Origin of the sequence: Phocaeicola massiliensis B84634 = Timone 84634 = DSM 17679 = JCM 13223, assembly GCF_000382445.1 — a bacterium.
Taxonomy (GTDB): Bacteria; Bacteroidota; Bacteroidia; order Bacteroidales; family Bacteroidaceae; genus Phocaeicola; species Phocaeicola massiliensis.
On record NZ_KB905472.1, the window covers coordinates 257,387 to 315,057 of the forward strand.

Annotated in this window: 37 protein-coding genes (1 of these 37 cut by a window edge); 19 read left to right on the forward strand and 18 right to left on the reverse strand. The window is 40.6% G+C overall.

Annotated features, from left to right (window positions below; all coding sequences use genetic code 11):
* Positions 1-369, forward strand: a 369-nt coding sequence (locus HMPREF1534_RS17775) for a transposase (protein ID WP_005935894.1), incomplete at its 5' end; no start/stop codon positions are given.
* 859 nt (positions 370-1,228) lie between these two features.
* Positions 1,229-1,984: a NigD1/NigD2 family lipoprotein gene (locus tag HMPREF1534_RS17770; RefSeq protein ID WP_005935897.1), complete on the forward strand. Its 756-nt coding sequence runs from the start codon at positions 1,229-1,231 to the stop codon at positions 1,982-1,984.
* Positions 1,985-2,156: 172 nt separating this feature from the next.
* Here HMPREF1534_RS17770 and HMPREF1534_RS17765 read toward each other — a convergent pair whose 3' ends face one another.
* The 7 genes from HMPREF1534_RS17765 to HMPREF1534_RS17735 all read right to left on the reverse strand — a co-directional run bounded on the left by HMPREF1534_RS17765 (position 2,157) and on the right by HMPREF1534_RS17735 (position 17,280).
* Positions 2,157-4,505 carry a glycoside hydrolase family 3 N-terminal domain-containing protein gene (locus HMPREF1534_RS17765; RefSeq protein ID WP_005935901.1) on the reverse strand — a complete coding sequence of 783 codons (2,349 nt, stop codon included), beginning with the start codon at positions 4,503-4,505 and terminating at the stop codon, positions 2,157-2,159.
* Entirely contained in the window at positions 4,502-7,243 is a 2,742-nt protein-coding gene (locus HMPREF1534_RS17760; RefSeq protein WP_005935905.1) for a sugar-binding domain-containing protein, read from the reverse strand. The genes HMPREF1534_RS17765 and HMPREF1534_RS17760 overlap by 4 nt, the downstream gene beginning before the upstream one ends.
* Positions 7,244-7,368: 125 nt before the next feature.
* Complete coding sequence (locus HMPREF1534_RS17755; RefSeq protein ID WP_005935908.1) at positions 7,369-8,862, reverse strand: sulfatase-like hydrolase/transferase; 1,494 nt, start codon at positions 8,860-8,862, stop codon at positions 7,369-7,371.
* A gap of 41 nt (positions 8,863-8,903) precedes the next feature.
* Entirely contained in the window at positions 8,904-9,773 is an 870-nt protein-coding gene (locus HMPREF1534_RS17750; RefSeq protein WP_005935911.1) for a helix-turn-helix transcriptional regulator, read from the reverse strand.
* A gap of 118 nt (positions 9,774-9,891) precedes the next feature.
* The gene (locus HMPREF1534_RS17745) at positions 9,892-12,693 is read right to left on the reverse strand and encodes a glycoside hydrolase family 2 protein (protein ID WP_005935913.1); all 2,802 of its coding nucleotides are present in this window, start codon (positions 12,691-12,693) and stop codon (positions 9,892-9,894) included.
* 20 nt (positions 12,694-12,713) lie between these two features.
* Complete coding sequence (locus tag HMPREF1534_RS17740) at positions 12,714-15,986, reverse strand: DUF5107 domain-containing protein (protein WP_005935915.1); 3,273 nt, start codon at positions 15,984-15,986, stop codon at positions 12,714-12,716.
* Between the two features lie 7 nt (positions 15,987-15,993).
* A complete protein-coding gene (locus tag HMPREF1534_RS17735) occupies positions 15,994-17,280 on the reverse strand; it encodes a sugar porter family MFS transporter (protein ID WP_005935917.1) in 1,287 nt (428 codons plus the stop codon).
* Between the two features lie 158 nt (positions 17,281-17,438).
* Here HMPREF1534_RS17735 and HMPREF1534_RS17730 point away from each other — a divergent pair, with 158 nt between their 5' ends.
* Positions 17,439-18,323: an AraC family transcriptional regulator gene (locus HMPREF1534_RS17730; RefSeq protein WP_005935920.1), complete on the forward strand. Its 885-nt coding sequence runs from the start codon at positions 17,439-17,441 to the stop codon at positions 18,321-18,323.
* Positions 18,324-18,347: 24 nt separating this feature from the next.
* Here the strand turns inward: HMPREF1534_RS17730 and HMPREF1534_RS17725 are convergent, their stop codons facing one another.
* Positions 18,348-20,027, reverse strand: a complete 1,680-nt coding sequence (locus HMPREF1534_RS17725; protein ID WP_005935923.1) for a glycoside hydrolase family 10 protein — start codon at positions 20,025-20,027, stop codon at positions 18,348-18,350.
* Positions 20,028-20,108: 81 nt separating this feature from the next.
* On the opposite strand from HMPREF1534_RS17725, the gene HMPREF1534_RS17720 reads away from it, so the two are divergent.
* Genes HMPREF1534_RS17720 through HMPREF1534_RS17710 form a run of 3 tightly spaced genes read left to right on the forward strand, consistent with a single transcriptional unit; the run spans position 20,109 to position 22,263 of the window.
* Complete coding sequence (locus HMPREF1534_RS17720) at positions 20,109-21,539, forward strand: carbon starvation CstA family protein (protein WP_005935928.1); 1,431 nt, start codon at positions 20,109-20,111, stop codon at positions 21,537-21,539.
* Positions 21,526-21,747 (forward strand): hypothetical protein, encoded by a 222-nt coding sequence (locus HMPREF1534_RS17715; RefSeq protein ID WP_005935931.1) that lies wholly within the window; start codon positions 21,526-21,528, stop codon positions 21,745-21,747. Before HMPREF1534_RS17720 ends, HMPREF1534_RS17715 begins: the two co-directional genes overlap by 14 nt.
* Positions 21,748-21,771: 24 nt before the next feature.
* Positions 21,772-22,263: a hypothetical protein gene (locus tag HMPREF1534_RS17710; protein ID WP_005935934.1), complete on the forward strand. Its 492-nt coding sequence runs from the start codon at positions 21,772-21,774 to the stop codon at positions 22,261-22,263.
* A 103-nt stretch (positions 22,264-22,366) separates the two neighbouring features.
* Here HMPREF1534_RS17710 and HMPREF1534_RS17705 read toward each other — a convergent pair whose 3' ends face one another.
* From HMPREF1534_RS17705 to uvrA, 3 genes are read right to left on the reverse strand one after another with little or no spacing between them, the layout of a single operon-like run.
* Entirely contained in the window at positions 22,367-24,676 is a 2,310-nt protein-coding gene (locus HMPREF1534_RS17705; protein WP_005935936.1) for a family 20 glycosylhydrolase, read from the reverse strand.
* 27 nt (positions 24,677-24,703) lie between these two features.
* Positions 24,704-25,705: an endonuclease/exonuclease/phosphatase family protein gene (locus tag HMPREF1534_RS17700; RefSeq protein ID WP_018452603.1), complete on the reverse strand. Its 1,002-nt coding sequence runs from the start codon at positions 25,703-25,705 to the stop codon at positions 24,704-24,706.
* Positions 25,706-25,746: 41 nt separating this feature from the next.
* Positions 25,747-28,533: an excinuclease ABC subunit UvrA gene (gene uvrA / locus HMPREF1534_RS17695; protein ID WP_005935941.1), complete on the reverse strand. Its 2,787-nt coding sequence runs from the start codon at positions 28,531-28,533 to the stop codon at positions 25,747-25,749.
* Between the two features lie 459 nt (positions 28,534-28,992).
* On the opposite strand from uvrA, the gene HMPREF1534_RS17690 reads away from it, so the two are divergent.
* The 4 genes from HMPREF1534_RS17690 to HMPREF1534_RS17675 all read left to right on the forward strand — a co-directional run bounded on the left by HMPREF1534_RS17690 (position 28,993) and on the right by HMPREF1534_RS17675 (position 34,206).
* A complete protein-coding gene (locus tag HMPREF1534_RS17690) occupies positions 28,993-30,492 on the forward strand; it encodes a glycoside hydrolase family 10 protein (protein ID WP_005935943.1) in 1,500 nt (499 codons plus the stop codon).
* 642 nt (positions 30,493-31,134) lie between these two features.
* Positions 31,135-32,019: a cytochrome c biogenesis protein ResB gene (locus HMPREF1534_RS17685; protein ID WP_005935945.1), complete on the forward strand. Its 885-nt coding sequence runs from the start codon at positions 31,135-31,137 to the stop codon at positions 32,017-32,019.
* Complete coding sequence (locus HMPREF1534_RS17680; RefSeq protein ID WP_005935947.1) at positions 32,016-32,801, forward strand: cytochrome c biogenesis protein; 786 nt, start codon at positions 32,016-32,018, stop codon at positions 32,799-32,801. Before HMPREF1534_RS17685 ends, HMPREF1534_RS17680 begins: the two co-directional genes overlap by 4 nt.
* 19 nt (positions 32,802-32,820) lie before the next feature.
* The gene (locus HMPREF1534_RS17675) at positions 32,821-34,206 is read left to right on the forward strand and encodes a cytochrome c peroxidase (protein WP_005935949.1); all 1,386 of its coding nucleotides are present in this window, start codon (positions 32,821-32,823) and stop codon (positions 34,204-34,206) included.
* A 208-nt stretch (positions 34,207-34,414) separates the two neighbouring features.
* On the opposite strand, the gene HMPREF1534_RS17670 is transcribed toward HMPREF1534_RS17675, so the two are convergent.
* The 4 genes from HMPREF1534_RS17670 to purL all read right to left on the reverse strand — a co-directional run bounded on the left by HMPREF1534_RS17670 (position 34,415) and on the right by purL (position 43,357).
* Positions 34,415-34,987: a chromate transporter gene (locus tag HMPREF1534_RS17670; protein WP_005935951.1), complete on the reverse strand. Its 573-nt coding sequence runs from the start codon at positions 34,985-34,987 to the stop codon at positions 34,415-34,417.
* Positions 34,984-35,532 (reverse strand): chromate transporter, encoded by a 549-nt coding sequence (locus HMPREF1534_RS17665; RefSeq protein WP_005935953.1) that lies wholly within the window; start codon positions 35,530-35,532, stop codon positions 34,984-34,986. Before HMPREF1534_RS17665 ends, HMPREF1534_RS17670 begins: the two co-directional genes overlap by 4 nt.
* A 3-nt stretch (positions 35,533-35,535) precedes the next feature.
* Complete coding sequence (locus HMPREF1534_RS17660) at positions 35,536-39,576, reverse strand: hybrid sensor histidine kinase/response regulator transcription factor (RefSeq protein WP_005935955.1); 4,041 nt, start codon at positions 39,574-39,576, stop codon at positions 35,536-35,538.
* A gap of 79 nt (positions 39,577-39,655) precedes the next feature.
* Positions 39,656-43,357, reverse strand: coding sequence for a phosphoribosylformylglycinamidine synthase (purL, locus tag HMPREF1534_RS17655; protein WP_005935957.1), 3,702 nt, complete (start codon positions 43,355-43,357; stop codon positions 39,656-39,658).
* 151 nt (positions 43,358-43,508) lie between these two features.
* Here purL and HMPREF1534_RS17650 point away from each other — a divergent pair, with 151 nt between their 5' ends.
* The 9 genes from HMPREF1534_RS17650 (at position 43,509) to HMPREF1534_RS17610 (ending at position 54,218) form a co-directional block, all read left to right on the forward strand.
* Entirely contained in the window at positions 43,509-44,168 is a 660-nt protein-coding gene (locus HMPREF1534_RS17650) for a LysE family translocator (RefSeq protein WP_005935959.1), read from the forward strand.
* Positions 44,169-44,239: 71 nt separating this feature from the next.
* On the forward strand, positions 44,240-44,782 hold the full coding sequence (locus HMPREF1534_RS17645) for a DUF4924 family protein (RefSeq protein ID WP_005935961.1): 543 nt from the start codon (positions 44,240-44,242) through the stop codon (positions 44,780-44,782).
* A 155-nt stretch (positions 44,783-44,937) separates the two neighbouring features.
* The gene (rfbD, locus tag HMPREF1534_RS17640; RefSeq protein ID WP_258462276.1) at positions 44,938-45,840 is read left to right on the forward strand and encodes a dTDP-4-dehydrorhamnose reductase; all 903 of its coding nucleotides are present in this window, start codon (positions 44,938-44,940) and stop codon (positions 45,838-45,840) included.
* A 6-nt stretch (positions 45,841-45,846) separates the two neighbouring features.
* Positions 45,847-47,415 carry a peptide chain release factor 3 gene (locus tag HMPREF1534_RS17635; protein WP_005935965.1) on the forward strand — a complete coding sequence of 523 codons (1,569 nt, stop codon included), beginning with the start codon at positions 45,847-45,849 and terminating at the stop codon, positions 47,413-47,415.
* 405 nt (positions 47,416-47,820) lie between these two features.
* Complete coding sequence (locus HMPREF1534_RS17630) at positions 47,821-49,905, forward strand: glycosyl hydrolase (RefSeq protein WP_005935967.1); 2,085 nt, start codon at positions 47,821-47,823, stop codon at positions 49,903-49,905.
* An 86-nt stretch (positions 49,906-49,991) separates the two neighbouring features.
* Complete coding sequence (locus HMPREF1534_RS17625) at positions 49,992-50,354, forward strand: BlaI/MecI/CopY family transcriptional regulator (protein ID WP_005935970.1); 363 nt, start codon at positions 49,992-49,994, stop codon at positions 50,352-50,354.
* Positions 50,355-50,371: 17 nt separating this feature from the next.
* Positions 50,372-51,970, forward strand: a complete 1,599-nt coding sequence (locus HMPREF1534_RS17620) for a M56 family metallopeptidase (protein ID WP_005935973.1) — start codon at positions 50,372-50,374, stop codon at positions 51,968-51,970.
* 43 nt (positions 51,971-52,013) lie between these two features.
* Positions 52,014-53,366, forward strand: a complete 1,353-nt coding sequence (locus tag HMPREF1534_RS17615; RefSeq protein ID WP_005935976.1) for a tetratricopeptide repeat protein — start codon at positions 52,014-52,016, stop codon at positions 53,364-53,366.
* 78 nt (positions 53,367-53,444) lie between these two features.
* Complete coding sequence (locus tag HMPREF1534_RS17610; protein WP_005935978.1) at positions 53,445-54,218, forward strand: hypothetical protein; 774 nt, start codon at positions 53,445-53,447, stop codon at positions 54,216-54,218.
* A 349-nt stretch (positions 54,219-54,567) separates the two neighbouring features.
* Here the strand turns inward: HMPREF1534_RS17610 and HMPREF1534_RS17605 are convergent, their stop codons facing one another.
* The 3 genes in view from HMPREF1534_RS17605 to HMPREF1534_RS17595 are tightly spaced (at most 48 nt apart) and all read right to left on the reverse strand, a layout consistent with a single transcriptional unit that may run on beyond the window.
* A complete protein-coding gene (locus tag HMPREF1534_RS17605; RefSeq protein WP_005935980.1) occupies positions 54,568-56,616 on the reverse strand; it encodes an alpha-L-fucosidase in 2,049 nt (682 codons plus the stop codon).
* Positions 56,613-57,518, reverse strand: coding sequence for a tRNA (adenosine(37)-N6)-dimethylallyltransferase MiaA (gene miaA, locus HMPREF1534_RS17600; protein ID WP_085929513.1), 906 nt, complete (start codon positions 57,516-57,518; stop codon positions 56,613-56,615). The genes HMPREF1534_RS17605 and miaA overlap by 4 nt, the downstream gene beginning before the upstream one ends.
* A gap of 48 nt (positions 57,519-57,566) precedes the next feature.
* Positions 57,567-57,671, reverse strand: the final stretch of a protein-coding gene (locus HMPREF1534_RS17595) for an IS1096 element passenger TnpR family protein (protein WP_005935985.1). Its footprint extends 456 nt past the window's final position; the window shows 105 of its 561 coding nt (coding positions 457-561); its start codon lies off the right edge, out of view — the gene reads right to left on this strand; the stop codon is at positions 57,567-57,569.

The window sequence follows — 57,671 nt, forward strand, 5'->3', positions numbered from 1 at the left end:
GACAAGTGGCTGCAAAGCCAGAAGGTAAGAGCCAAACTACTCTTTGAACAATTCCCGGATATAAAATCCGTGTACTATTACGCACTACGATTAGGGAAGATATTTTCAGACTATACAGATAAAGATGTGGCTCGTGCCAAACTGGCACTTTGGTATAATGAAATTGAGGAGTTTGGTTATGATACGTTCACTACTGTTGCCAATTCCATTGAGAATCATTACGAACGGATATTAAACTACTTTGTGAACAGAAGCACAAATGCTGCTGCGGAAGCTTTTAATGCAAAAATTAAAGCATTTAGGGCTTCATTTCGTGGAGTAGTAGATAAGAGGTTCTTTCTGTATAGATTAGCAAAGGTGTATGCATAAAGGGAAATTAACAAATGTTAATCCCCCCCAAGAATTACAACTGAGCCGTCAAAACGGGCTCGGTTTGAAAACTTGGGCTCACTTATTATTCGCGGGGATTTGAATATCATATCACAAACAAAGGGAAGAATAAGCCGTTTCCCGGGGGCAGCCAAGTTCTTTTAAACGGAAGATTATTACAGTCTACGGCAATGGACTGTACAGTCCACTGTAGCAGACTGTACGGTCCACTGCAACGAACCATACAGTCCGCTGCCGAAGACTGTAGTAATTCGACGGACAGACAGGCATAATTGAAAGAATGAAAACGTTTAGTCCGGCTAATGAAACGATTTAGGAAACTCAAAAAACTCGTTATCTTTTCCAAAAACGTCCTTGTCTTTTGGAAGGTGCATGATTTCACGTTAGTACGCATAAGTCTGCACGTATGTTCGTATAGCCCTCTACGTACGTTTCGAGGCGGATAAGCCAGGTCTCACTCCTCCCTGTTTTTGGTGACTGAGTCTGAAAAACTTTCACACGGAATCCCCATGGATAGGAGGTTGCAATACCTGTTATGTGTGAAAGCAGATTGTATCAACTTTGCTGATAGGCAGCTTTCCTTCACCGGTATAATTTCATCTTTTCTTCAAAAGAATTGGAATTTCTCGGAATGCATTGCGATTTTTGATAGAAAAACTCAAGACCTTTTTTCGAGAAGTTTCATGGTTTTGGGGAATTTTTATTGGCCCCTTCTTCGTTCTTACCGGAGATTATAATAAATTAATACTTTAGAGTGCAGTGTTCCCTTATTGCATGCATTTTAAAATTACAGAAGAAAACATTGTTTATTGATTTCGTTAACTTTAAAAAAATAATTATGGATGTATTTTCGAAAGTAAATAAGTGGCTGGTTTGGGGAATGGGCATTGTGTTTGCCATGGGGTTTCAGTCTTGTTTGGATGATGACAATGACAATTGGTATGGGAAAGTAATACCCAATGCATTGGTAACGGTAAAAAACGTGGATGATGGTTCGTTTTTCCTGCAATTGGACGACAGCACGACATTGTTGCCTATAAATGTTGCGTCATCTCCTTTTGGTGAAAAGGAAGTGAGAGCGTTAGTCAATTATGATGAAGTGGACGAGGTTAGCGGCAGATACAGTAAGGCTGTACATATTAACTGGATTGACAGTATCCTGACTAAACCGATTGCTCCTGATTTGGGAGAAGAAAATGATGTCGTGTATGGTACTGATCCGGTAGAAATAGTGCGCGACTGGGTTACTATTGCAGAAGATGGTTATCTGACACTTCGCTTCAGAACAGAATGGGGAGATCGTACTGAACCGCATTTCGTTAATTTGTTGAAGAGCCAAGATCCGGCTAATCCTTATGAAGTAGAATTCCGCCACAATTCACATGGTAATATGTGGGGAGAGTTGGCAGATGCTCTTGTAGCATTTGATTTGAGTGATTTGCCGGATACACAGGGTAAAACAGTGAAGTTGAAGTTGAAATGGAAATCTTTTGATGGCGATAAGTCTGCGGAATTTGATTATTGTACTCGCAAGGGAACTCCGGCCGCTTCTTCTGCCATTCTGTCTCAAAGAAGTATTTTGAAGATTCAATAACGTGATGACGTGAATTGCAATCGTTTCTGATGATGAGCAATGAGAAAATAAGGAAGGAGGACTGTCCAAAGTAACTGTCCGGTCATCGATGATAGAACGATGAAATGATAGTTACTTTGGACAGTCTCTTTCTTTTATTTATAACCGGTTTGTGTGTAGAAGAAGAGTCCCCTTAAGGCGTAAGGGTAAACTCTCCATCCAGACGTATATCATTGGAAGCTGTGCCGACCATAACTTTAAACTCTCCCGGTTCTACTACTTGCTTCATTTCCATATTATAAAGTGACAACTCTTCTTTTCCCAGGGTAAAGGTTACTTGTTTGCTTTCTCCTTTCTTTAAAAAGATACGTCGGAATCCTTTTAACAGGATAGGAGCTTGTGATACGGAAGCTACTTTGTCGCAGATGTAGAGCTGCACTACCTCTTCACCATCTCTGTCACCGATATTGGTTATCGTGCAACTCACTTTTTGCAAAATGTCAGGAGAATTCCCTTTTTCCAATTTTAAGTGACTGTAATCAAATTGAGTATAGCTCAAACCGTAACCGAATGCATATAGTGGAGTTCCGGCTTCTTCTACATAAGACCGTTGCTCTCCTTGTGAATAAAACAGGGGTAGTTGCCCTTCACTTCGAGGAATGGATACCGGTAAGCGTCCGGCCGGGTTGTAATCTCCAAACAAAACATCGGCTATGGCTGCACCTCCTTGTTCGCCGGGATACCAAGCGGTCAATAAGGCTTGTGCTTTTTCTGCTGCCAGATTCATATTGAGCGGACGACCTTGGATATAAATGACTATTACCGGTTTTCCTGTAGAGGTTATAGCTTCCATCAGTTTTTCTTGATATCCCAATAACTTCAAAGTGCTGCGGTCATAGCCTTCTCCACATTCCATGTCGGATAATTGTTGGTTCTCTTCTTGAGTAACCGTGGCCGCTCCGGTTTCAATGTATTTGGTTTTGAAGTCACGGGCACTCGAACCGCCTACTACCAATACGACGGCATCTGCTTTTTGTGCGGCTTCCACAGCAGCAGGAATGTGATGGGCGGTGGTGTCACGAATAGCACATCCTTTGACATAAGTCACCTGTGTGGAAGCTGAGACGGTATTTCGTATGCCGTCTAAAACGGTGGTAATCTCTTTACGTTCCTGAGGTGCTGTGTAATCTCCCAACTGATTGTACATATTGTCAGCGTTCGGGCCGATGACTGCAATGCTTTTCAGTTGTTTGCTTAAAGGCAATATACCTTCATTTTTCAGTAATACCACTCCTTTGCGTGCTACTTGGCGTGCCAATTCCTTATGTGCCCGGGAGCGTACCGTCCGTCCGGCTTTTTCAGGAGATACATACGGGTTTTCGAATAATCCCATACGGAATTTGAGACGGAGTATATTGGCAACCGCCCTGTCTATATCCTGCATACCGATAAGTTTTTCTTTTAATGCCTGTCGAAGGTTTTTTCCATAGGCGTTTCCCCCTAAATCCATATCTACTCCGGCCTTTAAAGCCAATACTGAGGCTTCTTTGTGATTTTGGGCAACCCGGGCGCCGGTTATGCCTTCAATACTTGATAAATCGGAATATACGAAGCCATTAAATCCCCATTCTTTGCGCAGTATATCACTGAGTAAATATTTATTAGCCGTACAGGGAACACCATCAATGGAATTGTAAGAAGTCATGATTGTGCCTGCTCCTGCTTCCACTGCTTTCTTGAAAGGATGCAGATAGTCTGAAAATAATTGTCGCATACCGACATTGGCGCGTGCACCATTGTGTCCGGATTCAGGGATACCGTAAGCAGCAAAATGCTTGAGGGTGGAGAAAAGATGTTTTCCGTCATTTTGCACTTCTCCCTGCATACCTTTCATAAAAGCAACTCCCAAAGTAGAGGTTAGTACAGGATCTTCGCCAAAAGTTTCCTCCATACGTGACCATCGTGGCTCTCGTGCAATGTCCAATACCGGACCGTATCCGATATTAGCCCCTTGCAAACGTGCCTCCAATGCTATTGTTTCACCCATTTTGTACATTAACTCTTTATCCCATGTGCTGGCTTGTGCCAATGAAGTGGGAAAGACGGTAGTACCGATGGCCATATGACCGTGTGGACATTCTTCGGCAAAGAGAATGGGAATTCCCAAGCGAGTACTGTCGATGGCATATTTCTGTAATGCATTCAATGCTTTTGCACCGGATTGGGGATTTAGTCCGGTTTCTAAAGTCTTTTGTGTCCATGGATCGGCACGTAGCACTGCCCAGAAAGAACCGATGGGTGCAGCACTCATCCGTTCTTTATATAGTTCGGAAGGCACTACACCCTTGGATGTTTTGGTATACATTTCCCATCCTAGCGGACAGCATAACTGCCCGATTTTTTCGTCTACAGTCATACGTCCCAGCAAATCTTTCACTCTGCTTTCAACAGGTGCGGAAGATTGTTTGTATAAAGGAGTTTGTGCCGACACATGGACGGCACAAATCACAAAACAGGTTGTTAATACACTTTTTATATTCATTGATTCAATAATTGTTTGATGGCTGCATTGTCTTCTGCTCCCTTTTTGTGCTTGACAGGAGGTTCAAACAAGGCATCCAATTGATATATTTTCAACTCTTTGGCAGGAGTAAACGCTTTTGATGCTACATAGTTTTTCACAGAATGGAGTAACTGTCTCATTGCAGGGCGTTTCTCTATGTCCTTATCCGGGTCGGCACATAAGATAAATAGGCTGCCTTTACCTATACGTGCTTCAAAAGCAATACCCAGTTTTTGGTTGTATTCATAGGTATCGATACTTTGTATGATGGGGGTGATATCGGTCAAATCATTAAGTTCCATAGCGGTGGCATAGTTTAAAATGTCCCACCATTGCCAATCGGCATAAGAGGTAGTTGGGAATTCGCCAAAGGCCGGGTGATTACTGTCTATGAGTGTCCCGACAATCATAGGGTTCCAGTTGAACATAATCGGATTCCAGAAGTGGCTGGCAAATTTAGCTTTGCGCCCTTTAACGTTTTCGGGGATAAGCAATACTTTCTTTCCTTGTTGCAAAGCTGTTTTTACTTTTTCGTCATAAGTGCGTGCATATACATAGTCATCGGCTGCTGTTTGTTGGCAGGGATATACCCAAATGTCCCATTCATTATGGTAGGTATCATTCAGGGTGGTATGTAAAGTCAATTTCTCGGCATGACTCACATTGTTGAGGCTGATGTTTACTTTGCCTAAAGAGTCAACAGTGGCACAGGGTATAGCAGGGGTTGAGATATTTCCTTTTTTTACAGTGTTCCCTTTGCCATCTTTCAGTTCCCAATTCAGTTTTCCGCGTTTTAACGGATGTTCTCCATAATGATAAATTTCCAGTTTTGCCGTGAAAGTTTCATTGTTCATATAAGTACGTTTCGGCATACGTGCTAAAAGAACGGTAGGTGCACAGGATTTGCGGTACTTTTCGGGGCTGACCAATCCTTTGCTTTCCCAAAAGGCATCAAGAATACCGACAAAAGCACTTCCTTGTCCCGGAAAATCTGCAAGTCCCAGCAATTGGAAACCACCCGAATTTGCAGTACGGAGTAATGATTCGTTTACTTCTTTATATTGTAAGACTGTATGGGCACCGGTTGCACGGAAAAAATCATCTGCTTGATGTAGCATTCCATTGCGTGCCAATCTTTCTCTGAATACCTCAAAATTACGAGGAGATACGACTCCGGTATATTTTTCCATTTCTGCAAAATTAGGATACATGCAGCGCTGTCCGGTTTCGTGTGCAATGACAGGGCAGTCAATATCCGATTCTTTTTTACGGTCCCAGTCTGTAGATGGTTTACCTTCGTATACAGTTATCCATCCTTTTTCTGTCACATGCGATACATAATATTGATCGGAGGGGGTGTGCGTACGGGCGGTAGATGCAGAGTAGAGTCGGCGATTGTCATGCTTTTGAGCTTTCTTCACCAAGTCTTCCAAAACATTAAAATTACCTTCGTTTTCATTTCCGTTACACATTAAAATAAAGGAAGGATGGTTTCCATATTCTTCCAATATGGCATACATTTCTTTCTCGAAAAAGTCACGTCGTGCAGGATATTGTCCGACGTCTTTAATCCACATAGGCAATTCTGCTTGCAGGTATATTCCTACTTCATCGGCAGCATGGAAAGCGGCTTCGGGGGGACACCACGAATGAAAACGGATATGATTCATGCCATAATCTTTTACGGTCAGGAAGATACGTTTCCAGTCTTCGATAGTTGTTGACGGATATCCGGTCAAGGGAAAGACACAGCAGTCCAATGCTCCTCTTAAGTGAACATTGCGCCCGTTTATTTGGATATGATGTTTGCCTTGCGTGACTTCTCGCATACCGAAAGTTATATTTTTGCTGTCCTGTTTGTTATCGGCGGTAAGCATTGCTTTTACTTCGTATAGATAAGGAGTAAATTCATTCCATAATTTTATATTTTTACCCATGCTGATTTCTTTAATCAGTTGGTTGCTTCCTTCTTTTAAAGTAATGGGAAAAGATTGTTCACTGACAGTTTTGCCACCTTTTTCGTTGATAATCAGTTGTAATAGTCCATTAGTCGGTTGTCCGGTGGTATTATTTACAGTGATGTCCAATGTTACCGTTCGTGTTTCTATATCTGGATATGCTTTTAAAGCATGTATATTTGTCTTTTCGTATGCCGTTAATTCTATTTTTCCTACTATGCCGTTCCAATTGGTTTGCGTGTATTCTGTAGTTCCATGATTCCATTGATCCATTGGATATTTCAAGCGATTGTCTACACAAATCGTAAGAATATGCATGCCGGGAGTCATTTGCTTGCTCAGTAAAAAACGGTTTGGGACACTAAGGTGTTCTTTGGCACCGATTTCTTTTCCATCTACATAAACAGTTGTTTCCCAATGGCATCTTTCCAAGTTGAGTGTGATTTCTTTGTCTTTCCATTCTTCGGGAATAATCACTTCGCGTTGATACCATGCTTGGCCGCAGTATTCAAATTTACGGGTAAGACGGTCTACATATCGGGCGGTTGTCAACATACCTTTTCCGCCTTCGTCGGTACTGCCCGGCAACATGATAGATTCGGTAAGTTTTGCTTGATAGAGTTCTGAGCCCGGTGTCTTTCCGAATCCCATGGGGTCAGCCTGAAAACGCCATGTTCCCGATAAATCGATTCTTTCTTGTTGTGCAGACAGTAGTTGCGCACAGCACAGCATCACGGCGAATAAGAAACTTTTTTTCATATATAATCTTGATTAAAAGAATTAGATTAAGATATCTTTGTGGATACAAAGAAACACTATTTTCCTTGATTAAAGAATAGATTAAATAAATAACTGAATGGATTATTTTACGGAAGGGCTCCAATTTAGTTATTCTTATTATATACTTGTTCTATCTCGATTTTCAGCTTTTGAGCTAATTGGGGATATGCAAATATTAGATTGTGTAATTCTGAAGGGTCATTCTCTAAATTATAAAGTTCGGCATTTTTATTCTTTCTTTGCGGTAAAAATTTCCATTTCCCTTTTCGTATGGCTATCTCTCCTCCGTTGTTTTGAGTCATGATATATTCACGATATAAAGGAGCTTGGACTTGTGTGAATAGAGATGCACCACTACGGCTGTCTTTTAGTTCTTTTTTTGTGATGGGAAGATTTAACATATCAGCAAAAGTGGCAAGCATATCCAAGTAGATAAATGGTTGTGTCTGAATGAAAGGTCTTTTTATTTTTTGAGGCCAGGAAAATATGAATGGAACTTTATTTCCTCCTTCATGCAAAGAATATTTTTCTCCTCTTAAATTGCCATACGGATTGTGTCCATTTATGTTTTCCAAAGCACCGTCTTGATAACCTTCCTTTATCATTGGGGCATTATCACTTGACAGGACAATAATTGTATTTTCGTAAATGCCTGTTTCTTTTAATGTTTGGATGATTTTGCCTACATAGTAATCGAATTCTTCAATGACATCCCCATAAATTCCGGCTTTTGATTTGTTTTTAAAGGCAGGGGACGGAACACGTGGTTCATGAGCATTATGAGGGGCATAATATAGGAAGAAAGGGGAGTCGGCATGTTTTTTTATGTAAGAAATCGTTTTATTCAACAGATGTTCTCCCATTTTATCATCTTGCCACCGTGCTGAATTTCCTCCACTCATCCATCCAATGCGACTAATACCGTTTATAATTGTCCCGTCGTGTCCCAAATGTGGTTTCATGATTAGTTTGTCAGGATTCTCTTTGCCTGTATCATCACTTCCTATTTTTTGTTTATAAGATACATTTATAGGATCATTAGGAGTAAGGCCATCTACTTTTTCATTATTGATATATATGCAAGGTACCCGGTCATTTGTTGCCGGAAAATAGTAAGCATAGTCGAACCCTATTGCTAATGGTCCTTCTTTGATTTCTCTATTGAAGTCTACCGGTATATCTTTTGTTCCCAGTCCTAAATGCCATTTACCGACGATAGCTGTTTGATATCCGTTTCTTCGAAACATTTCCGGCAATGTTGTTGTGGCAGGACTAATTGTCAATGGGGCATCTGCCGGTAATATTCCTACATTTTTTCTCCATGCATACTCTCCGGTAAGAAGTGCATATCGAGAGGGGGATGAGGTGGAGGCCGGTGCATAGGCATTGGTGAATATAATACTTTGCCGGGCTAGTTGATCAATAGCCGGCGTCTTGATTTTTTTTGCTCCATAGCATCCTAAGTCTGTATAGCCTATATCATCTGCTAATATAATAATGACATTAGGATGTTGTTCTGCTTGCTGAGCATAACTGGTATGTGCTATAGATAAAGTTGTTAATATTCCGGTAAAAGAAATGATTTTAGTATTCATCATGAGTATGGGGTGTTAATTATTGTAAGTGGAAGGAAGGTTCTTTATGATTTAGCCATTTCCCGAGGGGAGAGTCCCATTTGCTGCTTAAATATACGTGAAAAATACTGAGGCGATTGAAAACCACAAAGAAAACAAACCTCTTTGACGGATTTTTCAGTATTCTTTAGCAGTTCGATGGATTTATTGATTCTAATCTGATTCAGATAATCTAAAGGAGAAAGATTCAAGTTCTGTGAGAATAATTTTCTTAAATAACGTTCACTGATACTTGCATATTCGGCTATATCATTGATGTTGATGTCTGTTTGGTAGTTGTGCCGGATATAGCAAACTGCTTTCTTTAACAGCTCATTTGTGCAGATAGACAGATAGGTCTCATGCATATATCTATAGAGAAGAATTAATAATTCTGCATAATACATTACTACCAGGTATCGATAATGCGGTCCTTTATGTTCCATTTCATTGACAATGCGTTGTATAGTTCTCATTACACCTACATTGTTCACTATTTTAATCAATCTGTTTTCTTTAGAAAACAAAAAGGAAGGTGTAGGTATAGGTTCTGTGCCAACTTTGATATTTGAATGAAAAAGAGAAAATATTTCGGGTAAAAATTCTAATTGCATTAATATCGTGCCATTTGCACCGGCTTCAAATTGATGTTCTACATGTGGAGTGATAATCATGATGTCACCTTCATGGAAACTTATGCTTTCATTGTCCAGATGCAATATGCAATTTCCTTTTTTTATATAATTAATCTCAATGCGCATGTGTTTGTGAGGACCATACGTTTCGAAAGGACAGAAGGAGGTAAAACGAAAGACATCTGCCAGACGTTTACTTTTTAAACTTGATGTAATCTGTTCCAATACTTCCCAAAGGGAATATTCCGTTATTTTATTCATAGTATTTCATTTTTGTATAAAACAAAGTTTGTATGGACACTAGAATTTGCCGGTTTTATTCAGTAGAATTCTAGTGTCCTATGTCCCGATATTCGGGTCCTTATTTTGACTAAACCTATTAATAGACAGATTGGGGAGTTTCCTCCTTTTTACCTTTCGAGCTTGGTTTTACTAACGAACAAAGTTCTTCAAATGAAATGGATTTCACGGGAGCAAAAGCATTGGATTTCATATAGTTAATCAAACTATATAACAATTGCTTTTTTTCAGGAAATGTATCCTGATGGTTTAGCAAGTCCATGCTGCATACTATTAATTTCCCATTTAGACAATTAGTTTCAAAAAGAGTTGCTAATCGGCGGTTATTGGCAAAGTTGTCTACACATTCCACTAATGGAGTAATGTGTTGATATATGCTATCGATTACTAAAGTGCGCGATTGGGTTGTCAGACTCCACCATTGCCAGTTGGTATGTCCCTCTGTTGGGAAATGTGCAAAAGCTTTATGAGTAGGATCTAACAACAGTCCCATTGTACCTGCTTGTTTGGGAAAGTGGACAGGACTCCAGAACACCGGAACAAACTTGCCTTGTAAACCTGCACAAAGTTGATAAGGGGGATTGAATAATACTGTTTTACCGGCTGCAAGAGCTTTTTGTGTTTCGGTAAGTTTGTCTGTTACTACAATCTCTTCTTTTTCTATCGTTAAAGTGGCCGGATATACCCATATATTCCAAGTGTTTTTATAACTGGAATTTTCGATGGAAACTCTTAAAGTCAGTCGTTCTGCTTTTTTAACTTCTGATAAAGAACAAGAAATCTTACCGGCTATATTCCCGCCTCCGATTTTTATGTTTGTTAAAGGTATAATACCCTCTTGTAATGGCTGACCGGATGCATTGGTTAATGCCCATTTGATATTCTTATTGTTGATTTCCTCAGAACTATAATTAGCGATCTCAATGTCGGCCGTAAACTGCTCGTTGTTTTTGTATACGGCTTTTGAGAAGCGAGCTAATGGGACCACCGGAGCAGAGAATTGACGAAATTCTTCGGCATTGGCTACGCCTTTGCTTTCCCAAAAAGCATTTAGTAAGCCGACTAATGCAGTTCCTTGGCCGGGAAAATCATGTAAATCTAAAAGTTGAAAACCGCTGATGCCGGGAGTCTTCATGGCACGTTCTATTTCTTCTTTATATAAAATGGCAGCCAAATGACCGGATGCAGACAAATAATCATCTGCCTTTTCTAGCAGATTTTTGTTTTCCAACTCTTGTTTAACTCCTTTGAAATTAAGAGGCTCTAATACACCTGTGTATTTTTCTATTTCTTTTAAATCAGGATACACAGCATACTGTCCTATTTCGTGCGTAATAACCGGAACGGGCATGCTATCTACAGAAGCAGAATAATCTTTATTAAAGTTTGGCATTTCTACATCAAAAACTCCTTGTCCGCGCACCCAACCTTTTTTAGTCCATTGAGTGATAAAGAAATCATCGTGCGGCTCAGGCCAATCGCCATGTCCTTTTTCAAAAGTAAAAGAAGTCGTTGTATACAAATGTCTGGAATCAAGGGATTTTACCGAATCCAATAAACCTCCCAAAAATTCAAAGTCCGGTTGCAATTCATTTCCAAGGCTCAAAAAGCAGAAAGAGGGATGGTTACCATATTCCGATAAAATTCGTTTTGCCTCATTATATAAGAATTGATTCATTTCAAGATTTTCACCTACGGTCAAAGACCAAAGTGGTAATTCCACCTGCAAATAAAAACCGAGTGAATCCGCTACTTCAAATGCTGCTTTAGGAGGGCACCAAGAGTGAAACCGAAGGTGGTTCAGCCCCCATTCTTTAGCGGAACGGAAGACTTTTAACCATCCTTCTTTAGTGGTTGGGGGGTAACCTGTTAATGGGAAAATGCAACATTCCAATGTACCACGAAGGAACACTTTTTTACCATTGACTAATAAATCGGCTCCGTTACGGCTAATTTGGCGCATTCCGAATTCAATTTTCTCTTGCGCCAGACTCTCTTTGGTTTTCATCTTTATTTCCAGCTCATACATTATCGGAGTAAATTCACTCCAAAGCCGTACGTCCTCGCCCATGGGACAAACAAAGTCCAGCATTGTTTCGCCTGCCGAAAGGTCCATTTGCTGTTCTATTTCCGTAACAGATTTGCCTGTGTTTTTCTCTTTTACATGAACAGTCAATGTCCCCGAAGCTTTATTCCCTGTGTTTTGTAGTTTCCCTTTTACATGGATTTCCCGGGTTTGAATATCGGGATATATCTGTATATCTTTCATAAAGACAGCATCTTTCGCCCGCAAAGAGATTTCTCCCAAAATACCATTCCACATGATTTGTGTTTCATTGGTATATGCATGTGCCATATCACCGGCAGTGATGTCGTATTTTTTTCTGTTATCTACTCGAATGGCTATCCGATGTTTCCCCGGTGACAGATATTCTGTTAGGTCAAAGTAATGGGGGCTTATCAAGCTTTCTTGCTCTCCATCTACTTCTTTACCGTCTATCCATACATTTGTTTGCCAAATAACACGCTCCAACTTCAGTTCTATGTTCTTTCCCTCCCAATCTGAAGGAACGGATATTTCACGTATGTACCAAGCCGGTCCTATATAACTGTGTTTGCGAGTGAGATGCAATATTTGAGGTTTGCTTATTGAGGGTAATAACCGATTGGGGATACCGTATCCTGCATCATCCATCGTTCCGGGCAATTTTATTTTGTCGGGAAAAGATTGGGTATACCAATGTTTTGAAATACCTATATCCATACTGTCTATGGCAAATTCCCATTCTCCGGCTAAAGAAAGAATTGACGTACTTTCTTTACATCCTGTCAAAAAGACCATGCCTAAAATAGCAAGTAATAATTGATTTAATAACTTCATATTGTATTTGTCTTATGGTATTATATCCAAATTTGGAAATTAGGATTTATTTCTTTTATATAACTGAAGCACTTGTCGGCTTTCTCTTTATTACCTAGTCCTAAATGCCCCAGCCCCATGAGATAGTGGCAATGGATTCGATTTTTCTTATTCATGTCGTCTTCCCAAATCTGTAAATCAGGTAAAGACACAGCAAAGTAATCCATTACAAAAGTATCATATAAATGTTTTTCACCGTAGGAAATTAGGGAATTAAATCTTCCGCGTGCCTCCGCTTCTTTTCCTACTTTCCGTAAAGCTAAACCTTGATAATAGATTTTATCGGGCTTTTGGTCATTGTAGTACATGGCAGCTGTGGGTTGTCCATTGCCCGAAGCAGCTTTTGTGAATGATGAATGTGCTTCATCATGATTACCCATTGCTTCCAAAATGCATCCTTTATAATAAAGGAAATCATTTTCTTGTGCACCATACAGTTTTCCTTCTCCCAAATGATGAGGGTAGACAAAACATTCTTCAATCAAGGCAAGTGCATGCTCGTATTCTCCTGCCTTTAGAGATTTCTTTGCTAATTGTATACGTGCATATTGATATTGGGCAGGTACTTTACCTTCTCCTCCTTCCCAAGGATGGAATTGGCGTTGGTCAATGAGTTGCATGGCTTGTTCGTATTCTCCGGTCAGATTAAGCAATGTAGCATATTCCAAATAGAGATCATCGCGAGTAGCTATTATTTCTTTATGTTTGTTTAATAGATGCAAACGTTCTTTCGGGGAATAATCCATGCGTTTATATAATTGATCCAATTCCATTAAGATGCGTGCGTCTGTTTCATCAAGCATAAATGCCTGTTCAAGTAATTGTACTGCTTCTTTTTTCTTTCCAAGTTTGTTGAAATAAGCTAATGAAAGATTTCGTAATACGGTAGGGAAGCCGTTGTCCATTTCTTTAGAATGTTCCCATGCATCGACAGCTTCCTGGTATTGACGTTTATCATACCATATATTACCTAATAGATAAAAAGCTTTCGGTGCATGTATCGGTAAATTGGTTACGCACTGAAGAGCTAAAATCGCTTCCAGACTATTGGGGAAATATTCATCTAACGGACTGTTTTCTGCTTGACTTACTACACAGACAGCTTCGTCTTGTTGATTCATTCTACATAGGAACCACGCTTTATAATATAACAGCATTGTTGAAGGAGCCGATATATTGGTTAATGCTGCATTTACCACAGCCAATGCATCTTCCCAGTTGCCGGCTTGGGCGTAGTCTGTAGCTAGTTCTTCATAATTACGTGATTCATCACGCATTAATATTCTTAAACTTGATGGCATTTCTTTTTCACCGGACTGAAGCCATGCTTCAAAACGACATCCAAAGTTGAATTTATCTATATTGAGTGACTCTTTAATCAGTTCTATGGCTTCTTTTTCTCGTCCCAATTTACGAAGAATCATTGCTTTTAAATGACGTCCGCGATGATTATGCCAGTTACGAACCAAAGACTGATTAATTTCGTACAATGCATTATCCCACTCATTATGTGCAGCCGATAATTGGGCCAAAGAGTAATAACCTGAATCTTGCCAAGCAGCGTTCCAGCATGCTTTATAGAACGCATCGTATGCTTCAACAGTTTTATCTTGGTATTTTAATACAAGACCTAAATTATAATAAGGTTCTCCGTCGTAGGGATTTGGATTACGTTCTGTCAGAGTGTTAATAGCCTTGCGTAAATAAAGTTCGGCTTTCTTGAATTGTCCTTTACGGAATAGCCATAATCCCATAGCGTTGTTATTGCGTATATCGCTGTTGTCTCTACGTAGGGCTTCTAAATAATAATCAGTTGGATTGTAAGTAGCATGTCTGTATTGCTCCAAATGTAATCCTGTCAGGTAAAGCTGTTCTGTAGAGCGTACTTCTGAAGGAGGCAATGCAGGTTTTGCAGGTTCAGGAATTGGTTTGATTTCAGTTGATTCAGCCTTCCATGAAAGTAGTAACTTGCCGGTTGAACAATAAATATAAACCTCTGCTTCATCAGGCGATATATTTTTAATGGTATGAGTAAATACCGCTTCTGGAGTCAAATCTGTAATATTTTCCCAAATGATGTCTTCTTGGCGTTTAATCACAATTCGTAAACCTTTCTGTGCGGATGTAGCAAATAGTTTGAGTATTGCATTCTTTGTGTCTTCAGTTTCTATATTCATTAGTAAATCAGAAGTGGCATTCTTTACTACCCCTAATTCACGATAAGGAATAAAATATTGAGTGAAAATTTTTTCCTCATAAGGTTGCAACCAAGTAAAGTCTGGTTGATTGTCGGTATAAACTCCGGTCATTAATTCGATATATGGCCCATCTGTGTCTGTCAGATTACGATCCCAGGCTTGTCCGAAATCTCCATTTCCCCAAGTCCATTGTTTTTTCCCGGGAGAGATGTGATGGTTGGCTACGTGTAATACTCCTGCTTGAGTATCGTTTTCATAACCGCCTACAAAGTTGTATTTTGAGCGGATAGCCATATATGAAGTGGGTACCGGTATATTTTTATAACGTGAGATGTCTACACCTGCTGAATAATCCATTTTATAATAAATGCCGGTAGCGATAGGATATTTTGATACATCTCGCTTACCGTGATCAAATACAGCATTGACATCGGCAGGGAAAACCGATTGATAGGCTTCATTGACAGCGACGGCCGGGTTAGCCCACCATAGGAAGGTCTGTGGAACAGGAGTCGGATTATATAGTTTTCCTTGAATTTCAAGTACAGCTTTGCCGGGACGTAGGGTAAAACCAGCCATACCTTTCTGATGGAACATCCGTTCGCGTTCGCTCACCCATACGGTAGCACTTCCATCTGCATTTTCTTCAATTGTAAAATCTACAGGTAGATAAGTGCTGGGTCGGTGATGCTGAGGCCAATTGAATTCAATACCGCCGGAAATCCAAGGCCCGGTCAGTCCTACCAAAGCAGGTTTTATAACATGGTTGTAATAAATAAAATGGCGTTTCTTTATTTTATCATAAGCCATTTGTACACGTCCGCCCAATTCAGGAAGAATCATAACCTTGATATACTCATTCTCCAGATAAACAGCATGATAGGTTTCTTCTTGACAAGTATCTGAAATTTTTTCTATGACAGGATAAGGATAAACCACCCCACTACTTCCTTGATAAACTCTATTTTCAAAAAACATCGGATTCTTTTCCGGTTTGCCAATACCATAGGTAGGAAGCAGAATATCTTCTTCCCAAACATTTACTTTTATATCCATATCAGTTTTATTTTTTTGTTATTTCTTTTTCTATATCTTCCAAACTTTTCCCTTTTGTTTCCGGTAGTCGGGCACGAATAAAAAAGAAGCCCGTTAAGCATATGCCACCATATAACCAAAACGTTCCGGCTGCCTGTAATGATTCATTTAATAGGGGAAAACTGTAGGTGAGTATGAAGCTGGCTATCCATAAGAAGAGGGTAGAGATAGCCATAGCTGTTCCACGAATCTGTTGTGGAAATATTTCGGATAATACTACCCATACAATGGGGGCTAATGACATGGCATAACAGGCAATTGCCATCATTACCAGTATTAACATTATCCAACCACTCATTCCTGCAAAGTAACAACATCCCATCAGCAGATAGATAACAGCAAGTCCTGCCGAGCCGATTAACATTAATGTCCTTCTGCCCCAATGGTCAACAGTATAAATGGCAACAAAAGTAAAGATTACGTTAGTTACTCCCGTTATTACAATATTCATCAAGACATCTGACACTTCATAACCGGCAGCCGAAAAGACTTCGTGGGCATAATTGAATATAACATTGATGCCACACCACTGTTGGAAAACAGCCAAAACAATTCCCAGTATTAATACCCGCCGTACACCTGGTTGTGATAATGCTCTCCAATCGTATTTTTCTTTCACCTCTTTGGCGGCTAACCAACGTGGACTTTCAGGGATAATGAAAGCTAATATAAAAAATAAGGCAGCCGGTAATGCTTCTGCCCAGAACATCCATCGCCACGCCTGTTCTATTCCTTCCGCAGGAAGTTGTGAGGTTCCTTCTGTAAATAGGTTTGCTATCATCCAATTGGCAAGTTGTGCAGATAATATACCTAATACAATAGTCAGTTGGTTTAAAGATACCAGTTTTCCACGTATCTCAGTCGGTGATACCTCAGCTATATATATGGGGGAAACATTGGAAGCAATTCCTATACCCAGTCCACCTACAATACGATAGAATATGAACCAGGAAAAATTATCGACAGCTCCTGTACCGACAGCAGACAGCAAAAATAATAGAGCGGATAATATTAATAGTTTTTTGCGACCATATTTATCACTCCAACTACCGGAGAAGCCTGCTCCGACTAAACATCCTAGTAAGGCGCTACTCATTGCCCAACCGCGTAAAGCTGCTGAATCTTCGATAGCGAAGAATGGTTCATAAAAAATTTTGGCTCCGCCAATTACTACCCAATCATAACCAAACAGGTAGCCACCCATAGCAGAAATAAAGCAGATAAATAGTAAATTCTTTGAATTAATGTTTTTCATTGTGTATTATTATATAAATCATACTGCAAAGGAATTGTATTTTTCTGGAATAGGGAATAGATAAATTATTGAATTGGATGGATAATCTTATGATAATAACTTTGCTGCCTGTATAAAAATCACTATCTTTGTTACTGTTAACTATAACTTCTACAGCAATGATTAAACGTAAAGATGGATTTTCGGGTGAAAGAGCTTTAGTACTTCCTGCATCAATTATACATACGATGGAAAATAATCCTTTAGCCAATGCGCTGCATATTACGGACATAGGATACTATCCACGGGCAGAACATCATTTTAGAAAACGGGAAACTCCCATCTCTCAATACGTATTTATTTATTGTGTGGAGGGGAGAGGATGGTTTAGCGTGAATGATGAACGTTATGAAATAAAGAGTAATCAATGCTTTATTTTACCTGCGAATGTACCTCATAGTTACGGAGCCGATGACACAGATCCATGGACAATTTATTGGATACATTTTAAAGGAGACTTAGCAGAATATTATGCTTTACGTTTATTGACCCCTATTGATATCAAACCTACTATTTACTCACGTATTAATGGACGTTTGAATTTGTTTGAAGAAATATATCATACTTTGGAATTGGGATATAGTAAAGAAAATCTGTTGTATTCTTGTTCGGCTTTCCATCATTTTCTTGGTACCATTTGCTATTTGCAAGAATATAGAAATGCTACAGTCAATGATATTTCAAATGATTTAGTAGATGCGGCTATTCATTTTATGAAAGAGAATATAGGAAAAAAACTCAGTATCTCTGAAATAGCCGAGCATACGGGATATTCTGTTTCTCATTTTTCTACCATTTTTAATCACCGTACAGGACACTCGCCTGTCAATTACTTCAATTTGTTAAAGATACAACATGCTTGTTATCTGATAGACTGTACAGATATCAAGATAAATCAAGTTTGCCATAAAATAGGAATAGAGGATTGCTATTATTTTTCCCGTTTGTTTTCTAAGATAATGGGAATGTCTCCCAGCAAGTATAGAAAACATAAGAAAGGATGAAATAAGACCTTATTTGGTGAATATTTACTTCATAATACTTCCTGCAAATAGGCTTTTACCTTGTCGATTGAATATTTTTACTGTATAAAAGCCATTGGGCAATGATACTAAAGATAGTTTATGAACATAACCGGTTTTCCATATTTCTTCGTTGGTCATATTATAGATGATAATAGTTTGTGCATCCTTTATTTCCGGCAGGTAAAGCATATTTCCTTTATTTAATAAAGGTATATCCATATCCGAAACCGTATTCAGAGTTAATGGAGCGCTTTCATTGCCAAAGCGGTCAGCGGCAGTGACGGCAAAGTATCGTTTTTGTAACCAAGGGAGCTTGGCTGTATATTCATACTCATTGGCAATTAGATGGGTAGCTATTAAATTTTGAGGTTGCTTAATGTCAACAGGATATGTATCGGAACCGTATAAATGGTATACAACAGATTGATTGCTGTTATCGGCTGATGCTTGCCAACTCATGCGAAGTTTGCCGTTCGCTATTTGTTGCACCGAAGGATGGGATGGAACAGAAGGTGGAATACTATCTGACCATGTCATAGGAGGGATCAATGCCGGGTAAGTATAAAAGTTTTCTTCCAGTTCGTCTAATACTCCTTTTGTGTTATCAAGTAAAAAGCGATTGCGAAAATAGGCTTGTCCGTTTAGCTTTATCTGACGGGTGAAATGGATTTGACGAACTATTTCGTCCAATGGCCAATCTTGTTCACGAGGGGAGAGGAAATAAATTCCCAGTCCGGGAATAATCCAACGTTTGCCGTCGTTCTCTTTCCAGTCCAAAGCAAAGGGATAGAAATTGTTTCCTTGGAAATACATCATTGGGAACAAGGCATCATGGATTCCTTCTTTTAACCATCTTTGTGCATCTTGATAGACTACATGATAAGCATTCCAGCCGCGAGAGGGATAACGGTTAGTGTCGCGATATTTGCCAATGGGCGAACTACTCACTTTTACCCATGGCTTGATAGACTTGATATCAGTATAAAGGCGGCGTACAATGTCGGTAATGTTATCCCGACGCCATTGTTTCAGCTCCTTTCCTTTTCCGTATCTGCGGTAGGTGTCTTTATCAGGGAATTTATCTGCCTGTTCGGGATAGCGGATATAGTCGAAATGGATACCATCTATGTCATATTGTGAAGTGATTTCTTTCACAATGCGAGAGAGGTATTCTTTTGTTTCAGGATTGCCCGGATCCAGATACCAGTTACCTTTATATAGTTTGCATATTTTTCTATTCCTTTGTACGATGGAGTTTCGTCCCAACAGCTTCACTTGCCGAGTGTTTCCGGCCGGGATAGTCACTATCCAAGCGTGCAATTCCATGCCTCGTTTGTGACATTCTTCAATAGCAAAAGCCAATGGGTCATATCCCGGATTACGTCCGGTATATCCCGTCAGCGATTCGGCAAAGGTCTCAATGGAGGACGGATATATCATATCCCCACGTAGGCGGGTTTGCAATAATACTGTATTGAAATTCGCAGCTTTCAAACGGTCGAGTATATCACATAATTCTTTTTTCTGGCGTTGAATTCCTGTTGCGCTTCCGGCTTTGGTACGCGGCCAGTCCATTCCGCCCAAGGTCGTGAGCCAAGTGGCGCGAATTTCGTATTTGGGCTGTGATATAACAGGTAAAGATTTTAGTATTATCAGTAATAAAGTTAGAAATAGTGTTCGCATTCGCTTTAATTTTATTGCAAAGATAAGAAGTAATCATTTAAATCGTTATTTTTGCAATAATAAAACAATTAAATAGAGTATATGATAACCTTTATTATTGCATTATTGGTTCTTATAGGAGGATATTTTTTATATGGAAGCTATGTAGAGCATCTGTTTAGTCCTGATAAAAATAAAAAAACACCGGCTCTGACTATGGAGGATGGCGTAGACTTTATTCCCCTTCCCACTTGGAAGATTTTCATGATTCAGTTTCTTAATATTGCAGGTCTGGGTCCTATCTTCGGTGCCATTATGGGAGCAAAATTCGGTACAGCCTCTTATCTATGGATTGTACTGGGAACTATTTTTGCCGGTGCTGTACACGATTATTTATCAGGAATGCTTTCTTTAAGGCATAACGGTGAGAGTCTTCCTGAAATAATCGGCCGTTATCTGGGACTTCCTACCAAACAGTTGATGCGTGGCTTTACTGTGGTTCTGATGATATTGGTCGGGGCTGTGTTTGTTGCCGGACCTGCCGGTTTGTTGGCCAAGCTAACACCCGATTATATGGACGTAACCTTTTGGATTATTATTGTTTTCATTTATTATATGTTGGCTACCCTGCTGCCGGTAGATAAGATTATTGGCAAGATTTATCCATTGTTTGCCATTGCTTTGTTGTTTATGGCAGTTGGAATATTAGCTATGTTGATATGGCACCATCCGGCTTTGCCCGAAATAACAGACGGTATACAAAATACTCATCCTGCCGGTTTGCCTATTTTTCCTATCATGTTTGTGTCTATTGCTTGTGGTGCCATTAGTGGTTTCCATGCTACACAGTCACCTTTGATGGCACGTTGCATGAAGAATGAAAAGTATGGTCGTCCAATCTTTTACGGAGCAATGGTGACAGAAGGTATTGTGGCATTGATATGGGCAGCGGCTGCCACTTATTTCTTTCATCAGAATGGAATGGAAGAAAGTAATGCTTCAATAATAGTAGATCGTATAACAAAAGAATGGTTAGGAACCATTGGCGGATTGCTGGCTGTGCTGGGGGTGATTGCAGCGCCTATCACCAGTGGAGATACCGCATTGCGTTCAGCTCGGTTGATTGTTGCCGACTTTATGCATTTGGAACAAAAAAGTATAACAAGACGTTTATTGATTTGTATTCCTATCTTTGCTGTGACTATTGGTATTTTGCTATATAGTCAGCGCGATGCGGCAGGATTTGATATGATTTGGCGTTATTTTGCATGGTGTAATCAAACATTGTCTGTCTTTACTCTATGGGCGATAACTGTATATTTGGTGCGCATGAAAAAGAATTATTATGTCACACTGTTGCCGGCTTTGTTTATGACAGCTGTTTGTTCTACTTATATTTGCATTGCGCCCGAAGGATTGGCTCTTTCCGGCTATATCTCTTATGTGTTGGGAGGAATATGTACGCTGGTTGCAGTTATAGGATTTATAACTTGGTATAAAAAACAAAATAGTATAGTATATGAGGAAATATAAGAAATCAACCTGGTTGCCTGTGGCTTTATTTATTTACACCACGATAATGGCTGTTTATTTTATTCCGCGGAATACGGAGATTGGTAATGCAGAAAAATATGTCACTATAGGGGTATCCTATCTTATTATTGCTTTGCTTTGGATTGTTCTTCGTAAGCAGGAGAAACGCAGAGAACAGGAAGGTCAGAATATGGAGAACAAAAAATAGAATATTTACTTAAACGACAATTGTATGAAGAAATTTTTAGTCAGCTTGGTGATGTTGGTAGTAACAACATTGGGTGCACATGCACAATTTGAAAAAGATGTTTGGTATGTGAATGCCTCACTGACAGGACTTGACCTCTCTCATAGTAAGTATGAAGGAACCAATTTTGGTTTTACATTGGGAGGTGGTGCTTTTGTAGCCGATAACTTTGCAGTATTGTTAAACTTTAAAGGACAGTATGTGGAACATGGAACAGATGAGACTAGTATTGGCGCGCAGGGACGCTATTATTTATCCAGCTGTGGAGTATACGGTGGACTTGGAATGGCTTACAAACATCTTTCTAGTGGGGATTATAAGAAAAATCTTGTTTGCCTGACACCGGAAGTGGGCTACGCATTCTTTTTAGGACGAAATCTGACAGTAGAACCTGCTGTATATTATGATTTGAGTTTTAATCATACTTCTGAATACAGCAAATTGGGATTCAAAATAGGATTCGGTCTTTATTTTTAGTAGTATACAAGGTATGAAGTAAAAAAATACGGTAGGAATGGGGTTTAAACCTTCCCTACCGTAAATGATAAATTCTCAGAGCTTGTTTCTCTTTTTTCTTTATTTAGTGGGCATATAAATGAGTGAACGGAATCTCTTTACCATCATTTCCACTAACTTTCATTTTCAGTTGACCGCCGTTTTGATCAAAGTAACGAATTTCAATCGGGTGATATCCTTTAGCTAAAGCTTTTTGGCCTACTACTTCACGAGGACCATGAGGACCGTCATTATCAATTACTTGTTCGCCATCAATCACTAACGTACTGCCATCATCCGACAAGAGTGCAAAAGTATAAATATCATCCTGAGGAGCATTAATGTAACCTTTGATAATCAAACCGATATTACCTTTTACTTTCTTGGGAATCATTACATCTTCGATAGAATAATTTCCATTTACCGGTGCCTTTTCAATTTCGGTACATTTATTTCCTTTGAACTCATGCCAAGTAGCTTTCAATCCGGGATTGGATGGCGCAGCTGTAACGGCCGGAGTATACTCGCTCTTGATAAAACGAGTGGTGGTGATATCTCCCGGTTTACCGTTCGGGCGGAATGTGCGGAATGTGAAATCAGTTGTTTCAGTTACTTTTACCGGACCGTCATACTTAGGCGACTGCAAAGTGGGAACAGAACCGTCTGTGGTATAGTGTATTTCAGCACTTGGGTCGAGACAGGTGATGTTGACAATACCTTCACCGATAAAGGCATTTGTCTTGTTAAAACCCTCCAAATCAGGAATACGGTAATTGATATTCATAATGTTGAGGCGTTCAAATTGGTTGGCAAGACGCCGGGCAAATGCATTCCAGTCTTTCTGTGAAGGATTGCTCCAACCCAATTCGGCGATAGCCAACAGACGAGGAATTGCCATATATTGCATACGTTCACGTGAAGGAATCCATTCGCACCAAACATTACCTTGCACACCTAATACTAACGGTTGCATTTCAGCGTTTTGAATTTCGCTCATCGGATCATAATTATAAATATTGGCTACTGAATTCTTATCTTCCTGATAGTCTAGATAGAACTGTCCGTTAGGAGTGAAAATGATAGGATTTCCTTGTCCTGTTGTTTTAGAAGGAGCATTCTTAGCCCAACTGCGCCACCACATGACAGTTGCTGTTTTTGAAAGTCCGCCTTCGATAATTTCATCCCAACCGATCATTTCTTTTCCTTTATCGTTAAAGAATTTTTCCATATCATGAATGAACCATGATTGTAGTTCTTCTTCAGTCTTCAGCTTATTGTCACGCATACGTTTTTGACAGTCGGGACATTTCTTCCAGTTGGTTTTTTCTACTTCATCACCACCGATATGTACATATTTGTAAGGGAAGAGTTCGATGAGTTCGCTATATACATTCTTGCAAAATTCTATTGCCGAGTCTTTTCCGGGACAAACGGGAGAGGAGAAGGTGGTTCCCCAACCGGTTTCATCGAAACAAGATACCCCTTCATAATTGCTTATGGCAGCCAGCATATGTCCCGGCATATCTATTTCGGGAACAATGTCAATACCACGTACTTTAGCGTATGCAATCACCTCTTTGATATCTTCCTGGGTATAATAACCGCCATACAGTGTATCACCTTCTACAATGCGAATCTTGCTTTCGGGAATAGCCATGTCAGAATTATCGTTCACCTTTGATTGGCGGATGCATTCTTTGTCATGAGAATTGAATTTGCGCCAAGCACCTTTTTCGGTCAGCAAAGGATATTTCTTTATTTCGATACGCCAACCCTGGTCGTCGGTGAGATGCCAGTGGAATTTATTCATCTTATAAAGTGCCATTACATCCAACAGTTCTTTTACTTCATCTTTGGAATAGAAATGGCGTGAAACATCCAGCATGATGCCTCGCCAAGTAAAGCGGGGGGCATCATTGATTTCCACACTCGGAATAGCCCAATCTACACCGTCCACTATTTGTTTGGATTCAATTTGAGGAGGGAATAATTGGCGTAAAGATTCAATTCCGGCAATAACTCCACCATAAGAGTTTCCTTTTATATTGATTTTCTTAGTGTCGGTTTTTAATTGGTATGCACCCTCTTTGCCTTCAACTTCCCCCAATGAGAGGGTGATGGTTCCTTCTCCGTCTTGTACTTTTATGTTATATCCGGTGGAAGGAGAAAGTATTCCTGCCAGATATTCGGCAGCCGGAGCCAGCCGGGAATCAGTGATGCCGATGGTGCAACTTTTAGGAAGAACGAATGCGCTGCTGTCTTGTTGAACATTGTTCGGCAGCGGGACGATAGAAACGTCTCTGACAGAGGGAGGAGTGGAAGTACAAGCACCCAACAGCAATGAGCTCGTCACGGTGCAAGCAGCAATCCATTTTTTATAAGTCTGCTTAATCATAAGATAAATTTTTAGGTAGTTAATATATTAGTATTGGAATGTCACTAGAACACCTTTATGGTCTGTCGGCCATACATTCTGCGGTTCGATGAATTTATCTTTTGAAGTTTCCTGTACACGCTGAGAACGTACAATAGAACCTTTAGGACCAAAGATTGCTGCATCTTTCACGGTCAGCCCTTTTTCGGGATAGAACCAAATATAGTCGATACGGTCGCGTTCATCGGCTTTGGGTGCCCAAGTGATTTTTTCGGCAGGTTTGGCCGGATTGTCAGAAGGATAAGTAAAGCCGGGATAGTCAAGCACATTGGGATAGAAAGAACGGTAAGCATCAACGAAACCGGCTTCATCCAGCAAGACGGGCACTGTCCAAGGAATTACTAATCCGTGGTGGTCGTAAAGGTTCTTGGTTTCTTCTGTCCAATCCTGGTGCGAGGGTTCATTGAAATCACCACCCAAAATAATGGTATATCCGGCTTCCCGGTCTTTCTTTGCCTGCTCGATAAACATCTTGATGGCATCATCACGTTGTGACGCGACATTTCTTTCCAGAACTTCTTCAACTGTAGTGGGAATAGGAATTTCTTCCCAAGTAGAACCGTCATATCCACGTACATTATAATATGCATCATCCAGATAATCCAGATGAGAGGTATAAACGGCCATTTTCTTTCCATTCATGTCGGTTGTCAAACGGTAAATACTTCCGTGGTCACCGTTTTCGGGGAAGACAGTCAGTGAGTCGGTAATCGGATAGCGGCTAAGTAAACCGGTATCGTATGTATAGAAGGAATAATAAGTTTCTCCTTTTTCTTTCAGCGACCGGGTGAGGCGTGCTGTAAAATTGGTGTTATTATAATTACGCACTTCACTGAGGGTTACAAAATCGGGGCGAAGACGAATAATTTCATCGACAATAGCCTCATAACCGCCGGGAACCATGGTTCCTTCTTGCCAGATATTCCATTGCAAAACGGTAAATTCCTTTTTTTCCTGTGTGCATCCTGTGAGAACAAGCCATAGGAACATGGATAAATAAAGTAGTTTTTTCATTGTTTATTTATTTAAGATTATAAATATTTCTCTTTTAAGAACTGTCCGGTATAAGAGGCTGCACATTGGGCTATTTCTTCCGGTGTGCCGGCAACGACCAGATTACCACCCATTTTTCCACCTTCCGGTCCAAGGTCGATGACATAATCGGCGCATTTTATTACGTCCAGATTATGTTCGATGATAACGATGGTATGCCCTCTGCTGATAAGCGCGTCAAAAGCTTCCAACAACTTCTTGATATCATGGAAATGCAAACCGGTAGTGGGTTCGTCAAAGACAAAAATAGTAGGCTGTGTCTTTTCCACACTTAGGAAATAGGCCAGTTTCACACGTTGGTTCTCACCACCGGACAGTGTAGACGAAGATTGTCCCAATTTAATATATCCCAATCCCACGTCTTGCAGCGGAGTGAGTTTCTTCACAATCTTTTTTTGTCCGTGTTCGGTAAAGAATTCTATAGCTTGATTCACGGTCATTTCCAGTATATCATATATATTCTTATCTTGGAATTTCACTTCCAAAGTATCGCTTTTAAAGCGTTTGCCGTGACAAGATTCACATTCCAGCACCAAGTCGGCCATAAACTGCATCTCCACCGTAACCGTTCCGTCGCCTTTGCATTCTTCACAACGTCCTCCTTCGGTGTTGAAAGAAAAGTATCCGGCTGTGTAACCCATTTGTTTGGCCAATGGTTGCTCTGCGTAAAGTTTACGGATTTCGTCGTATGCTTTTACATAAGTCACCGGGTTGCTGCGTGATGACTTCCCGATTGGATTTTGATCGACAAACTCAATGTCCTTAACCATCTGTATGTCACCGCTGATAGAAACGAATTCTCCCGGTCGCTCACTGCTTTCACTGTATTCCCGTTTCAGCGCTTTATAGAAAACATCACGCACCAATGTGCTCTTTCCCGAACCGCTGACACCTGTAACTACTGTCATTATATTTAGAGGGAAACGTACATCCACTCCTTTCAGATTGTTTTCTCTGGCTCCTTTTATTTCGATATAATTATTCCAGGGGCGGTGTGATTGGGGTATTTCGATGGTTTCTTCTCCAAGTAAATAACGAACCGTATAGCTGTTACTGTTTTTTTTCAAGTCTTTCATGTCTCCCTGATAGACGATTTCCCCTCCCAAGCGTCCGGCTTTGGGACCGATATCTATAATGTAGTCGGCGGCACGGATGATTTCCTCATCATGCTCTACCACTACGACGGTATTTCCCAGTTCTTGTAATTGGCGTAATACTTTAATAAGGCGTTCGGTATCGCGGCTATGAAGTCCGATACTTGGTTCATCCAATATATAAAGCGATCCTACAAGGCTGCTTCCCAGGGAAGTTGCCAAGTTGATACGTTGGCTTTCACCACCCGACAATGTATTGCTAAGGCGGTTTAATGTGAGGTAGCCTAAACCGACATCCATCAGGAAGTTGATTCGGTTATTAATCTCTGTCAGTATACGTTTGGCTATAGCAGTATCGTGTGTATCCAATTCTAATGTGCGGAAGAATTCCTTTAGGTCATGAATGGGTAAATCTACCAATTCGGATATAGAGCGTCCGCCTACTTTTACATATCCGGCTTCTTTTTTCAGTCTGGTTCCGTGGCACATGGGGCAAAGAGTCTTTCCGCGGTAACGTGCCAACATCACACGATACTGAATTTTATATTGATTCTCTTCCAGCATTTTAAAGAATGAGTCTATGCAGGCTTTCTCTTTTGGACCATGCCACAAGTAGTCTTTCTGCTCTTGCGTCAGTTCATAATAAGGAGTAAAGATGGGGAAATTGTGTTTCGGGGCTTCACGGATGAATTCTTTCAGCCATTCGCCCATCTTTTCGCCACGCCAACAAATCACAGCTCCGTCATATACACTCAGAGCGCGATTGGGGATGACAAGATGTTCGTCTATTCCGATTACCTTGCCGAAGCCTTCGCAATTGGGGCAGGCACCAATGGGGGAGTTGAAAGAAAACATTTGGTCGTTGGGTTCCTCAAAGGTAATACCGTCTGCTTCAAACTTCGTGCTGAAGGAAAAAAGTTGTGTGCTGCCGTCCGATGAATAAAAGCGGAGCATGCAGGCTCCGTCACCTTCATACATGGCTGTTTCGGCCGAGTCGGTCAGTCGGCTGATGCTGTCTTTGCTGTCATCGGCCGTCATACGGTCTATCAGTAAGTAGATATTTTGTTTTTTTCCTTCGGCCGGCACTTGTTGCAGGAAGTCCTCGATACGCATAACCTCGCGGTTCACTTCCACGCGCGTAAATCCCTGTTTTAAGTCAATGTCCAGTTGTTCGGCAATGCTGCGTCCTTCGCGTGGCAGTAGTGGAGCGAGCACGGTATATTTAGTCCCTTTGGGAAAAGAAAGCATACAATTCACGATGTCTTCCGCACTGTGTTTCTTCACCACTTGTCCGCTGATGGGGGAGTATGTTTTCCCCACACGTGCGTACAGCAATCGCAGATATTCATATATTTCGGTCGAGGTTCCTACGGTGGAACGCGGGTTGCGACTGTTTACTTTCTGTTCGATGGCAATGGCAGGAGGAATTCCTTTGATAAAATCACATTCCGGTTTGCTCATTCTGCCCAAAAACTGGCGGGCGTAAGATGATAAGCTTTCCACATAGCGACGCTGGCCTTCGGCGTATAACGTGTCAAAAGCCAATGATGATTTTCCGGAACCGGATAAGCCTGTAATGACTACCAGTTTATTGCGGGGAATATCCACATCAATGTTTTTGAGGTTGTTGACCTTGGCTCCTTTGATAGATATATAATTACTTTCTGACATTCTTTTTGCATTTAGTTGGATATGCAAAGATAGTCAATCCTGCTCGGATACGTTTCATTCCGTAGGGTGAAAAAATGTTGTTCTATAGAAATTTTTCAGTAGTTTTCTTCTGACGGGTGTTTTGGGGTAATTAGGTCACTTCTCCAAAAGATTATGATGAAACCTGTGGCAACAGTGCTGAACTGGCTGATGTAGTCTCTTATTTGCCGGTTCTTGACTCTTGTTTAAACTTTAGTTCAAGCTGTTTTTATCATGTTGTGGATGCTGTAGGTCTGGTGTTTATTTAGGAATACGTAAGATGTTGTAAATTTACAGAATTAAAATTATCCTTCAAGAGTTCGTATTGATTTATTTGAAGATAGAGGCATGAAATCTTTATTTTGCCTGTCGTTATCTCGCTGTTTCATATTTTATCTTTATCTTTGTCTGCGAAAACTATTAAAATAGCGAAGACTTAAAATGAGAGCAAAAACGATTTTTCTTTTATTGATAACGCTCCTTCTGACATCGGCGGTCAATGCCAGGTCACGTTATCCTAAGCGTGAATTTCGGGGTGCATGGATTCAATGTGTAAATGGGCAGTTTCAAGGAATGCCTGCAGAGAAGATGCAGCAGTTATTAATCAGACAACTGAACAGCTTACAAGAAGCTGGTATTAATGCTATTATTTTTCAGGTGCGTGCTGAAGCAGATGCCTTGTATAAATCATCTTACGAGCCGTGGAGCCGCTTCCTTACCGGGGTGCAGGGCAGGGTACCGTCACCTTATTGGGACCCTATGCAGTTTATGATAGATGAATGTCATAAGCGTGGAATGGAGTTTCATGCCTGGATAAATCCTTATCGTGCCAAAACAAAGGGAACGGTAGCCTTGTCACCCATTCATCCTTACAACAGGAACCCTGAACGTTTTGTGACTTATGCCGGACAATTGTATTTTGATCCGGCATTACCTGAGAATCGTAAATATATTTGTAAGATTGTACGCGATATTGTTACCCGTTATGATGTGGATGCCATTCACATGGATGATTATTTTTATCCTTATCCTAATCCGGGAGAGGATTTCCCCGACAATATCAGTTTTGCACAGTATGGTCGCGGATACAGTAATAAAGCCGATTGGCGACGTGACAACGTGAATGTGTTGATAAAGGAAATCCATGAGACGGTGCGCGAGTGCAAGCCGTGGGTGAAGTTTGGAATTTCTCCTTTTGGAATTTATCGTAATGTGAAGAGTGACCCCAATGGCAGCAACACACGCGGTTTGCAAAATTATGATGATTTGTATGCTGATGTGTTGATGTGGGTGAACAATGGTTGGGTGGACTATAATATCCCTCAAGTTTATTGGGAAATCGGTCATCCGGCTGCCGATTATGATACATTGATCCGTTGGTGGGCGAAGAATGCTTCCGCCCGTCCTTTGTATATTGGTCAGGATGTGATGCGTACGGTGAATAAGCCCGACCTCCATAATCCGCTTATCAATCAGATGCCGGCTAAGATGAAACTCCAACGTGCTTTGCCTACTGTGCAGGGAAGTTGTCAGTGGTATGCTTCGGCTGTGGTGGATAATGCAGGAAACTATCGCACCATGCTTGTAAAAGATTACCACCGTTATCCGGCTTTGCCGCCTACATCGCCATTTATGGATGATAAGGCTCCTGATAAAGTAAAGAAAGTGAAAGATGTTTGGACACAGGATGGATTGTTGCTTTTCTGGCAGGCACCAAAGGCGAAAACGGAAATGGATAAGGCTGTGCAATATGTGGTTTATCGTTTTGATAAAAAAGAAAAAGTGAATCTGGAGGACCCTTCTCATATTGTTGCTATCACGCGTGATACTTATTATAAATTGCCTTATGAAAACGGCAAGACAAAATACAACTATGTTGTGACGGCTCTCGATCGTTTACATAACGAATCTAAAGGGGCAAAGAAGAAAGTAAAACTGTAGACAAACAGCATAATAGTACTGAGATATTAGTAAGTAAGAACCACGTTTCACACGTGTTATGGGGTTAATTTGTTGTTTTACAGGTGTTTAAGGTGAAAGGTTTAACTCAAGCCGCCGAGAGCAACGGATTATCTTCATGACAGGTATGATGCGTGGTTTTGTATTTTGGGGGAATAGTTTGAACACTTAACATATCATATCACCAACAAAGGGAAGAATAAGCCGTTTCTTAGGGTTGGCTAAGGTCTTTTAAACGGAAGATTATTACAGTCTCCGACAGTGGACCGTACAGTCCGTTGCGGTGGACTGTATAGTCCGTTACCGTAGACTGTATAGTCCATTGCCGTAGACTGTAGTAATCCGACTGACCGACAGGCATAATAGAAAGAATGAAAACGCTTAGCCCGGCTAATGAAACGACTTAGGGAGTTTAAAACGTATGCAGAGGTTGAAAACCGGAGGAGACAACACACGGTGACAGAATCAAGTTCTTTTTTTGAAGCACCTCTTCGGCTTTTTGAAGTAAATCCCTCCTTTTGTCCGATTATTATCTTGTAACTGTTACAAATTCATAAGAAATTTATATGTTAATTCATTTTTATTTCGTTACTTTGTAGCCGGATAACAAAAAGGAACACGAATATGCGATATGTGTACGTAACGGGCTATCTATCACTGGCTGCTATCATACAACTGTTAATGGGAAATTTTCCATTGTCGTTTGTGGCATTTCCGCTGAATATTGTTTTTGCGGTTATTTGGCTGTTCTTATTGTGGAAATTATATAAGGAAAGTAGAAAATCGGCTTTTACACGCTTCCTTTACTCCCCTCAAACAAGTATTTTATCTATTTTCCTGCTCATAGCAGGTAGTCTGATTATTGGATTATTTCCTCAGTTGTCTGATGTGGAAGCTGCTATGCGCACCGGTGTTTGGGCTTTGTTGGGCTGTTATAATTTTATGACTTCTTGGATATTCATTGCCATTCTCTTTTTGCTGTTAAGCAATTTGGCAATGATTACTTTTCATGCTTATTACCATCGAAAGACTGCCCGTTGGCGTTTCCTGCTGAACCATGCAGGATTATGGCTGGCACTTTTCGCCGGATTCTTTGGAAGCAGTGATACCCGGACATTGCGTATTCCTCTTTATAAAGGAGAACCGGCACGTGAGGCTTTTGACATGAATGGTGTTTCCTATCATTTGGATTATGAGATGGAACTGCGTTCCTTTTCCGTGGAATACTATCCTAATGGAAGCCCTTCCCGTTTTGCTGCCGAGGTGCGCTTGGGTGATGATGAGGCACTGTTGGAAGTGAATCATCCATACAGTTATCGGTTGGGAGAAGATGTGTATCTCACAAGCTATGACATGGCAAGTGGCAATGAAAGTAAATATTGTGTTTTACAAGTTGTGATACAACCGTGGAAATATATAATGGTGGCCGGCATATTGATGATGTTGGCGGGAGCTGTTCTCTTATTTATTAATGGTCCGAAAAAGTGTGTTAATCTGAAAAAGGTATGATAAATTGGGATAACTTCTATGTATTTGCGACACTGTCTGTTGGTTTATGGCTGGCAGGGGCAGTGTTTGCACTTCGTTCTTCAACGAGGAGCAGAATGGCTGTTGGTTTCACCATTGCCGGAATTATGGTATTGGGCATTTTTATTGCCGGATTATGGGAATACCTGCAACGCCCACCTTTGCGGACAATGGGAGAAACGCGTTTATGGTATTCATTCTTCATGGGAATAGCCGGACTTCTGACATATATACGATGGAAGTATCGTTGGATATTGTCGTTTTCTACTTTATTGTCTACTGTATTTGTCGTGATTAATTTGTTAAAGCCGGAGATACATGATCAGTCGCTGATGCCGGCTTTGCAAAGTGTATGGTTCATTCCTCATGTTACTGTATATATGTTTTCTTATTCGGTGTTGGGGTGCGCATTCATTATTGCCGTCACCGGACTGTTCTGCCACAAGGAGGAGTATTTGCAGACAGCCGATAATTTGGTCTATGCAGGAGTCGCTTTCCTGTCAATCGGTATGTTGCTCGGTTCTCTTTGGGCGAAAGAGGCATGGGGAAATTATTGGAGTTGGGACCCGAAGGAAACATGGGCAGTCATCACTTGGATGGGGTATTTGATATATATCCACCTTCGTCTGTTCGGACGTGTGGGCAGCAAATCACTGTATGTGTTGCTCATTTTTTCCTTTTTGGCGTTGCAAATGTGTTGGTATGGAGTGAATTATCTTCCGGCGGCACAGCAAAGTATACATTTATATAATCGTAATAACTAATCAAAAAAACAAGCGTAACATGAAGAAAAGTACAAAATTAATGGTGGCACTGTTGGTTATAGTGGCGGCATTAGCTGTTACTTACCGGCTGATGAACCGTGTGCCTTCTGCCGATTTGGAGGCAAATGCGCAGATGCAGCAAATCATTACGGATGCCGGATGTTTGAGATGTCACACCTCAAACCCCGATTTGCCGTTCTATGCCAATATGCCCGTGGCAGGAAAGATTGTGATGGAGGACGTGAGCAAGGCTTATCGTGCTTTTGACATGACTCGGATGGCGGCAGACTTGAAAGCCGGTAATCCGGTCGATCAGGTGGCTTTGGCAAAAGTAGAAAAAGTGATTCTGGATGGCAAGATGCCTCAGCCCAAATACTATTTGGTGCATTGGGGAGCTTCTATCAGCGATACGAAAAAGGAATTGGTTCTTAATTGGGTGAAGAATCATCGTATGAGGCTGATGGGCGATGCGAATGTGGCTCCTGAATTCATCAATGAACCTATTCGCCCGATTGCCGATTCTATTTCGGTAGATGTGCGCAAGGTGCTATTGGGTGATATGCTTTATCACGACACTCGTCTGTCGGCTGATAATACGGTATCTTGTGCCTCTTGTCACGGTTTGGATATGGGCGGCGTGGACAATAAGCAGTATTCGGAAGGAGTGGGCGGTCAGCTTGGCGGAGTAAATGCTCCGACTGTTTATAATGCAGCTTATAATTTTGTTCAGTTTTGGGACGGTCGTGCCGGCACATTGGCAGAACAGGCTGCAGGTCCTCCCTTGAATCCGGTTGAAATGGCTTGTGAATCCTTTGACCAGATAACAGCAAAACTAGCCGAAGACAAGGACTTTGTAAAAGCTTTTACAGAGGTATATTCAGACGGACTGAATGAAAAGAATATTACCGATGCGATTCAGGAATTTGAAAAGACATTGCTGACTCCCAATTCACGTTTCGACCTTTATCTGAAAGGTGACAAGAATGCTATCACTGCCGATGAACTTGCCGGATATGAGCTTTTCAAGAAATATGATTGTGCAACTTGCCATGTAGGTGAAATCCTTGGAGGACAGTCATATGAGTTAATTGGCGTACAACATGATTATTTTGCAGACCGTGCGGCTGAAATGACAGAAGAAGACAACGGTCGGTTTAAGCAAACAAAGATAGAGCGTGACCGTCATCGTTTTAAAGTGCCGGGATTGAGAAATGTGGAATTGACTTATCCTTATTTCCACGATGGAAGCATGAAGACAATGGATGACGCCGTGCGTGCGATGGCTAAATATCAGTTGGGCATTGAACTTCCGCAGCAGGAAGTGGATAAGATTGTATCTTTTCTCCGTACTTTGACCGGACAGTATAAAGGACAGACTCTGACAAATAAAAATATGAGTATCTAGGAGCTTGGAGAGTGCTCTGAAAACCGAGAAGATGCTTGATATAGCACATGAATGTGTCATAACTAAAGTAGCACATTAAATCATCAACTGTAGGGGCAGGGTTTGCCTGCCCGAATGCACAAATAAACTGCTTTCGGGCGAGCGAACCTCGCCCTACCGGTTAAATGACAGCATTATCGACGTTTTGACACGTTCCTTTCTTTATAGACTAATAAAGCAAGAATCCTGCCAATCCGCAGAGGATAATCATTAATATAGGGTTTATCTTATATTTGCGTGTTCCGAAGAAAGCTGCAAGGAAGATGATGATACTGATAATGAATTGATACCAATCTACTTTATAGCTGCCGAAGTTTTCTTTATTCATTAAAACGAGGGCTGCCGCAGCCAGCAAGCCTACCACTGCGGGGCGCAATCCACTGAATACGGCTTCAACAGCCGGGTGTTTTTGATATTTCAGAAAGAATTTGCTGATGGCAATCATTAAGATGAAGGAAGGAAAGACAACAGCAAATGTTGCCACAATGGAGCCGATGACGGCGAAAGCTTCGCTGTATCCCGCGTTCAGTACGGCAGTATATCCTACATAAGTGGCGGAATTAATGCCAATAGGACCCGGAGTCATCTGGCTGATAGCTACGATATCAGTAAATTCACCGGCATTAATCCAATGATAACGCGTCACTACTTCTCCCTGAATCAAGGAAAGCATGGCATAACCGCCTCCAAAACCGAAGAGACCTATCTTAAAGAATGTATAGAATAAATAAAGGAATATCATTTTGATGCATGTTTATGTTTGTACTTACCATAGAAAAAGCCTCCTACTCCGGCAATGATGATAATATACACAGGGGATATACCCAATAACCAGATAAGAAGTGCCGATACTATAGGTATCCATATTGTATAGCGGTTTATCTTTGCTGATGTTGCCATTGAGAAAGTAGGAGCGGCAATCAATGCGACCACTGCCGGGCGGATTCCTTTGAATATATTTTCTACTACTTCATAATTCTTGAATTGTTGGAAAAACAAGGCTATGGCTAAAATAATGAAGAAGGAGGGAAGTATGGTTCCGAGCGCCATGGCTAGAGCTCCTTTGAATTTGCGTAACTTATATCCTATAAAGATAGCTATGTTTACGGCAAATATGCCTGGAACAGACTGAGTAAGTGCCAATAAGTCGATAAAGTCTTCTTTATCAATCCATTTTCTTTTCTCCACTATTTCATCTTGTATGAGTGGAACCATTGCATAACCTCCTCCGATGGTAAACAGGCCAATCTTTAAAAAGATGGCGAATGATTTTAAATAGAAATTCATGTCTTAATTTTGTTTCATATAAACGCTTGGCGGTACATCAAAGTATTTCTTAAAGCTATCTGTAAAATATTTCGGGTCGCCAAAGCCCAGCATATCTGAAACTTCGGATACCGTGTATTTCTTGCTTTTCAATAGTATGGCAGCTTCATTCATACGCACTTTACGGATAAACTCGCTGGGTGAATAATTTGTTAATGCTTTTATTTTATTATAAAAACTACTTCTACTCATATTGAAAGCAGCACATAAAGTGTCTACATTTAGTTCTTTGCTCAGATTTTTTTTAATGGTTTCGGTTACTTTTATAATAAATTCCTGATCTAAGTCCAATGGTGGGTGAGGCACATTTTCCTCTTCCGTGGTGAACTGGAATTGACTGTAACGTTTGCGTATAAGCTCCCTGATAGCAAGTACGTTGGTTATGTTGGCTTTTAAGACACCGACATCAAACGGTTTAATGATGTATCTGTCTGCTTTGCTCTGTAATCCTTTGATAATACTTTCTTTATCATTCAATGCAGTTAGCAGAATGACAGGAATATGACTTGTTTCTACATCATTTTTCACAATACGGCACATTTGTTCTCCATTCAGTTCCGGCATCATAATGTCTGAAAGAATGAGGTCGGGCTGTTTGGTTTTGATAGAATTAATCACTTCTTGTCCGTTGCTGACTCCTGTTACTTGATATTCATCGGATAATATCTGTAATAAGAAAGTACGTAACTCCACATTGTCTTCGGCTACCAGAATATAAGGAGCTTCTTTATCTGCCTGTTTAAGTTGCGGAATAGGGGGAATGGTGACCTCCTCTTTGTTTTCTTCTCTCACGATAGGAAGCGGATCGATGACATCAGCTTTGGGGAAGAGTTTGTTATTATATTTTCTGCTTTTTATAGGGAATGATAGTTTAAAGGTAGTACCCATATTCTCTATGCTGCTCATACTAATTTTGCCACAGTGGTTCTTGATGAGCTTGTAAGTAAGCATCATGCCGATACCGCTGCCGGTAATTTGTAAATTAGTGGCATTTTTCCCTCTGAACAGTTCTTTGAACATTTTTTTCTGGTCATTGGATGAAATTCCGATTCCGGTATCTGTGATGAACAGAAACCAATGGCTTTTACTTTTGGAAGTCTGAATTTTGATACTTCCTCCTTGTTGAGTGTATTTCAGTGCATTAGTCATCAGGTTTCTGATGATGGAATCCATCTTGTTTCTATCCAACCATACTTCTTGAGAAGTAAAATTGGATTCAAAATGAATTTCAATTTGTTTTTTCTCTGCGTATAGCTTGAATTGCTCAATGTAAGACTTAATATATGAATTTAATTCGTATCTGGATACATAAACGTTGGGCGTATAAAGTTCCTCTTTTTCGAAATTAATTAGATTACTTGCCAAATCAGATAAATTGTCTGTATTCTGAATAGCAAGGTTGATATTAATTTTCCCTTGTTCTGTCAGTTGTTCATTCTTCAGAATTTCTCCCAACGGAGCCTTTATCAAGGTCAGCGGCGTACGTATGTCATGGGCGGTGTTGATAAAGAATTGGATTTTCTCTTTAGAATTGTTCCTGTCTTTCCTTAACCATAAGAAACGTAAAATACTTACTGTAATTAATATTATGATAATAAGATAAATGATTCCGGCCCAAAAAGTTGCCCAAAAAGGGGGAGTTATGGTTATTTTTATAGCTCTTTCTTCCAATACATGCTCGTCATCCATCAGAATGGCTCTCACCCTCAGTTTATAATGCCCGGGATTGATGTTGGTATAACGTATCAGATTATCTGCTGTGGGACTTGTCCATTCATCGTAAAATCCTTCTAATTTCCAAGTGTATAGAATATTAGACGGATTGTCGTAATTAATGGAAGATACATTTAACGAGAATATATTTTGATTATAATCCAAAGTGATGTGTTCTGTATCGTCTATATCTTGGGTTAAAGGGGAATTCTTTTCACCGGGGAAAACCTTTTGATATAAGATGCTGAAATCACTGAATATCATTTTAGACTTGAAACGATTGGGCAGACTTACGGTGTCTGCTATTTCAATGGCTCCGTTTCCTGTTCCGAATATAAAATATCCTGATCGGGTGTGTATGCCCGATGAGGGATTGAAGTTCACAGCCATCAATCCTTGTTCTTTTGTCCAATTGGAGAATATTCTTTCTTTTACTTTGAAACGAGTTAATTCATTTTCGGTACTGATAACCAGATCCGTTTCCGAAGCCGGCAAAATGCAATAGATATTATTGGAAATCAACGCTGAGTTTTTTATATGATAACGTACGACTTTGTCAGTGTTATTATTATATACCCACATGCCCGAACCATGAGTACCGATATAGGTAATATGGGCAACAGTATCTTGATAAATCGTATTGATACATCCAATTTCAGAATCCAGATTGACCGGTTTCAGTGTTTGGTTTCGTTTATTGAATTGGTATAGCCCATTGATGGTGCCTATCCACAGGTTGTATTGGTCCTTGTTCTTAATACAGGTAACCGGAAAATCCATACCGTAGCACTGAATTTCTTTTGTTTGTATATTATAACTTTTCAGGTTATAATAGCCACCTGCCCAAATGATTCCATCATTGTCCTTGTAGATGCAACGTATGTATTTATCAGGGCGGATATTGGTCCATCCTAGAGTGGATTGATGAGAAAAATATTTAGGCACCATGTCTTTCTTGTTGATTTGATACATTCCCGACATATATCCTCCTACCAATATGGTGCCGGGGGCTGTTTCGCACATGGAAATAAAGACATGGTTCTGATTTTGTGTGTCGTTCTGATAAGTGGAAAGAAGGCACTTCCACTGTTTATTCTGAGAATTGTAAAAACAGATGCCATTACTTGTAGCATACCAAATATCACCTTCCGAATCCTCTAAAATAGAGTTCACTTGATTGTCTATTAGTGAATTTGGATTGTCATAAGAATGTTGTATCCATTTATAGCCCGGATATTTATTCGAGAATAAGGTAATTCCGACAGGATAAATGGCCATCCATAATTTGTCATCTTTATCAATGAATATGTCATTCACAATATTCCCATTCATTTTGTTTGAATGATTGTGATCGGCAATCAGAAAAGGGGATAATTCGCGAGTGAATAAATTGAGTTTGTAAACACCTGCTCCATTAGTGGCTATCAGGACTTCGTCTATTTTCTTGGGGTTGGCTATGATTGTATTGACTGTAATGTCCAACAACTTTGTGGGAACATCCATTAGTTGTTGAGTATTGATGTTATATAGATATATACCGTCTCTCAGTGTTCCTATAATAAGAGTCTGAGTGCTTTTGTGAAAATACAGATAAGTAACAATTTGGAATTGGTCCAATTGGGGATGTTTTTGTATCTGTAGTTGATGCTTATCAATTAGTTCAACGCAAAATATATTATGATTTGTTCCTAAAAAGTATTGGTTATTTCCGGCTTCTGTAATGCAGGTAATCTCTTCCTGAATAGAACTGGTCAGGCGAATCAGTTTTTCCTGGTCGATATCAAAAATGTATTGTTTGTCTTTGGTACAAAGCCAAATATTGTTTTTGTTGTCCAAATAAGTGCTGATGAGTGGAAGCCCACTGTTGCTTTTGTCTTTGCTGGCAAAATTATAGGCCAGCTCGTATTTGTCTTGTAGTGAATTGTACTTAAAAATATATCCGTTTTTTCCTATTTCCCAAATTACGCCGGCTGTATCTATTTCCAAAGTATTCAGGTTGGGAAAAGATTTCATATTAGGTTGACCGTCTGCTGATAAGCTGTAATGAACATATTGCTTGCCATTGTACCTGTCGATTCCTTCATGGGTGAGGAACCACATATATCCTTTATTGTCTTTTTGTATGGACAGGACTCTACGACTGCTCAAGCCATCGTTAGTATCTAGATACTGGTAAAGTTGGGCAGAGACAGAAGTTATAAAAATAATCGTAAAGTATATAAGTAAAAGAGTCCTTTTCATAATGGTATTTAGACGCGAAAACCTTACAAAGCTCGCAAATTTTCTTGTCATTTCAAAATCTATTATATGTAAAAAAAGCGGCAATCAGTATGATATACCGCTTTTTTAGTAAATATAACAAATCGTTTTATCATTTGTTCATTTCAACCCATTTTCTTGCGTTGACAAATGCTTCAATCCATGGTGTTACTTGGTCTTTGTTTATTCTGTCAGAAGGATAGTAAGCATTTTGCCACGGGAAACAAGAGCGTTCTAAGTGAGGCATCATTGCCAAGTGGCGTCCGTCTGAACTTGCTAATCCGGCTACGCTGTAGTCTGAACCGTTCGGATTACCGGGATATTCATCGTATGAGTATTTCAATACTACATTATACTTATCTTCTTCGTATGGTAATGAGAATTTGCCTTCTCCGTGTGCCACCCAAATACCTAATTTGCTGCCGCTTAATGAGCCGAGCATAACACTTCTGTTCATCGGAACTGTTACACCGACAAACTTAGATTCAAACTTGTGTGAGTCGTTATGCAGCATTTTGGCTTTCTTGTTATGCTCAGGATTAATCAGTCCCAATTCAATCATCAATTGGCAACCGTTACATACTCCCAGTGACAGGGTGTCTTTGCGTGCATAGAAATTATCCAGTGCTGCTTTGGCTTTCGGATTGAATAAGAATGCACCTGCCCATCCTTTGGCAGAACCCAGAACATCGGAATTGGAGAATCCTCCACAGAATACAATCATATTAATGTCTTCTAATGTTTCGCGTCCGCTTATCAGGTCGGTCATAGTGACATCTTTCACATCGAAGCCTGCCAGGTAAAGCATATATGCCATTTCGCGTTCACCATTGGTGCCTTTTTCACGAATGATGGCAGCCTTAATGCCGGTCGGTGTACGACGTTCGGGAGTGATTCCATATTGTGAGAACTTCCCGGTGAATGATTTATCGAATACAAACTCCAGTGGTTGCTCTTTGTAATTTTCAAAACGTTTCTTGGCGCAACCGTTCATGCTTTGTTTGCGGTCAAGCAAATAAGAAGTAGAATACCAAACATCACGCAGATAGTCAATACCGAATTGGTAAGTGGCATCTTCTTTGGTTACTAGAATATGGCGTTCGTCTGTGGGGGTACCCAATTTCACGTAGCCGATTCCGGCATCTTCCAATATCTTCTTGACTTCGGCTTTGTCTTTATCTTTCACCTGAATGACGATACCCGGATTTTCGGCAAACAGAATTTTGATGATATCGTTTTCCTTTATTTTATTAAGGTTGATTTCCATACCACCTTCCATGTTTGAGAAGCACATTTCGAGCAGTGTAGTAATGAGACCACCGGCTGAGATATCATGACCTGCCATAATCAGGCCCTTGTTGATAAGTTCTTGTATGGCAAGGAAAGCATCGCGGAAATATTCGGGATTTTGAACTGTCGGGACATCATCTCCTATTTTATTTAATGACTGTGCGAAAGTAGAACCACCTAAACGCAACTTGTCAAAACTGAAGTCGATATGATAAATGGTACTCTTGGCATCATTTACCAATACAGGAGAAACGACTTTCTTTACATCGGATACTTCTCCGCCGGCTGAAACGATAACTGTTCCCGGGCTGATGATCTTTTCTCCGTTTGGATATTTTTGAGTCATAGACAGGGAATCCTTACCGGTCGGCACATTGATTTGCAGTGCGCAGCAGAAGTCAGACAGCGCCTTGACAGCCGTATAAAGACGGGCATCTTCACCTTCCTGTGCACGGCATGGCCACATCCAGTTGGCAGACAGGGAGATGCTGTCCATTCCTTCTGCCATTGGAGCCCAAACAAGATTGGTCAACGCTTCGGCTACCGACAATACAGAACCTGCAGCCGGATTAGCCAAGGCAGCTTGCGGAGCATGTCCCAAAGAAGTGGCAATACCTTTTTCGCCTCGATAGTCAAGGGCAACGACACCACAGTCGCTCAACGGTAGCTGGATTTCGCCCTGACATTGCTGGCGGGCAATCTTACCTGTTACGGAACGGTCTACTTTGTTGGTTAACCAATCCTTGCAGGCAACAGCTTCCAGTTGAAGTACGCGGCGGATATATTCGTTTAATTTTGAAGTTTCGTAAGTTACGTTTTCATAATGGCGTTCTACAGTCTTGTCCACCATATAAGTTTTCGGAGAAGAACCGAACATTTGATCTACTGCCAAATCAAATGGGCGGACACCATCAGCTTGTTCAAAAGCAAAACGGGCATCACCGGTAGTTTCACCTACAGTATACATTGGGGCACGTTCGCGGTCGGCTATCTTTTGTACGTGTTCAATAGCCGATTCATCAATCAGCAACCCCATACGTTCTTGAGACTCATTGGCAATAATCTCTTTGGCAGACAGTGTTTTGTCACCGATAGGCAGTTTGTCCATGTGGATTAATCCGCCGTTTTCTTCTACTAGCTCAGACAAACAGTTTACGTGACCTGCCGAACCGTGGTCGTGGATAGAAACAATCGGATTGTTTTCTTCTTCACACAAGGCACGAACTACATTATAAGCACGTTTCTGCATTTCTGCATTGGCACGTTGAACTGCATTGAGTTCGATTCCCGATGAGTATCGACCTGTTTCAACAGAGGAAACAGAACCGCCACCCAAACCGATTCGATAGTTGTCACCACCCATAACAACAATTTTGTTTCCTGTTTCGGGGTGACCTTTCAGGCAGTCGCGTTGAGTACCGTAACCCACGCCACCGGCCAGCATGATAACTTTGTCGTATGCATACTTTTCACCGTTCTCCTGATGCTCGAAGGTCAATACAGAACCACAAATCAGCGGCTGACCGAATTTGTTACCAAAATCGGAAGCACCGTTGGAAGCTTTAATTAAAATTTGTTCGGGAGTCTGGTATAACCATTGGCGTACCGGCAAGATATCTTCCCATTCACGTCCTTCTTCAGTGCGCGGATAAGAAGTCATATAGACAGCTGTACCTGCAATGGGCCATGAACCTTTACCGCCACCCATGCGGTCGCGGATTTCACCTCCGGTACCGGTTGATGCACCGTTGAACGGCTCTACGGTAGTGGGGAAGTTATGTGTTTCAGCTTTTAGCGAGATGACTGTTTTGATATCTTTGATAATGAAATAGTCGGAAGTGGAGTGGTCGGCCGGAGAGAATTGTTCCACAACCGGGCCTTCTGCAAAAGCCACATTATCTTTATAAGCAGAAATAATTTTATTGGGATTTTCGGCAGTCGTTTTTTTAATCATCTGAAATAAAGATGATTCCATCTCTTCACCATCAATGATGAATGTTCCGCCGAAGATTTTATGGCGGCAGTGTTCCGAATTAATCTGTGCAAAGCCGAATACTTCAGAGTCAGTTAATTTACGTCCCAGGTCTTTTTCGACTTTCAGCAGGTAGTCCATTTCTTCACGAGAAAGTGCAAGACCTTCTTTTTCATTATATTCTTCCAGATTCTCAATGTAAACAATCGGTTGAGGTTTAATGTTAACAGTGAAAATCTCCTGGTTCAATCCTTTATACATGCGTTGTAGCATGGGGTCGTATTCGGCATTTTCATCTTTCACAGGGAAATATTCTTCAATGCGTTGTATACCTGTCAACCCCATGTTCTGAGTAATTTCTACAGCATTTGTACTCCAAGGGGTTATCATTTCCCGACGCGGTCCGATGAAGCAGCCTTTCAGGTTTTCTTCGTTTTCTACAGTGGCTTCTCCATAAAGCCAACTCAGTTTTTGAATATCTTCAGAAGCCAGTTCATGATTGACTTCTGTTGCTATTACACTTTTAGTGGGTGTTCTGAAAAATAGAATCATAGCACTTTTATAGTTGTTTTGTTAATTGAAAACTAGGTTGTAATATCAAGAGTCTATTAATAAGGTGCAAAGTTACATAAAAGAGCCGGGCTATGAAAGAAATTTGTGTGTAAATATAGGTACTTTCGCAAAAAAATACCATCTTTGCAGCATGAATTGGATAGAACAAGTAACCATACTCGATTTGCTGGTGAAAGGACTTATAGTTGGCGTAGTGGTTTCTGCGCCCTTAGGTCCTGTTGGGGTACTTTGTATTCAGCGCACACTGAACAAAGGACGATGGTATGGATTTGTTACCGGGTTGGGAGCGGCTTTGAGCGATATAGGCTATGCTCTGATAACAGGATATGGAATGAGTTTCATGGATGAATTTCTGGCAAAGAACCAGGTGCTTTTACAGATTGTTGGTAGCGTCATGTTATTAATGTTCGGTATTTACACTTTCCGTAGCAATCCTGTCCATTCTATCCGACCTGTATCTTCTACACCAGGCAGTTATCTACATAATTTTGTCACAGCTTTCTTTGTGACATTCTCTAATCCTTTGATTATTTTCCTATTTATCGGTTTGTTCGCCCGTTTTTCTTTTGTGATGCCGGGTAGTCCGTTGGGGCTTCAGTTGGTCGGTTATCTGGCCATTGTACTGGGAGCACTTTTATGGTGGTTCGGTATTACGTATTTTGTCAATAAAGTACGTACTCGTTTCAATTTACGTGGCATTTGGATTTTGAACCGTGTTATCGGTGTTATAGTGATGTTGATGTCTGTAGTCGGCTTCATTTATACTATATTAGGAAAAACGATGTACTGACAGGAAAACATATCTTGTGTGAAGCACGTTGAACCTTATAATTTTCAATTTGTAACTTAAAAAATAAAGAAATGTTTATTTCCAAACAGTTAAAAGAGAATAATATAGCCGAATACCTTATATATATGTGGCAAGTGGAAGATATGATACGTGCCAACGGCTGTGATATGGAGAAGATAAAGAAAAACATTGTTGACTCTTACCCTCTGACGGAAGAACAGAAAGTAGAATTGACACAATGGTATATAGACCTGATTGAAATGATGCGTCGTGAAAATGTAATGGAGAAAGGTCATCTGCAGATTAACAAGAATATTATCACTTGGTTGACCGACTTGCATCTGCAGTTGCTTCGTTCTTCCAAGTTTCCTTATTATAGTGCAGCGTATTATAAAGCTTTGCCTTATATAGTAGAACTTCGTGCCAAAGGTGCTAATAAAGAAGAACCTGAACTGGAAACCTGCTTTGAGGCACTTTATGGGATATTGTTATTGAAGTTGCAAAAGAAAGAAATCAGCGAAGAAACAAAGAAGGCACAGCAGGCTATTTCCGGTTTGCTTGCTATGTTGTCCAATTATTATATAGAGGACAAAAAAGGAGAATTGGAATTCTAGCGAGTCATTTCTTCTTGAGGATAAGGTTGCTCCTAAAGGTATATTGCACTGTTTTTTTTGCTCTGTTATTCCGAGTGCAATGAAGGAACTATAGACATAAAGTGGATATTTCAGATTTTTCACGGTATTCATAGATGACAAAATACTAGGGCTTTTTGGGAACAGCCTTTTGTAATGAAGAGAAAATAAATAAAATGAAAATGAAAAATATATTGGTGACCGGTGCTAATGGCCAATTAGGAAACGAAATGCGTGTGCTTTCGCTTGAGAATAAGGAATATAACTATTTTTTTACGGATGTAGCCGAGTTGGATATCTGTGATGAAAAAGCTGTAATGGCTTTCGTCAAGGAAAATGAAATCGATGTCATTGTGAATTGTGCTGCTTATACAGCTGTGGATAAAGCGGAAGACAATCAGGAATTATGTGCCAAACTAAATAGTGAGGCAGTCGGTTATCTGGCAAAGGCTGCAGAGGAGAATCAGGCGGAATTTATTCAGATTTCTACAGATTACGTATTTGACGGAACCAATTATGTACCATATAGAGAAACCGAACCGACTTGTCCTAATTCTGTATATGGTGTTACTAAATTGGCCGGTGAAAAAAAGGCTTTGGAATATTGCAGTAAGGCAATGATTATCCGTACGGCATGGCTGTATTCTGTATTTGGCAATAATTTTGTGAAAACCATGATTCGTTTAGGGAAGGAAAGGGAATCATTGGGAGTTATTTTCGACCAGATAGGTACGCCGACTTATGCCCGCGATTTGGCGTCTGCTGTTTTTGCAGCTATCCGTAAAGGTATTATTCCCGGTATCTATCATTTCAGTAATGAAGGAGTCTGCTCCTGGTATGATTTTACCAAGTCCATTCACCGTATAGCCGGTATTGGCAATTGCAAGGTAAGTCCTTTGCATACAGATGAATATCCTGCAAAAGCTCCTCGGCCTCACTATTCTGTATTGGATAAGACAAAGATAAAACATACGTATGGCATCGAGATTCCTCATTGGGAAGAGAGTCTGGAACAGTGTATCAAGGAATTAAATGTATAATGATATATGAACAACGAAATAGAAAGAAGACGAACGTTTGCGATTATCGCACACCCGGACGCCGGTAAAACATCATTGACAGAGAAGTTGTTGCTTTTCGGTGGACAGATTCAAGTGGCAGGAGCCGTGAAGAGCAATAAAATAAAGAAAACTGCAACATCCGACTGGATGGATATTGAAAAGCAGCGTGGTATCTCTGTTACCACTTCTGTGATGGAGTTTGATTATCATGATTATAAAATCAATATTCTCGATACTCCGGGACACCAGGACTTTGCCGAAGATACTTATCGTACTCTGACGGCTGTGGATAGTGTAATTATTGTGGTGGATGGTGCAAAAGGTGTGGAAACACAGACACGTAAACTGATGGAAGTCTGCCGTATGCGTAACACTCCTGTTATTATATTTGTCAATAAGATGGACCGTGAAGCTAAAGATCCGTTCGATTTGTTGGATGAGCTGGAAGAAGAACTTGCCATTAGTGTTCGTCCTTTGACATGGCCTATTGAAAGTGGTCCCCGCTTCAAAGGCGTATATAATATTTATGAACAAAAACTTAACCTCTTTCAACCTTCCAAGCAAGTAGTGACTGAAAAGGTGGAAGTAGATATTCATACCGAAGAGCTTGACAATCGGATTGGAGCACCTTTGGCAGAAAAACTGCGTAATGAGCTTGAACTTATTGATGGTGTTTATCCCGAATTTGATGTAGAGAGTTATTTGAAAGGAGAGCTGGCTCCGGTATTCTTCGGTTCGGCATTGAATAACTTCGGTGTGCAGGAGCTGCTCGATTGTTTTGTGGAGATTGCTCCAAGTCCGCGTCCTACCAAGACAGAAGAACGTGAGGTGGAACCGGATGAATCTAAGTTCACCGGATTTGTATTCAAAATCACTGCCAATATTGACCCAAATCATCGCTCTTGTATCGCTTTCTGTAAAGTGTGCTCGGGAAAGTTTTCTCGCAATACACCTTATTATCATGTACGGCATGATAAGACGATGCGTTTTTCTTCGCCTACGCAGTTCATGGCACAGCGTAAGACTACTGTTGATGAGGCATGGGCAGGCGATATCATCGGTTTGCCGGACAATGGTACCTTTAAAATTGGTGATACATTGACCGAAGGCGAGAAATTACATTTCCGGGGTATTCCCAGTTTTTCTCCTGAAATGTTTAAATATATCGAGAATGCCGACCCGATGAAGCAGAAACAGTTGGCAAAAGGTATCGACCAATTGATGGATGAGGGTGTAGCTCAGTTGTTTGTCAATCAGTTTAATGGACGTAAGATTATCGGTACAGTAGGACAGTTGCAGTTTGAGGTTATCCAATATCGTTTGGAAAACGAATACAATGCAAAATGCCGTTGGGAGCCCATCAGCCTTTATAAGGCGTGTTGGATAGAAAGTGATGATGTCGAAGAATTGGAGGCTTTCAAAAAACGTAAGTATCAGTATATGGCAAAAGACCGTGATGGACGGGATGTCTTCCTTGCCGACAGTAATTATGTTCTCCAGATGGCTCAAATGGATTTTAAGCATATCAAGTTCCACTTTACCAGCGAATTCTAAAAAGAAGAAATATATTCTATCTTCCATGAGGCGGGAAAATCCCTTCATGGAAGATTTTTTATTCGGAAGGTCGGTTTATCTTTGCAATCATATTTAAAATTCATCAGGTTTGCTGGCTATTTCTTTTGTAATATCTATAATGTCATTGTATCAGGGGAACTCCCAATATGATGCGTTCCCAAGTCTAATCGGGATATGTCGGTCTGTGTCGGCCAAAAAAAGTTATTATTATTGTTTTCATAAACTGTTACTACTGTTCTGGAAAAAACTCTTTTGTTTTTTGTATCTTGAAAGTTCACTTTAGTTAAAGTTTATTTCATCTGCTGCCAATCTTTGGCGAGTCATTTTTATTTTCATATCTTGGATATATATTATTGTTTAGTTGTAATCAAAGAGACATTTTACATGATTATGAAGATAAAATATTTGCTTTTGTTTTCTTTATTGATGTTTGAGTACTCATTGGCTGCCGTTCCCAATGACTGGCAGAAACGTTTCCTTTCTCCTTCTGTGGCAGACCGTCCGTGGGCAGTTTGGAGTTGGGATAATAAAGATGTCACTTTTCAGGAAGTGAGAGATAAGTTGGACACGATGCACAAAGTCGGTTTTGGAGGGTGTTGTATTTTGGCTGTCAATGCTTATCGGGAACCCGGATATTGGCGGGTGTTTAATTTTACAATGAAGGAAGCCGACCGTCTTGGCATGGATTTGGGAATGCAGATGAGTGACCATGGTTCTTTACCTGATGATATACGGATTACTCCTTCAGAAGCTATGCAGAGGTTGGTGTGGAGTGATACAATTGTAGATGGGGGGACTTTACGTAATCTAGCCTTGCCTCAGCCTGATACTTATAAAGGATATTATGAAGATATATCGGCTTATGCATTTCCTGCCAGTCTTGATAATGCCGGTCTCTTATCGGTTTCCGGGGATTCCTCTTCACAAACAGCATACTTCATCAGCCCGGAGCAATCCATGCAATTACCTGTGTATCAGGGGCGCCTTACTGCGCGGTTGCCTGAAGGGAAATGGCGTATATTGCGTGTGGGGCATACAGCAGTTGCACCTGCCGATAGTGTTGCCGGACAGGAACAAGGACTGAGGTGTGATAAGCTGAGCTCCGAAACTGTATACAAATTATGGACGGACTGGTTTACCTATGTATATAGAAAGGCAGATGCGGAATCGATTCGGCGTATGTTGAAGTATGTTTATGTTAATCATTGGACTGCGGATAATCAAAACTGGACGAAGAACTTTCCCGCCGAGTTTGAAAGACGGCGTGGTTATGACTTGATTCCCTATCTTCCCATATTGGCGGGGATACCGATGGAGAGTGCCGACCGGGTGGAAAGTATAGCTCGGGATGTACAATTGACTGTCAGTGAATTATTGACAGATGTATTCAGTACTGTTGCCTCGGATTGTTTTCGTCAGTATGATTGTCGGATAATAGGAGAGGGTGTACCTCAGAACAATGGGTTGGTTAAGATTGACGGGACTTGGAAAGAAAGTCCGGCTATGTTGAAACCTTTGCTTGACCGCAACTTTGTTACCGATAATGGCAGTATTTTCTTTTGTATAGATAATGGTGTGAGTGAAGCGGCTGCGGACACTTCGTTAAATGCAGAAGCAGAAGAACAAAGTCTCTCTGATACACTTGCAAATGAGAGAATGAATGAAGCTTGGATGGATAGTCTTCGTATCGTGTCCGATTCTAATCGGAATTGGTGGGAAGAAAGCAAGTCGTTTCTTACTTATGCTTCTCGGTGCCGAACTTTGTTGCAGTATGGGCGTCAGGTGAATGATTCTCTATTGTTTGTAGATAAAACTATTCTCTCAGATATATTTTGGACACATCGCAATGGTGAAGACATGGATATTTATTTTTTTGCTAGTCAGGCAGACAGTATGCGTATGGTTACAGTATCTTTTCCCGTTACTCACCGTATGCCTGAATTATGGAATGCCGTTACAGGAACCATATTTCGTTCTGCTAATTGGAAAGAAGTGGAAGGTCGTACGGAAGTGACTTTGTCTTTACCTGCTTACGGTTCTGTCTTTGTGGTGTTTCCGAAAGAAGACTCCGGAGCTGAGATTGTGGAGCCGACTTTGGTAACGCCGGTTGTACTGAAAATAAACGAATGGACAGTCAATTTCTCGGAAATATATAAAAGCATTACTCGTCCTGTTCTTTTTAATAGAAGTCGGGAGGAGAATAAGCAGATAAAGAATTATTTTGGCCGTTCTTTCTATAAAGGACTTTTCATGTGGAAGACATCTCAAGAAGGACGTATTGTAGTTAGGTTGGGAAAAGTGGATGAAATGGCAACAGTCCGTATCAACAGTATCAATTGCGGTACGGTGTGGACTGCTCCTTATGAAGTGGATATCACTGATGCACTCCGTAGTGGAAGTAATGTGATAGAAGTGGAAGTACTTCCGTCAGATTGGGAAGGCCCGATAGAATTTGTGCGGAAGGAATAAAACTACGGCTTTTAGTTTACTTTAACTATGAATATTAGTTTTAAAACTAAAACTTTTAGTTTATTTGCGGTAAACAAAAGAAGCTTATGAAAACGTTGACTGTAAAAGAAGAGGAAATCATGGGGTATTTCTGGGAGAAAGGCCCTCTGTTTGTAAAGCAATTGCTTGAATTTTATGATGAACCGCGTCCTCATTTCAATACACTTTCTACGATAGTACGCGGATTGGAGGAAAAAGGTTTTCTGCATCATGAAGTGTTTGGAAACACTTATCAATATTATGCAGTGGTGAGTCGGGATGATTTTAAAAAGAAGACATTGAAAGGAGTAATCAGTAAGTACTTTAATAATTCATATTTGGGAGCTGTATCATCACTTGTAAAAGAGGAAGATATTTCGGTAGAGGAACTGAAACAGTTGATTCGTGAGGTTGAGAATGCCAATAAATAAATCAACAGACAGTAACTATGGGAGCATTTTTCGTTTATATACTTAAATCATCGGTCTGCCTGGCGGTATTTTATTTATTTTATCGCCTGTTGCTCAGCAAGGAAACGTTTCATCGTTTCAACAGATTTGCATTGCTTGGCATTTTACTTTTGTCTTGCATTGTGCCGTTCATGGAGGTAACGGTAAAGGAGCCGACTGAGGTGCACCAACAATTCCTTACCTTCGAAGAGCTTTTGTTGACGGTGGGGGTGAGCCCGGTAGAAGAAGCCGGAAATATAATGTTGGTGTCTGATTTTACATGGAGGGAAATGCTGTTGTTAGTTTATTTATCGGGCATTGTTTTCTTTTTAATCCGCACTGTATGGTCTTTATTCCGTATGTTGCATTTGATTAGGGACAGCCGGATAGTCAGTCGGGAAAACGGTATTACTATAATCGCTCATCGAAAGAACATAGCTCCTTTTAGTTGGATGAAATTTGTGCTGATTTCCGAGACGGATTTATTGGAAAATGGTACAGAGATTCTGGTTCATGAAGTAGCACATATCCGTAAACGTCATTCCATTGATTTATTGGTGGCGGATATATGTATCTTTTTTCAATGGTTTAATCCGGCTTCATGGCTGTTGAAACAGGAATTACAGAACATTCATGAATATGAAGCGGATGAATGTGTTATCAATCAAGGCATCGATGCAAAAAAATATCAGTTATTATTAATTAAAAAAGCTGTCGGCACAAGGCTCTACTCTATGGCCAACAGCTTTAATCACAGTTCACTTAAAAAACGTATTACTATGATGTTAAAAGAAAAATCAAGCCCATGGGCACGTTTGAAGTATCTTTATGTACTTCCGTTGGCAGCTATTGCAATAACTGCTTTTGCCCGCCCCGAAGTCTCAACGGAATTAGATGAGATTTCAGCCGTCAAAGTTAATGATTTGACTGCAATTGTGAAAGCCGAAGAGGTTAAAAGTGCAGAAATTCTGTCGGAAGATGGAATAAAAGTGAAAGGCCGAGTTCTTGATGAAGAATATAGTAGTGGAATAATAGGTGCCAATGTGCTTATTAAAGGATCTACTATAGGCACTGTTACCGATGAAGAAGGTCGTTTTGAATTGCCGGTGGAGGCGGGCAATGTCTTGCAAATCTCTTTTGCCGGTTATAAAACGGTGGAGGTAAAGGTCTCTGCAGATGAAAAAGAACAGGATATTGTCATTGTAATGTCCGGAGAAAAACCGTCTGCTGGAGGGCAAGTGTTTCAGATTGCAGAAGAGATGCCTTCATTTCCCGGTGGCATAGACGAGTGCATGCGTTACATAGCCCGACACGTAAAGTATCCGGCAATATCCATAGAGAATGGTGCTCAGGGGATAGTATCCGTCCGGTTCATTATTGAGAAAGACGGAAGTATTTCCAATCCGAAGATTGCCCAAGGGGTAGACGAGTATTTGGATAAAGAAGCTATGAGAGTCATCATGAGCATGCCTAAATGGAAACCGGGAAAGCAACGGGGAGTGGCGGTGCGTACCCAGTTCACGCTGCCTGTTAAGTTTAGGTTGGTCGTTGATGAAGCTAAGAAGGATAATACGCCTTTGCAGAATAGAAAAAAGTAAGAATGATATGGGGTGAATAACCATAAAATTAAAGTATAATGCTATGAAATCATTTGTAACACTCATGCTGTGTCTATTGTCTATGACAACTTTTGCACAGGTACACGATGAAATTACTTCGGCTATGGAAGAATTTGATTATGATAAAGTAATCAATCTGATATCCCCTGGCACAAAGGATTCGTTATTGTTATCGACTAGGATACAGGCTTTGAAGGCTATGAATCGTTATCCTGAAGCCATTGTTGATTTGACTTCTCTTTTTGTAAAGGATACTACAGATACAAAAATATTGATAGATTTGGCAGAGTGTTACAAACTGATGGGTAGTCCGCGTCAGGCGGCTGATTATTATCGGAAGGCGGTGAGTTTACGCCCAAATAATAAGTTCTTTCGATTGCAATATATACGTTCTTTGTTGAATGCGGAGAACTTTAAAGAGGCACGCGATGCTTGCCATGGCTGGTTGGAACAAGATACGGTTTCTGCCACCGGATATAAGTATTTGGGACAGGCTTATGAAGGAATGCAGGATATACCCAATGCTTTTTTCAGTTATAATGTAGCCTATCGTCGAGATTCCTTGGATGCCCAGACCGTCGCTCGTATAGCCAATATCTTTAATAATAACCGGCAATTTACAGATGCTATTGATGTGACAGAGTGTTATCGACTGAGCGATACGACAAGTGTGGATGTCAACCGCCAGAATGCTAAAGCTTATTGTATGTTGAAAGATTATAAGAAGGCAATCGAGCGTTATGAAAGTTTGAAGAGAATGGGTGACCGCAGTTTTCTTACCTTTTATTATTTAGGTATATCTTATTATGGAGACAATTGGTTTTATGGCTCATACGATAATTTGAAGGAAGCGTATGCGAAAAACTCTACTGATATTAATGTATTATATTATTATGCAAAATCCTGTTCGCGCACTTCATGGAAGAAGGAAGGGGTAGAATTTATGGAAAAGGCTGTAGAAATAGCTACTCCCGGTGATAGTATTTTGGAGCGTCTCTATAAAGGTTTGGCGGAATGTTATGGCTATGCCGGTGAGAGCTATAAGAAGATAGAAGTTATGAACCGTTTGTATAAATTGAATAAAGATTATAAACTGTTCTATAGTATTGCCAGAGCTTATGACTCTAACAAGGATTATGAGAATGCCATCCATTTTTATGAAAAGTTTATGTCTTTGACTCCCAAGAATCAACGTTTCCCTTATGATGAAGAAGGAAAGATTATTGAATCTGCTACTACTATGTATCAAATAGCCGAAAAAAGGGTGAAGAAGATAAGGGAAGAAGATTTCTTTAGGAATGGAGCGCCTGATGATTTTTTTGTTGTTCCTAAGAAAATAGATATAAAGAAAGATACGGTTGCCGGTAAGCAATAACAGATTTTTGAGTATCTTTGGCACAGCCCGTATATGATTGTCATGTGCGGGTGGGAACAGATAAAAACGAATGGCTTTATGATGAGACACAACCGGATATCAAAGTTATTGTTGCTACTGATAATTCCCTCTTTGTTGGGATTGATATTTACTTGTATTTTCCGTGGATATACTGCCAATTGGATACAGATACTATGTTATTCTTTTGCTCCGTTAGTTTCTTCTATTATTGTGGCTATTTGCTTCAGGGGGCGCTGGATGGGATTATTGCTTTTATGGACGTTTGTGGCTTCCGTTGCATTTAATGTGCCTTTGCAAAACTGGCTGTTCCATTCTGCCGATGATATAGTCCGTTATGCTTCAATAACAGATTTATACAAGGAAAAAGATAAGCCTATGTATTTTACTTTTGATCGTTTGGAGGTGGATAATAAGAGGAGGAGTACTATCGGTATTTGGCGTGAACATACCCGACGTGTATCCCGACATTCTTATCGGACGGAGAAGAAGCAGCATTGGTATTCGGTATCACCGGTTTTTGAGGATTCATTACCTGAACATAAATATGCAGAAAGGGAGGTAAAAGCATGGGTTGTTGCCGTAAAGCATGATAAGCAGGATTCGTTGGTATGCTATGAATGGTGCACTTTCGATATAGGGGATTATAAAAAAGCGATTGACAAATCACGTTGTAAAGTACAGCATTCGGATGCGCCTATCATTAAACCGCTTTACAAACAATTTACAACAAAGAGTGAATGGCGGAATATTTTCTTAAATGTAGGTTTGCTTGTCTTTTCCATCCAGGTATTGATAGGAGTAATTATGAATTATAGGGTTGGAAAATCTTGATAAAGCAGTATAATCAGGTTAAGTAATTAGAAAGGCTGTGTGCTTTTCCAAAAGACTTTTGTATGTTGAAAGCAGGGGGTGTCAAAACTAACCGGCTTATCTCATCGTCAGCTGTAGGGGCAAGGTTTGCCTGCCCGAAGACACAAAGCAAACTTTCGGGCGAGCAACCTCACCCCTACGAACTAAACGACAGCATTATCCACATTTTGACACACTCCCCTGTTTTTTATAAAGCCTATTGTTTGTTTTCATCTGTCCGGGAAGTTGATATACAATCTCCTTTCACACATAACGGCTGCTGAAATCTTCTATTCATGGGCTTTTGGGGTGAAAGTAGTCTTCCTTGTTACTATTTTATTCTGACAGTAAGGTTATGTAATTCTGTATCGGTATGCTGGGTCGGCAGATTATTTTGTTTAATCTGCAACTTGATGGCAGGCTGTTTTTTGTCTTCTTCGGAAACTGTGTATGTATAGCGTTGTTTATAAACAATTTGTTTATCCGAAGGACGGAGCAGATATCCTGTTTCCTTTTCAAACCGGTTGTACAAGCGCAAGACAATTTGATTCAACCCTTTTTGCAGATGCAATAATACCTTTTCTTCACGGAATTTGCAACGATACGGATTCAAATGCTTCATGACAGAACGACCGTTCAGATAAACTTCAATACCGTTTCCTGCGCCTACGTCCACTAATACATCTTGTGCTACCGGTGATTCTACTTCCTGCATGACAAAGTAAGTCTCAAGGATATTGGCAGGGAACATCATCTTTTCTTCGTTCGTTTCTTTCCATTGTCCGTTTCTTACAGGAGTCTTATCAAGACTGATATTGATAGTGGAAGGAGCGTCAAACAAACTGCTGCCCGGTCCGCAGAGGTAGCGTTTTCCCCATTTGGTTTTAGGATTTACTTTTAAAGGGCTGGCTTTGGCTCCGTCAAGTGTTATTCTTTGTTCATTTCCGGTCGGATTTGTAATGACAAGTTCTTTGCCGATTTCCTGGGGTGTATAAGTCAGTTCCAGTTGGGTATTACGGTTAGGAATTTCCCATTCATAGCTTACTGTGCTGCGATAATTGCTGTAATAATCAAAACAAGAGTAGCTGTAATTAGGTACATATTCATGAGTGGCAGCAATAGGTGTTGTCACGTCCATGTCTAAAGAAAGAACTTCTATATCAGTATTGTTGTACGCTGTTTGGGGTACAGTAATATGCAGATTTCCTTTCTTTTGACTGATGTGGGTGTAGTTGCCTTTTGCCTCTTTCAGCTTGAAACCCGGAGTATTCAGGATAATTTCGCCGTGCAGAGGGTATTTTCCTGACAAAATCAGATAGAGTGTATTCTCTTTTCGAGTGATGGCTCCCCATTCATACTGTTCACGGAAGGGAGAAGCATCCGTGTCATAAATGGCTTCTCCGTTCTTTTCCAGCCAGGCACCGATTTCTGTCAATACTTCCTTTTCGAAAGGAACAACGGAGCCGTCTCCTTTAGGTCCGATATTGAGCAGGAAGTTGCCCCCGTGCGAAACCACATTGATAAGGCTGCGCAATTTCTCCATTGCTTTGGTATGTACATCTCCTCTTTCCTGCCATGAACGATAGCTCCATGTTTCGTTGAACATGGAAGCGGCCGACTGCCATGCAGTTTGGAGGGCTCCTTCAGGATAGGCATTATCAGCCATGACTGCAAAGTCATAACGGTCATTGCCGAGACGTCCGCTTACCATGCAGTCCGGTTGCAGTTTGTGAACCAGTTCATAAAGCTCTTGGCTTTGTTGGGGAGTATTGGAACCCATATCAAACCAAAGTTCGGAGATGGGGCCATAATTGGTGAGCAGTTCCGTAACCTGTTGTTTCGTAAACTCATGGTGTTGCGGAGTAATAAAGTCACAGTTATGGCTGGAAATAGGATAGGCTTGTGGAAAGTGCCAATCAATCAAAGAGAAATACATGCCGAAATTGATACCTCCCCGTTTACAGGCTTCTGCCAGTTCTTTTACGAAATCGCGTTTACCGGGAGTGGCATCGTAAGAGTTATAGTCAGTAGTTGCTGTCTTGAACATGCAGAATCCGTCATGGTGCTTGGTTGTGAAGATGATAGAACGCATTCCGGCTTTTTTAGCCAAGGCAACGATGGAATCGGCATGAAAGAGAGTAGGGTTGAACCGGAGTGCCGTATCACCATACCAGTCACTGAAGATACCGGCAAAAGACTGTATCTGTTCACTATATCCGCGAGTGATAGGTTTGCCTTCCCACACACCGCCCAGTTCGGAGTAAAGTCCGAAATGGATAAACATGGAGTATTTATTATGATGCCAGCGTTCTTGTGATTCTTTTCCCGATGCCGGGATGAGTGTCATGCACATTAATAATAAGATGAGCAGTTTTTTCATGATAATTGTTTTTTAATATGTTCCATAATCTCTTCTTGTTGGTCGGGGTGAAACCAAGCGATATCTGCATCCCGTTTGAACCAAGTCATTTGTTTGCGGGAATAGATGCGTGAGTTTTGCTTTATTTTCTCAATGGCAAAATCAAGTGTCCATTCGCCATCCAGATATTTGAATATTTCTTTGTACCCCACTGTATTCAGCGAGTTCAAGTCTTTGTAGGGATAGACGCTGCGTGCTTCTTCCAGTAATCCCTCTTGCATCATTATATCTACACGGCGGTTTATGCGGTCGTATAACTCCTCACGGTCGCGAGTCAGTCCTATTTTTATAATGCGGAAAGGACGTTCTTTACAATTGCGGGTGCGGAAAGATGAGTACGTTTTGCCGGTCATGTAGCAGATTTCCAATGCATGGATAACCCGTTTGGGATTCTTTAAATCTACTATTTTGTAATATTCAGGGTCAAGCAGTTTCAGCTCGGCACAGAGTTTGTCCAATCCCTCTTTTTCATAGCGTTGAAGCATCAGTTCCCTGGTTTCTTTGTCAACGGTGGGAATGTCATCAATACCTTTGCAGATGGCATCCACATACATCATGGAACCACCGGTGAGTACAACAGTATCGTGGGTTTGGAACAAGCATTCCAGCTGATTCAATACGTCAGTCTCATATTGTGCGGCACTGTAATAATCAGTCAGTTCCAAAGTACCGACAAACCAATGAGGTACACGTGACAATTGTTCGGGAGTAGGGGCAGCAGTACCTATTTTCAAATCTTTATATAGCTGGCGGGAATCTGCCGAAATGATAGAGGTTTGGAAATGTTCGGCAATGGAAAGACTTAATTCTGTCTTTCCTACACCGGTAGGGCCAATGAGGACGATAAGGGTGTGAGACATCAGGCTTAAAAATAAAAGGGGCAACTGAATCAGTCGCCCCTACAATTCAGATTAATAGTTATCTTGCTCGTAAGGGTCGGCAGCACTGCCACTTCCCATATCAAATCCTTCGGGGTCGAAGTCTTCCATGTCAAAGTCTTGATCACCATAGAAATT

Coding starts and splice junctions, on each gene's coding strand:
- HMPREF1534_RS17770 (WP_005935897.1), top strand. CDS start 1,229: ATGGATGTATTTTCGAAAGTAAATAAGTGGCTGGTTTGGGGAATGGGC.
- HMPREF1534_RS17765 (WP_005935901.1), bottom strand. CDS start 4,505: ATGAATATAAAAAGTGTATTAACAACCTGTTTTGTGATTTGTGCCGTC.
- HMPREF1534_RS17760 (WP_005935905.1), bottom strand. CDS start 7,243: ATGAAAAAAAGTTTCTTATTCGCCGTGATGCTGTGCTGTGCGCAACTA.
- HMPREF1534_RS17755 (WP_005935908.1), bottom strand. CDS start 8,862: ATGATGAATACTAAAATCATTTCTTTTACCGGAATATTAACAACTTTA.
- HMPREF1534_RS17750 (WP_005935911.1), bottom strand. CDS start 9,773: ATGAATAAAATAACGGAATATTCCCTTTGGGAAGTATTGGAACAGATT.
- HMPREF1534_RS17745 (WP_005935913.1), bottom strand. CDS start 12,693: ATGAAGTTATTAAATCAATTATTACTTGCTATTTTAGGCATGGTCTTT.
- HMPREF1534_RS17740 (WP_005935915.1), bottom strand. CDS start 15,986: ATGGATATAAAAGTAAATGTTTGGGAAGAAGATATTCTGCTTCCTACC.
- HMPREF1534_RS17735 (WP_005935917.1), bottom strand. CDS start 17,280: ATGAAAAACATTAATTCAAAGAATTTACTATTTATCTGCTTTATTTCT.
- HMPREF1534_RS17730 (WP_005935920.1), top strand. CDS start 17,439: ATGATTAAACGTAAAGATGGATTTTCGGGTGAAAGAGCTTTAGTACTT.
- HMPREF1534_RS17725 (WP_005935923.1), bottom strand. CDS start 20,027: ATGCGAACACTATTTCTAACTTTATTACTGATAATACTAAAATCTTTA.
- HMPREF1534_RS17720 (WP_005935928.1), top strand. CDS start 20,109: ATGATAACCTTTATTATTGCATTATTGGTTCTTATAGGAGGATATTTT.
- HMPREF1534_RS17715 (WP_005935931.1), top strand. CDS start 21,526: ATGAGGAAATATAAGAAATCAACCTGGTTGCCTGTGGCTTTATTTATT.
- HMPREF1534_RS17710 (WP_005935934.1), top strand. CDS start 21,772: ATGAAGAAATTTTTAGTCAGCTTGGTGATGTTGGTAGTAACAACATTG.
- HMPREF1534_RS17705 (WP_005935936.1), bottom strand. CDS start 24,676: ATGATTAAGCAGACTTATAAAAAATGGATTGCTGCTTGCACCGTGACG.
- HMPREF1534_RS17700 (WP_018452603.1), bottom strand. CDS start 25,705: ATGTTCCTATGGCTTGTTCTCACAGGATGCACACAGGAAAAAAAGGAA.
- uvrA (WP_005935941.1), bottom strand. CDS start 28,533: ATGTCAGAAAGTAATTATATATCTATCAAAGGAGCCAAGGTCAACAAC.
- HMPREF1534_RS17690 (WP_005935943.1), top strand. CDS start 28,993: ATGAGAGCAAAAACGATTTTTCTTTTATTGATAACGCTCCTTCTGACA.
- HMPREF1534_RS17685 (WP_005935945.1), top strand. CDS start 31,135: ATGCGATATGTGTACGTAACGGGCTATCTATCACTGGCTGCTATCATA.
- HMPREF1534_RS17680 (WP_005935947.1), top strand. CDS start 32,016: ATGATAAATTGGGATAACTTCTATGTATTTGCGACACTGTCTGTTGGT.
- HMPREF1534_RS17675 (WP_005935949.1), top strand. CDS start 32,821: ATGAAGAAAAGTACAAAATTAATGGTGGCACTGTTGGTTATAGTGGCG.
- HMPREF1534_RS17670 (WP_005935951.1), bottom strand. CDS start 34,987: ATGATATTCCTTTATTTATTCTATACATTCTTTAAGATAGGTCTCTTC.
- HMPREF1534_RS17665 (WP_005935953.1), bottom strand. CDS start 35,532: ATGAATTTCTATTTAAAATCATTCGCCATCTTTTTAAAGATTGGCCTG.
- HMPREF1534_RS17660 (WP_005935955.1), bottom strand. CDS start 39,576: ATGACAAGAAAATTTGCGAGCTTTGTAAGGTTTTCGCGTCTAAATACC.
- purL (WP_005935957.1), bottom strand. CDS start 43,357: ATGATTCTATTTTTCAGAACACCCACTAAAAGTGTAATAGCAACAGAA.
- HMPREF1534_RS17650 (WP_005935959.1), top strand. CDS start 43,509: ATGAATTGGATAGAACAAGTAACCATACTCGATTTGCTGGTGAAAGGA.
- HMPREF1534_RS17645 (WP_005935961.1), top strand. CDS start 44,240: ATGTTTATTTCCAAACAGTTAAAAGAGAATAATATAGCCGAATACCTT.
- HMPREF1534_RS17635 (WP_005935965.1), top strand. CDS start 45,847: ATGAACAACGAAATAGAAAGAAGACGAACGTTTGCGATTATCGCACAC.
- HMPREF1534_RS17630 (WP_005935967.1), top strand. CDS start 47,821: ATGATTATGAAGATAAAATATTTGCTTTTGTTTTCTTTATTGATGTTT.
- HMPREF1534_RS17625 (WP_005935970.1), top strand. CDS start 49,992: ATGAAAACGTTGACTGTAAAAGAAGAGGAAATCATGGGGTATTTCTGG.
- HMPREF1534_RS17620 (WP_005935973.1), top strand. CDS start 50,372: ATGGGAGCATTTTTCGTTTATATACTTAAATCATCGGTCTGCCTGGCG.
- HMPREF1534_RS17615 (WP_005935976.1), top strand. CDS start 52,014: ATGAAATCATTTGTAACACTCATGCTGTGTCTATTGTCTATGACAACT.
- HMPREF1534_RS17610 (WP_005935978.1), top strand. CDS start 53,445: ATGATGAGACACAACCGGATATCAAAGTTATTGTTGCTACTGATAATT.
- HMPREF1534_RS17605 (WP_005935980.1), bottom strand. CDS start 56,616: ATGAAAAAACTGCTCATCTTATTATTAATGTGCATGACACTCATCCCG.